The following is a 55463-nucleotide window of genomic DNA, read 5'->3' as shown; positions in this document are numbered from 1 at the left end:
AACCTGGCGTTTAAGTACAGCTTCATCGCTGCCACTGAGCACCGTTTCCAATAGTTCGATGCGGGTGTGTGGGTGCTCCTCGGTGTAGGCCGCCAGTATGTCGAGCATCCATTCGCGAGGGAAGATGGTATCCATGGCCAGGCTGATTTGAGGGTCGTAGCCCTGGCCAAACTGACGTGCCAGCTCCTCGGTTTGCTGGGCCTGTTCGACGAGTCGTCTTGCGTGGCGATAGAGTGCTTCACCCGAATCGGTCAGGGTTGCGCGTCTGCCTTCCAGTTTGAACACGCGAATACTGAGCCCTGACTCAAGGCGCTGAATGGCATAGCTTACTGCTGACTGGCTTTTGCCCAGCTGCTCGGCAGCCTTGGCGTAGCCACCGGCATCCACGACAGCAAGCAAGGCTTGCCACTGCTCCAGAGTTACTTGCATGTTCCTTCCTTAATATACGCGCTGTGTGGACCCTGTTGTCCCCTACTGAGTATCGCTCAGTTAACGGAAGCATGCATGCAGGTCCTGAAAAATGTAGCTTGTCGGTCGTACAAAGACTGCCGAATAGCCGGGAAGGATATGAGTGTGGCTGAAGAGATAAGTTCCGGGTGTTGAATGAAGTGGCTGTTCGCGCACGGAGTGCGCTCCCACAAAATACACATATATGTATCCAGGGTGCTTTACTTAAGAAAACGATATGGAAAGGTTGGAGCGGGAAAGAGACTGATCTGGACGGCATCCCGTCGGCCGGCGTTCCGGTCGCGACCCCGAGATACAAAAACGGGTCGCCCAGAAAGGGCTATAGATTGTAATTACGTGATGAAAGAGATTGGAGCGGGAAACGAGACTCGAACTCGCGACCCCGACCTTGGCAAGGTCGTGCTCTACCAACTGAGCTATTCCCGCAATGGCATCCCGTAGGGGGTTCGAACCCCTGTTACCGCCGTGAAAGGGCGGTGTCCTAGACCACTAGACGAACGGGACATCAGCTGTACGCCTTGATGCGTAACAACGGCGTGAATATTAATGTCGTGTTACGGGTTGGTCAAGCATTTTTATTCAATTTTTTGTTATAGAATCAACAGCTTCGGCACAACAATAAGTGAAAGGGTATGACTCCGACCGAGACCGGCCTTTTGATCATTGCAGTCGTTGTAGTGATGGCAATGATCGCATTTACCATTCAGAACATTGAGACGCAGCGCCGTGAGCGGCGTATGCGACTGCTGCTGCTCAAGGATCAGATACGACGTGCTGACCACCTTCTAAGGACGTTGCCGGAACATTACATTACCCGTGAAATTCGCGACTTGCTGGTTAATTACCTGGTACAGCGCTGGAAGTTGACGCTGGAGCTTGAGCGCAGTGAAGAAAACCAGAAAAAACTGCAGGAGCTTGAGGGCATCCGGGCGCAGGCGCTGCCGGTGGTTGAGCATCCGCCGGGTAGCATGACGCTGCATACGGATCGTAACCATGCAGAGCGGACGGCTTCATTGCTGCGAGAGCTTTTTCAGTTCCTGAGCGAGCTGAAAAAGCAGGGCACTGTACGTGTTTCCGAGGCGGAGTCTGTCATCTATCAGGTCAAGGAGGCTTATACGCGTACGCGTATAGATGTCGAAATCATGGATGCTCAGGAAACTGAGCAGGCACGAGGAGCGGGGCCTGCCTTACCACGCTTTCGTACCATTTTGGCAAAGCTGCAAAGCCTGAATAATACCCAGCAACTGGACCGGCAGCTTTACGAACTGGGTACTCATATTGATGAACTTCAGGCCGTCGTGGAGCAGGAGCGCTTGATCAAGGAAGCAGAAGAAAAAAAACGCAGGGCAGAGGAGTTGGCCAAGGAAGACAAATTCAAACCCAAGCCCTTTACAGATTACCGCTAAGGGATAGTTTCTTATTCAGCACTAAAACCCTACAATCCGCGATTCTATTTGCGTGGCCCCCCGGCTATAGCGCTAACGTATAACTGAACGCGAGAGACTCCGTGCCCCTCACACCCTCTGAAGCCGATGCAGAGCACTTGCTTTTCATGCAGGCCAGCCTCGACCACCTGTCTGATCTGGTAATTGTGACTGATACCGATTTGGATGCTGGGCCTTCCATTGTCTATGTCAATCAGGCGGTTGTTAATCGTACGGGTTACTCCAGAGAGTATCTGCTAGGTAAAAGCCCAAGAACCTTTCAGGGACCGAAGACCGATCCAAAGGCTCGGAAGCGGATTTCAGAGGCTTTGCACCAGCAGAGGGAAGTTCGTGAAGAACTCATCAACTATACACGAGCGGGGGAGCCGTACTGGGTAGAGGTCTGTATACGCCCTTTGCGTGATGCACAGGGGCAGCATACCCACTTTGTCAGTACTCAGCGGGATATTACCGAGCGCAAGAAAATCGAGTCTGATCTGATGCTGTTCAGGCATGCGATTGATCAAAGCCCATCCAGCGTCATCATTACCAACGTTGCTGGTGAGATCACCTACGTGAACGGGGGCTTTGAGGCCAACTCCGGTTACAGTTCGGAAGAAGTCCTGGGCCTGCGTCCTGGCTTTCGTGCCTGGGCTCCCCGTCCTGACGCCGAAAAAAGGGCGTTTTGGTCAACACTGGAGCGCGGAGAATCCTGGCGCGGTGAGTTTGTGAACCGCCGTAAGGATGGTCAGCGCATGGTCAAGCGTGCAGTGGTTTCGCCCGTCCGCAACAAGCAAGGTGTTGTCAGTCACTACCTTTCGGTTGAGCAGGACGTAACGGCAGAAAAAGAAGCCCAGCAGCGACTTCAGCACCTTGCCTACCATGATCCACTGAGCGGTTTGCCGAACCGTCGGCTGCTGGAAGAGCAGGTGGCTGAATGTTTGGAATCCGAGGTGGCTTCATCCTACGGACTTGTCTTGTTTGGCCTGGATCAGTTCGGGCGCATCAATGAAGCCTATGGCCATGACTTTGGTGATCGTCTGCTCAATCAAATTGGCAAGCGCCTGAGCAGGCTCTTGAATCAACCCATGGAGCTGCTGGCGCATGTAGGTTGGGATGAGTTTGGTTTGCTGCTGTTTATGGGGGACCAAAGTGAAGCCCAAACAAGGGCGCGCCTGCATGTCTTGTGTACCGAGCTGGCGGATTCTGTTCGCAGCTCAAGTGGCAGCCTTGCGTTGACGGCTTGTGCCGGTGTAGCGCAACTGAAAGAGCAGGGCGATAGCTTTGAAGCGCTGAGACGGCATGCCGATTTGGCATTGTGTCGGGCGCGTGAAGCGGGAACAGGGCAGGTCGAGTTTTATCAGGCTGAGCTCGGCATTAATGCTCGCCGTCAGCTTGAACTGGAAGAGGCGCTGCGGCACGCGATTCTGAGGGATGAGCTGTCGATCGCCGTGCAGTCTCAGTTCTGTGGTGACGGTACGGTATGCAGTGCTGAAGTATTGGTGCGCTGGTTGAACGGTCCTGAGGGCAAGCCGGTCTCTCCGGGAGAGTTCATTCCGGTGGCCGAGGCTTCCGGCCTGATCAAGCCATTGACGCTGCTGGTGTTGAATCAGTCACTGCAGGCCTTGAAGCAGCTCGAGGCTGCCAACCTGTCTATTCCGCTGTCGGTTAACTTCAGTTCTGCGCTGTTTCATGACGCGGCATTTGTTGATGGCGTCATCGAGCTGATAGGGGAGTCACAGGTTGACCCGGGACGATTGATGATCGAGATCACCGAAAGCCTGTTTCTGGATACGTCAGATGAGGTGCAGGAAAGTATTGATCGCCTGTCCTTCTTTGGTATCAAGTTCTCCTTGGATGACTTTGGCACTGGCTACTCGAACTTGGCATATCTGAAAAAACTGCACTTGAGCGAACTGAAGATTGACCGGCGTTTCGTCGAGAACCTGCCAGGGGATGAGGACAACCGCACCATTGTGCGCTCTATCCTGTCCATTGCGCGCCAGCTCAAGCTGCGGGTTGTAGCTGAAGGGGTAGAGGATGTGGCTCAGGCGGACTTTCTGGCCGCACACGGTTGCGACTTGCTGCAAGGCTTCCTGCTGCATAAGCCGGAACCCGCTCAAAGCTGGTTGCAGGGCCAGATTACGAAAAAAATGAAAAAAGTTTAAAGAAAGGGTTGCGCTTCAAGGGGTTGGTACGTACTATATGCGCCTCCTCAATGAGGAACGCGAAAGCGCTTAAGAACGTGTCCCGTTCGTCTAGTGGTCTAGGACACCGCCCTTTCACGGCGGTAACAGGGGTTCGAACCCCCTACGGGATGCCATGCGGGAATAGCTCAGTTGGTAGAGCACGACCTTGCCAAGGTCGGGGTCGCGAGTTCGAGTCTCGTTTCCCGCTCCAATCTTAAGTACTTTTGCAACAGGCTGCGTCCCGTTCGTCTAGTGGTCTAGGACACCGCCCTTTCACGGCGGTAACAGGGGTTCGAACCCCCTACGGGATGCCATTGCGGGAATAGCTCAGTTGGTAGAGCACGACCTTGCCAAGGTCGGGGTCGCGAGTTCGAGTCTCGTTTCCCGCTCCAAAGTGCCTGTGACACTTCGTGTGTCCCGTTCGTCTAGTGGTCTAGGACACCGCCCTTTCACGGCGGTAACAGGGGTTCGAACCCCCTACGGGATGCCATCAGCGGGAATAGCTCAGTTGGTAGAGCACGACCTTGCCAAGGTCGGGGTCGCGAGTTCGAGTCTCGTTTCCCGCTCCAATCTTTCTTATCACGTAATTCCAAGACACAGCCCTCTCTGGGCGACCCGCTTTTATATCTCGGGGTCGCGACCGGATCGTCGGCCGACGGGATGCCGTCCAGATCAGTCTCGTTTCGCGCTCCAACCTCTCTTATCACGTAATTCCAATCCATTGCCCTTTCTGGGCGCACCGGCTTTTATGTCATCGGGCTCAGGCTCGAGCGCCGGCAGATTTCGTCTCGCTTTTTGCCTCAGTTCTTCTCCTTTTTTGTGCCAACGCTTTGGAAACTTCTCAGGGTAGAGCTTGTTCATGGTTGTGTGGCTGAACAGTTTCGCGCACAGAATGCGCTCCCACAGGCTACTCTTTTTCAAAGCCATGGTTCGTCTCCGCTTAGTGAGGCGTGAGGGGCGCCCAAGGGTGCTTGTCAGAGCTTCCAAAACCTATCGATAATCTCCCGGAATAAGGTAAGTCACTCCCATGCAGTGCTTTGAGAGTGGTGCTGGGCATATAGCCTGGGCCAAACGGCGCGTGGAGTTACCCGCGGTAGGTCAGGTGGGGCTTCCAGGGGGGGGGGCGGTATAAATGGTTGTGCGGGGGGCGTGTGTGGGAGCGCACTCTGTGCGCGAAAAACATGCAGGCACAAAAAACGGAGCGCTAAGGCTCCGTTTTTATTCGCCGTCGGTAACGGCCGTCAACAAGCTCACTTGTTGTCCGGGGCTATTACCCGACCATCACTCATGAATACACAATCGCGGTGAGCGGCACTGTCCCGTGCGGCGAGCGATTTGCGTCTCAGGCTCAGCAGCCAAAACCCTAGGGCGGAGGCTGAAAGCGCGAGAATGACCAGTTCCGTCATGCAAACCCTGTTTGTTGTTTGATCACTCAGCATTGTAACCACACCGAGTGTAATGACAACAGATTTTGTTACATTCCTTTGACGGCAAAGATGCCAGGGGCGTTTCGCCAGTAACCCTTGTAGTCCATGCCGTAGCCGAAGATGTAACGATCGATGATTTCGATGCCTACAAAGTCTGCTTTCAGGTCAGGGCGTGCCTTGCGATCATGCTTTTTGTCTACCAATACGGCACACTGAACTGAGGCGGCGCCTTCTGCCTTCAGGTAGTCCATAACCTCTGCCAGTGTGTGGCCTTCGTCCAGAATGTCATCTACGACCAGTACCGGGCGGTCCTTGAACTCAACCATCGGCGGTACCTTCCACTCCAGCTGGTGACCGGAAGTGCTGTTGCGGTAACGGGTGGCGTGCAGGTAGCTGGCGGTCAGCGGGAAATTCAGGCGCGTCAGCAGCTGGCCGGCAATTACCAGGCCGCCATTCATGATGGCGAAAATAACCGGATCACGCTCGGACAGTTCTTCGGTGATCTCTGCTGCCATTGTTGTGATGGCGGCATCCACTTCTGCCTGGCTGTGTAGCAGGTCTGCTTCTATATAGACTCGTTTGATCTCGTCAGAATCGATGGTGCTCATGGCTCCGGCTCCGCAAAACGCTTTTTTGTGGCCGCCGGAGGGCGGGGCGGCCAACTGTAAAAAAAGTGAGCAAGAGTACTCAGGTTTTGTCTCTGGGGCAATATCCTGGTAACACATTGATGACAGATCGTCACACTTTCGCTAGTCTTGCAGCAATTTTGTCAAGCCTGACGAAAGTCACAGATAGCCAAGTACCATGAGGTTGCCCCGCGATGAGCGTTCAAGAAATCAAGCATCCACTGGTTCAGCATAAGCTGGGCCTGATGCGTTCCAGTAACAAGAGTACCCGCAGTTTTCGTCAACTGGCAGCCGAAGTCGGCTGTTTGCTGACATACGAAGCGACCAAGGATCTGGAGCTTGAAGAGTACACCATAGAAGGTTGGTGCGGCGATATCCAGGCCGAACGCATCAAGGGCAAGAAGATCACGGTTGTACCTATCCTGCGCGCCGGTTTGGGGATGCTGGACGGTGTGCTGGAGCTGGTGCCCAGCGCCAAGATCTCTGTAGTGGGCCTGTACCGCGATGAAGAAACCCTAGAGCCGGTTACCTATTTCGAAAAGCTGGCCAGTGATATCGATGCGCGCATGGCGCTAGTGGTGGACCCCATGCTGGCCACCGGTGGTTCCATGATTGCGACCATCGACCTGCTCAAGGAAGCAGGTTGTACCAGCATTCGTGCGCTGGTATTGGTGGCTGCCCCTGAGGGCGTCGAGAAGGTTCAGGCGGCGCATCCTGATGTGGATATTTTTACTGCGTCGATCGATGACTGTCTGAACGAACATGGCTACATCATGCCGGGCCTGGGCGATGCCGGGGACAAGATTTTCGGAACCAAATAAGAGGCGCTAGCCATGCAAACCTCGCACACAGGCGCTTTCCATTGGCGCACCGTTTTGGCCGGTTCCCAAATGCTCTTCGTAGCCTTTGGCGCGCTGGTGCTGATGCCATTGCTGACCGGGCTGGACCCGTCAGTAGCCCTTTTCACCGCCGGTTTGGGTACCCTGCTGTTCCATCTGGTGACAGGCTTGAGTGTGCCGATTTTCCTGGCCTCCTCATTCGTGTTTATCGCGCCTATAACCTATTCGGTACAGAACTGGGGCGTGGCTGCCACCATGGGCGGGCTGATGGCTGCTGGCTTTGTCTACATGCTGCTGGCACTGGCTGTGAAGCTGAAAGGGGTTGGTTTCCTGCATCGGATTATGCCGCCGGTGGTGACGGGGCCTGTGATCATGATCATCGGTTTGGGGTTGGCACCTATCGCGGTCAATATGGCGATGGGCAAAACCGGTGATGGCTCCATCGAGCTGTTTCCCTATGATCAGGCGATGCTGGTATCCATGTCGGCACTGGTCACGACTCTGATTGTGGCGGTGTTTGCCCATGGTATTTTCCGCCTGTTGCCAATCCTTTCAGGCGTCGTGGTGGGCTATATCATGGCGCACCTGTCCGGCATGGTGGATTACACCGTGATCCAGGAAGCCAGCTGGCTGGCGGTACCCGCGTTTGTGATGCCGGAGCTGAACTGGCAGGCAATTCTGTTTATGGTGCCGGTAGCGCTGGCACCGGCCATTGAGCACGTCGGCGATATGCTGGCGATCTCCAATGTGACTGGTAAGGACTATGTGCGTAAGCCGGGGCTACACCGCACGCTGTTTGGTGATGGCTTGGCAACGTCGGCTGCGGCGATCTTTGGTGGGCCACCCAATACGACCTACTCAGAGGTAACCGGTGCGGTCATGCTGACCAGGCAGTTCAACCCGGTGGTAATGGTGTGGGCTGCAGTTGTGGCGATAACGCTGGCCTTTGTCGCCAAGTTCGGTGTGGCGCTGCAGACCATTCCGGTGCCGGTGATGGGCGGGATTCTGATCCTGTTGTTTGGTTCTATCGCGGCAGTGGGGCTGAATACTCTGATCAAGGCCAATGTTGATCTGGCCGAGCAGCGCAACCTGGTAATCGTAGCCACCACGCTGGTATTCGGCATTGGTGGAATGGCCATCGGTGCGGGCGACTTGAGCCTGCAGGGTGTGAGCCTCTGTGGTGCTGTGGCGATCGTTCTGAATCTGGTGCTGCCAAGCGCCAAGCCGTCTGATAAAGATGATCTGCACGAAGAACAGGATGTGGTCGACGACCTGGTTGAGCACACGCGCTGATTTTATGTAAATGGATAAAAACCGTTTTATCCTGACCGGCCCTCTCGAACGCCAAGCTCGAGAGGGCCTGCCAAATTGGCGACGGCTGTCAGCCGGTGTGCTATTGCGGCCTGCTGCTCTTTCTCACTTCTATTGACCTGCTGCTCCTGATAGGTTTTGGGTGTCACGCCCATATACTTTTTGAACACCCTGCAAAAGTAGGAGTGGTCTCTGTATCCCACACTCAGTGCGACATCGAGTATCTGTCGGTCGGGGTTAGTCAGTAGATGAGAGGCCTCCTGCATGCGCAGCTGCTGGAGCAGCTCCTGAAAGGTCACGCCATAGGCTTTCTTGAACAGGCGGCTAAACTGCAGTGGGCGCAAATTGCAGAATTTTGCCAGCAGTTCCTCACTCATCTTCTCCCCAAGATGCAACTGCATGTATGACAATGCCGGGTGAACAGCATTCTGCTCAGCGTTGGCTGCACGGAAACGTGACTCTTCCGGCAATCTCAGCATGGTGCTGACGTGGTGCAGTTCTTCCCTGTGAGCCTGCGCGGAGATCAGAGTTGCCTGCAGGCTATCCAGCTGGAACTCAGCCGTTGAGCGTTGCATGGGTTTAAGCAGAATCTCCCAAACGCGTGCTCTCAGTGCCCACACCATGAGGGCTTCTGAGTGCTGTTCGGTCATCATGATCTCGGGTAGTTGGTAGCGCTGATAGAGTTCACGCATCAGCGTAAGACCATGCATATCGGGGTAATCAAAATCGAAACAGATCGCCATGACAGGCTGTTCCAACAGTGAAACCTCGGGGTTGTAAGGGTCGAGAAAATCAATCTGGAAACGTTCGCAGAATAGGCCAAGCAATGTTGATGAGCGTTCAGATCCGCGTAAATCCAGCCAAAGCAGTTTGGGTGTGCCAGCCTGAGACATGATGTCTCGCCTCCCACGTTGTTCTTATAAACAGCGAAATGTGGGGGCATTCGGCAACCATTAGGCTGCTGATAATGTTCAGTATAGTGAACAACTGCGATATGCAAGCAGGGCTGTGCCTGTAAAAATTGCATATCACTATCAGAATTGGCTTCACCACCTTCGTGCCTGACTCATGTGTTTCAATGCTGAAACAGGTGAGCAAAATACTTCTACTGTTGCCGCAAAATAGTTCCAGCACTGCTGAATCCCGCCCTCTATAGTCATTCACGTATCCGGTACACACATGATTTTTCAGGTTGTACCGGCTTCTGGCCTTGACTGGCACAAAACAAGAGGGCGGAACAATGAACCTTATCACTCAGAAAATCCTGGATTTCATCCAAGACGAGGAAGGACTGACAACCGTGGAATATGCGGTTGCCGGCAGTTTGGTGGCGGCCACAGTCGTTGTTGCTTTTACGGACCTTGGTGAGGCTGTAGAGACTGTTATTGATGGCCTGACAACTGCCATCTCTTCTTAGCACGCATTAGTGGTGACCGAAGTGGCTGAAGCAATAGGGGAGAATAGGCAATGTTAACTCCGGCTATTCAGGAAGGCTTAACTCTCTTGTTATTGCTTATTCTGGCTTTGGCGGTGTATACGGATTTACGCCGCCACAAAATCCCGAATTGGCTGACCTTTGGTGGGCTATCAATCGGTCTGATTGCTGCCTATTTAGTTTCTTTACCGAGTGTTCAGGTGGGGGCTGCCCTCAAAGGAGCTTTGGCGGGATTACTTGTCTTCCTTCCTTTCTTCCTCTCGGGCGGTATGGGAGCCGGTGATGTGAAGTTGATGGCGGCCATCGGCAGTTTCATTGGCCCCATGAGCGTTTTCATCTCAGCCTGTCTTGCCTTGATCGCCGGGGGCTGCATTGCGTTGCTAATGATTATCCGCAGCGGTGAGGTTTTAAGCTTGTACCGTCGCTATCTGGTCATCATTTCAACGCGCACGTTTATCCCGGCAGAAGCCGGTTCAGTAGCATCACGCCGCTTCCCGTTTTCTCTCTCGATTGCTGTTGGAACCCTGGTGCACTTGGGGCTATCCGGGCAGTTGGAGTTCAATCACCTGAGCGCCCAGATCGGGTATCAGTTGCAAATGCTGGGAGTAGTCTCATGAACCACGCATTGGATGCAGCCAGAGCTGCGGCTCCAGCTGTTACTTCGTCTGACGCTAATCCGGATTCCAGGCTGCGTCTGTTGGCTCCACGGCCACTCAATATCGAGGATACCGGCCTTAGCCGTCATTTTCTGACCGAGTTGCTGATCAAGCATCTTTACGATGCAGGTTTGCTGAGTGCCAAGCAGTTGATGCAGCGCTTGAGTTTGGCCGGACCGGTGCTTGAAGGGTTGATTGAATTTTTGCGTAAGGAAGTGCTGATTGACGTTCATGGGCAGGGCTTTGACAACCGCGAGCTCAGCTATGGCCTGACCCAGCGTGGACGTGAGGTGGCCATCGATGCTTATGCGCGCAGTGGCTATTTGGGGCCGGCGCCTGTACCCATTCAGCAATACCGTAAGGTCGCTGCTGCACAAACTGTCCATGCCACGCATGTTAATGCTGATGCGTTGAATGAACTCTTTCGGTTTACCGTGCTAAGAGACAGCATCCGGCAGCAACTTGGGCCAGCAATGAACTCAGGGCGGGCCATCTTTATTTACGGGCCTGCCGGTACAGGTAAGACCTATATCACGCAGAAACTCACCGGCCTGTTCACCGATAGTTGTCTTATTCCTTACGCCATTTCAGTGAATGAGCAAGTGGTGTCGCTGTTTGATCCTTTGCTGCATGAACCCGTAAGCGATTCAGAGGGCGGCCCCAGTTTGATGCTTGATCAGGGGTATGACCCGCGCTTCATTAACTGTGCGCGGCCTCAGGTTATCACCGGCGGGGAGCTGGGCATGGAGATGCTCGAAGTGCATTTCAACCCGGTGACCAAAGAGTATCAGGCGCCGCTTCAGCTGAAGGCCAACAATGGCATTTTCATTATCGATGATATGGGGCGGCAGCGTGCAACGCCAATGGAGGTGTTTAACCGCTGGATCGTTCCCATGGAAGAGAAGCGTGATTACCTGACTCTGGGCGCCGGGCGTCATTTCCAGACCCCCTTTGATCAGATCCTCGTGTTCTCGTCCAACATTAACCCGCTTGAATTGGCGGACGAAGCCTTCCTTCGGCGAATTGGTTACAAGATCTATTTTGGCTACCTGGAACAGGATGAATACCGACGCATCTGGCAACAGGTCTGTACGGAAAAGGGTATCGACTTTGATCCCGAGCTGGTCGATTTTGCCCTCGTAAAATTGCATGAACAACACCAGGTTGGTCTGCGCCCCTGCCATCCGCGAGATCTGTTGGGGATGGCTCAGGATCGCAGGCGTTATCTCGGGGAGAATGCCGCTTCAATTGATGAAGTGTCTTTGCGATGGGCCTGGGACAGCTACTTTGTGAGCCTGGATGCGGAAGTGGAAATGTCTGCGACCCAACTGACCAGGAGGAATGACCATGTTTAAGGGCAGAACCTTTTTTCTGTTGATTCTGTCGCTGCTCTTTGCAGCGGGGGCAGCTTTTTATACCAATTCCTGGCTTAGCCAGCAGTTGCCGGTCAGCACGGCCGAGGCGGCGGAGGGCCAGCCGGTCGTCTATGCCGCGATGAATATTCCCTATGGACAGCCCATCGAGCGGCGCCATTTAAAAATCAAATTGATGCCGGAGGATCTGGTTCCGGAAAACGCGATCACCGATCCGGCAGACGTTGAGGGCATGATTCCGCTACAGGATATTTTGAGTGGCGATGCCTTACGCACTGAGCGGCTGAGCGAGCACCAGGAAGGGGCTACGCTGGCGGCCATGATCGACCCGGACAAGCGTGCGTTTACGGTGCGCGTTAATGATGTAGTGGGGGTCGCCGGATTCCTGCTGCCGGGCAATCATGTCGATATCATTGCCACCAAAGAGGAGGGCAAAGACAACATTAAGGCGAGGACAGTACTGAAAGACATAAAAGTACTCGCTGTTGACCAGAAGGCACGTACGGACAAAAACGATCCTGTTGTTGTTCGCGCGGTAACACTGGAACTGACGCCTTATGAATCTGAAGTTTTGGCCAAGGCGCGGGAGGAAGGACGTATTCAGCTGACGCTGCGTAACCCGCTGAGTGAAGATGTAGTGGCCAAAGCCGAACCCCCTGCAGTGCAGGCCCAGTCAGCTCCTGCACCCGAGCCGGTCGCAAAGCCGGCGCCGGTTAAGCGTACCCGCACCTACAGCGCGCCACCATCTGTCATCGTGATCAAAGGGGTGGATTGGGAGCGCAAACGGGTTCCGATGTAGTCCTGGAACGTCTGCCATCTGCCCGTTTACGGGCGGTGGCAGCTGCCTTGAATCGGATCTGACGATTGAGGAGATGTGATCATGACTAAACGAACAGAGCCCGAACATGTGGCGGGCAAATCCGCACAGGATCGAATAACCCTCTTGTTGTCCGCATTCATGCTGGTACTGCTGCTGGGTTTCTTGAGTCAAACAGCGGGTGCCGCATCCGCCGTCGAGTTGGGGGCGGACATGACCCAGGTGCAAACCTTTCAGGTGCCCCTGTACAAATCGAAAGTGGTGCAACTCAGTGGGCCGGTCCACAAGGTGTCCATCGGTAATGATGAGGTGGCGGATATCCTGGTCATGCGGTCACAGCAGATCTATGTGCTTGGCAAGGGGATCGGCACCACCAACGTGTTGCTCTGGGATAAAAGCAATAAATTGACGGCGTCCATCGATGTCGAAGTTACCCCGGATGTAAACAGCCTCAAGGCCAAGCTTTACCAGATGGCGCCCAATGAGCGCATTAAGGTGAACTCATCTCAGGGCTCCATCTTACTCAGTGGTGAAGTGTCCAATGTCGGCACCATGGATATGGCGGTACGCCTGGCGGACAGCTTCTTGCAAAAGCCATCCGAAGAGGGTGCAACCCAGGTAGGTGAGGTCGTTAACCTGCTCAAGGTGGGAGGCTCTCAGCAGGTGATGCTTAAGGTCACCGTCGCTGAAATGTCGCGTACCGTGATGAAGCGTTTGGGTGTCAAATTCCATGCTCTGGACAGCAGCGATAACTTTTGGACAGTGGGCGGCAGCAGTCAGCCGGGAGGGATCAATTACTCCATCGACGGCAGTGACCTGGTGACCGAAATCACCAATTCGCCGCTGAGCTTTGCCGGCAAAGGCATCTTTGCCCAATACCTGGATGACAACCTGTTATTTCAATTGGCATTCGATGCCGCCAAGGATAACGGCAGTGCCAAGGTACTGGCCGAACCGACCTTGACCACGCTAACCGGCCAGGAAGCTGAATTCCTCTCGGGCGGCGAGTTCCCGATCCCGGTTCCCAACGAAGATGGCATCACGATTGAGTTCAAGGAGTTCGGGGTTGGCCTGAAATTTCTGCCGGTCGTACTCGACTCCGGCACCATCAACCTGAGCTTGAACGTCGCGGTAACCGAGCTGACCGGGCTGAATTCAATCAACAGCACTGTGGGTACTGACGGTAACACCTTCTTTGTACCGGCGCTGACCAAGCGCAGCGCACGTGCGACCGTGGAGCTGGGCGATGGCCAGACCATTGGTATCGCCGGCCTGATCAATGAAAGCACACGCGAAGCGGTAAACAAGTTCCCGGGGCTGGGGGATGTACCGATGCTGGGCAATCTCTTCCGCAGTTCCCAGTTTGAGAAAGGCGAATCCGAGCTGGTCATTCTGGTAACGCCAACCCTGGCACAGCCCTTTAAAAATGAAGGCATACGTCTGCCCGGGGATGGTTTTATAGAGCCTACCGATGCCGAATTTTACCTGCTGGGTCGAACCCGGGGGCAGGTGTACAGCCCTCAGCCAGACGCGAGCACATCAACACTGCCAATCGATGGCAGTGCGCAGGCTCAAGGCGCTGATATGGGACAACGCCTGGCAGGCAGAAGCGATAACGGCGTTAAGGTCTTCCCGGTTGCTGATGGGACTGAGTCTGTTTTCGGTCACAGCATCCAATAAGTATTTGCCAGGTAGAGGTAAGAGCCATGAACACAGTGAATTGGACGTTATCAACCCTGGTGGCAGCTCTGCTGTTCATGCCGGGGTGTAGCCAAAACCCGCCGATGGAACCTGTAGGGCTGGCAGTTGAGGAGATGCGACAGGCGCAAACCTATGATGCTTACGCGGCGGATACACCCAGACAGATGCGACTTGATGGTGAAAAAGCGCAGCAGGTCATGACGGGATATCGCAGCGAGGCGCAAAGCGCCAAGGGTGTACAAGGGGATATTGAGATCAATATCGGTAATTGAAAGACCTTACCAGGTAGTCAGCAAGTCGACAGAATGTCGATCGCTGACAGGAGGCGAAGATGAACCGCCAAAAGCTATGCGAACAGATGACCGGCTGCAGGCGTCGTGAGCAGGGCGCGGTTCTGGTGTTGGTGGCCATAGGGATGTTGGCGTTGCTGGCGATGGCTGGGCTGGCACTGGATGGTGGACACCTGCTGTTGAGTAAAACACGCTTGCAGAATGCGGTAGATGCGGCCGCTCTCAGTGCTGCCAGAACCGTCGCGGATTACCCTGAAGGCAGCCCGGTATCCACGGTTCACACGGCCGCCCAGGCGTCTGCGCTGACAACATTCCAGGCTAACCTTGCCCTCAGTGATAATGATGAACTAGGCACGGCCTATGCCGAAAGCGGCAATCCGCTGGTGGTGGAGTTTTCCACCACGCTTAACCCCTTTACTCCAGGGAGTTCCGCGCTGCCATATGTGCGTGTCAGAGCAGAAGAGCTACCGCTAACCGTATGGTTGCTGCAAGTAGTCGGGCTGGTTGACAAGCCGGTGCGGGCCAGTGCTGTTGCAGGCCCGATTGGCCTGAATGCATCAACCTGCGATGTCTTGCCGATATTGGCCTGTGGCTGCGATTCCGAGGGGCAAACGCCGGATACGGCCGATGATTGCCAGGCTGGCGATGGTGGCTACTTCGGATACCCGGATGATGATGACAACAATATCGACAGTATCGACGATATCAGCGTAATCAAGTTGGCCGGTGGCAGTGGCACGGATGTCGGTCCGGGCAACTTCCGTCTGCTGCGCCTTAGCGGCACAGGCGGCAGTGACCTGCGTGATGCACTGGCCGGAACGGCCAACCAGTGTGCCAGTGTTGGCGATAACAGTGCCGCGGATACGGAGCCTGGCAACAAGTCAGGCCCAACCGGCCAGGGGCTTAACTCTCGACTGGGCTTGTACCAGGGGCCGGTGGACCCGACCGAAGCGCCCGCTGATCTGGTGTCCTACACCTATTTCAGCGGCGCCACGCCAGCTGGACCCTCTCCGCAAAGCAGCAACCGGCTGGTGCTGGATGGTATCGACGCAAACAACCGGCCCGTCATCAAGCGCGAAGACGGCTCTACCAGTGTGGCTGGCCTGTTCGACTATGAAGACTACCTGGCTGCCTATGCCAGCGACTATCCCGGTTGCAGCGGTGATGCCTGCCGACGCCGCGAGCTCGTTCTGCCTATTGGTGACTGTACCGGAACGACTTCGGGCACCAGTGATGATGTCTACGTGTATACCGTTGGCTGCTTTTTTCTGATGCAGGATATCGGTGAAGGGAATGATGCTGAGGTCTTTGGCCAGTTCTACACCGAATCTGAAGGCTGTGATGCGATTGGGACGTTCACCTCTACGCCGGCCATACCAAGTGCCCCGTTCAAAATAGTCCTCTTCCGTGACCCGGACAGCGGAGACTCCTGATGAACATTCAACGCCACTCATATCCACAGCATCAGAAGGGGCTTGCGGTTGTCGAAGTCACCCTGGTGTTGCCGGTGTTGCTGATACTGATGTTGGCAACGGCTGAAATCGGGCGTGCGCTCTACCAGTACAACACCCTGACCAAGGCGCAACGAAATGGCGCCCGCCTGTTGGCGACACACCTGAACTATGGTCAGCAGTCGAGCCTGAATGACTGCCCCACTCTGGGTGGCAGCCTGCCGGACGACCTGCTGAATCGTGCCAGTAATCTGATTGTGTACGGGGCAGAGGAGGGCGGTGCTACACCGGTATTGAGTGGGCTAACAACCTCTGATGTCGGCTTCTGTGAGGATACTCTGTCCAATGTGATCCAGGTGCATCTGAGCTATGACTTTGCGCCGATGATGTTTAATAGCCTGCCAACGTTTGGCGCCGGAGATGACATCAGTCTCAACTTCACACTGGATAGCTCCATCAGTATGCCAGTGTTGGGAGGTAGCTGAGATGAGCCTTTCCTGCCCTCTGAAACGACAGGCCGGTCTTACCACCGTGGAGTTTGCGCTGGTTGGCTCTGTCCTGTTCATCATCCTGTTCGGGCTAATCGAGTTTGGCCGCCTGATGTTTACCTGGAATGTCCTGGATGAGGCGACACGCCGGGCTGCGCGTTTGGCTGTTGTCTGCCCTGTGACGGCTTCCGGGCAATCCTTTGTGCGTGAGCAAGGCGCCTTCGGTGGTGACATGTTGCCAAACTTCAGCGCGGCGAACATTGCCCTGACCTATCTGCAGGAAGATGGCACCACGCTGGCAACCGCCACCGAGAATACCTACTACATCCGTACAGCAGTTACAGGGTATCAGCACCAGATGCTGATTCCATTTTTCGATATTACCCTGGATGCACTGACGTTCGAGACCACTCTTCCGGCCGAGAGCCTGGGAGTGCATCCCGTGGCGGCAGGCGCGCCCGCCTGTGGAAGCTAGGAGATCGGCCATGATGAGTCAGAACTATCTGTATGAAGTCAAAACATCCACGGATGCGGCCCAGACGGCATATTCGATTCTGGTCGCCAGCCGCTCGCCGGAAGCGCTGAGCGCATTGAAAAATGCACTCAGGCCAATGCCGTCCAGTGTCGATATTAATTGCCGCCTGATCAGTAATGGCCACTCGGACCCTCTGTATGGGCTGGAGAAACTACCGGATCTGTTGATTTTCCGGGTTGGTGAAACCTGGCAGGCGGAGCTGGAAGCCCTGTGTGCAAGGCCCGCCATCACTCGCGTTCCGACACTGATTATCAGTGCCGATGAAGATGCTCAGGCGATGCGCCTCTCCATGCAGGCAGGGGCACGCGACTTTTTCCCCGAACCGCTGGAGGATGGCGACCTGCTGCGGGTCGTTGACCAGCTCTACCGCGAGGCCATGGATCAGCAGGGGGCTCTGAATGCTCACCTGACCGTGGTCATGAATGCCAAGGGTGGATCTGGTGCCAGCTTGCTGGCGACCAACCTGGCACACCAGATGGCAGTGGAGCGGCTGCGCAAGGTGGTACTGGTCGATCTGGACCTTCAGTTTGGCTCGTTGTCACATTACCTGGATCTCAACCCTCAGCGCGGTATCAAGCAGGCTTTGGAGAACGTTGACGAGCTTGATTCCGTGGCTTTGGGGGGCTACCTCGCCACGCATGTCAGTGGCCTGAAAGTCCTGAGTTCCGAATCGGACCGCTTGCTATTGAACGAGGAAGTTTCCTCTGATCAGTTGCTGCACCTGTTCAAGCTGTTGGGCAAGGATTATCAACATCTGGTGGTGGACCTGCCACGGCAGATTGACCTGGTGACGACTACGGTTCTGGAGCATGCCGACCAGATCGTATTGACCCTGCAGCAGGGCATCACCTATTTGCGTGATGCCGCACGGCTGATTGAAGTGATGCGACGCGATCTGGACATACCGGATCATCGCATACTGGTGGTTGTGAATCGGTACGACAAATCTGCACCGATCACGCTGGATGAGGTTGCCAAAGCCTTGCACCACCAGCCGATCATCACGCTGCCCAATGATTTCAAACATGTTTGCGAGTCTCTGAATACAGGCATGCCGCTGCTGCAGGTTGCGCGACGTGCCCCCATTAGCCGCGCCATTCACCATCTGAGTGAACAGGTCGCTGGCACCCGGCCGGCCCAGCAGTCAGGCCTGCTGGGAAAACTGGTTAATCTGGTCAAGGGGGATTAGGTCATGTCGATACTGGGTAACAGAATCAGCAAGTTAAGAGTTGCCGAGGCGCCGGAGCCACGAGAAGAGGTTGTGGAGGAGCAGGCTCGGCCGCCACTGATGATCGAAACGCTGTCACCGACGGAAATGGAGTGTAAGCAGCAGCTGCATCAAGAGTTGCTGAAGCGGATGGACCTGTCATTGATCGACAGTCTTGATGAGGCTGAAGCGCGGCGCCAGATTGGTGAGCTGTGCCGGCAGTTGATGGATGAGCTGAGCGTTCCCTTCAGTACACCGTCTCGCCAGCGCATCATCAAGTTGATCGAGGATGAAATCATGGGACTGGGGCCGCTGGAGCCCCTGCTCGAAGACAAGACCATCTCCGATATTCTGGTGAACGGCCCTGACTCCATTTATGTGGAGCGTTTCGGCAAGCTGGAGCCTTGTCCGGTCAGTTTCAGTAGTGGCGGGCACCTGATGAACACCATTGACCGTATTGTTTCCAGCGTGGGACGTCACATTGATGAATCCTCACCGATGGTGGATGCCCGATTGAAAGACGGGTCCAGGGTCAACGTTATTATTCCGCCGCTTGCGTTGGATGGTCCACAGATCTCGATTCGACGGTTCATGGTCGAGCTGCTATCGATGCACAACCTGGTAGAGCTGGGGTCGGTAGACGAGAAAGTAGCCCCTTTGCTGGAGGGTATCGTCAAGGCGCGGCTCAATATTCTGATATCCGGTGGTACCGGTTCGGGTAAAACAACCCTGCTCAATATTCTGTCCGGATATATTCCTGAAGATGAGCGCATTGTAACCATCGAAGATTCGGCGGAGCTGCAATTGCAGCAGCCTCACGTGGTGCGGCTGGAGACGCGTCCACCCAATATTGAAGGGCGTGGCGAAGTGACCCAGCGCGAGCTGGTTAAAAACAGTTTGAGGATGCGGCCTGATCGTATTGTGCTGGGTGAGGTGCGTGGCGGGGAAACCTTGGACATGCTGCAAGCCATGAATACCGGTCACGACGGTTCTCTGACGACAATCCATGCCAACAGTGCCCGTGATGCTCTGGGGCGCATCGAGAATATGGTCGCGATGACGGGCATAAGTTTTCCCACCCGTGCCCTTCGGGCTCAGATAGCCTCCGCCATCGATGTGGTGCTTCAGGTCACCCGTCTGGAGGATGGCCGGCGCAAGCTGGTCAGCATTCAGGAAATCAACGGTATGGAAGGCGACATCATAACCATGTCGGAGCTCTTCACCTTTGAGCGCAGGGGCGTGGATGCAAAAGGCAATGTTTTGGGCGACTTCAAGGCCACCGGGATAGTGCCGGGGTTCCACAAGCGCCTGGCCCAGCGCGGTATCGATCTGCCGGTCTCACTGTTCGAGCCCGAGCTGTAAAGGAGGTGTGCCATGAAGTTTCAACTCGAATCCGCCGAACTCATGGTCATTCTGGTGATGGTATTTGTCTCGGTGTTCCTGCTGTTGGCCAGTCTGTCCATTCCGGTATTTGGAGAGCAGCGGCGGGTTAAACGACGACTGCAACAGCGTATCAACGGCATCACGGCGGATAATGATCAGCCGGCCATCAGCACGCTGCTGCGTGCACGATATCTGAAAAAACTTAACCCTCTGGAACGTCAACTTGAATCCATGCCGGGCATGGCCGGCTTGGCGCGTTTGATTGAGCAGGCTGGCAGCCAGGTGTTGGCCTACAAGGTGGTTCTTCTATCACTGGTGCTGGGTTTGGCGTCCTTTGTTCTGGTGTTGCTGTTATCACTCCACGTCCTCGCGGCCCTGGTGGTGGGGCTGGTCATGATCTCGGTTCCTTTCTTGCGGTTGCTGTATCTGCGCAACAAGCGATTGCTGGAGTTTGAAGCCCAGCTGCCGGAAGCGATCGATATCATCAAGCGAGCCCTGCTGACGGGCCATCCTTTCAGTGAGTCTTTGAACCTGGTTGCGGAGGGGCTGGAAGGGCCGGTATCTCATGAATTCGGCATTACCTATTCCGACCTGAGTTATGGCTCGGATCTGCGTCGCGCCATGCTGGGGCTTTTGGAGCGGGTGCCCAGTGTCACCCTGATGGCCTTTGTAACCGCCGTGCTGGTGCAAAAGGAAACCGGGGGTAACCTGGCCGAGATTCTTGAGAATATCGGCACGGTGATCCGTGGGCGTTTCCGCTTTCAGCGAAGAGTCAAAACGCTGTCGGCCGAAGGGCGTTTATCAGCCTGGATTCTGATGCTGGTGCCCTTTGGCCTGTTTGTACTTATCTATATCACGACGCCCGGGTACATGGAGGAGCTGGTCAGGTCTGCGCGGGGGCATCAACTGATTATGATCAGCTTTGCACTGATGCTGCTGGGGGCCTACTGGATTCGACGTCTGCTGAGAATCGAGGTGTAAGTTATGGAAACCCTAATTGAGTTAATCAACCAGCAGCTGGATAACCCTTTATATGCGCGATACATCGTCATCGGCTTGGTCGCTGCAGCGGCGCTGGCATTCGGACTCAGTCTGACAGTGCTGATCACCGGCCTGGCGAATCCGTTTCGCACGCGTGTGCGTGCCTTGACCGGCCAGAATGAAGTCGGCAACGCGCCCGGAGATGGGCGCAGCAAGGTGCTGTCTTCGCTTGATCCCCTCACTCGGCACCTGTTGCCGGGCAAAGGCTGGGACCAGAACAGGCTGCACGCGCGGCTGGTTCATGCCGGCTTCAGGGCACCCAATGCCATGAGTTCGCTGTATGCACTGAAGGTATTGCTGGGTATCAGCCTGCTTTTCATGGCCTGGTTTGCGACCGAATTTAACTCCAAGCTCACGGCAGACAAGGTGCTGCTGATCTGCCTGGGGGCCGCATACATTGGCTTTATTCTTCCCAATGCCGTGTTGGATTATCTGGCAAAACGCCGAATTCGTGCCATTCGCAATGGCTTTCCGGATGCTCTGGACCTGCTGGTTGTCTGTGTTGAGTCCGGGCTGGGCCTGACAGCAGCATTGCAACGGGTAGGGCAGGAGCTGGAGGTCAGTCATCCGGAGCTGTCGGAAGAGCTGCATCTGGTGAATGTCGAGATCAGGGCCGGGGTCAATCGCATAGAGGCCCTGAGGGGCATGGCAAACCGGACCGGTGTGGAAGACATTCGTGGTCTGGTTGCGCTTCTGGATCAGAGTGTGCGCTTTGGCAGCAGTATCGCCGATACCTTGCGTGTCTATTCGGAAGAATTTCGGGACAAGCGGATGCAGGCTGCAGAAGAACAGGCCGCCAAAATTGGTACCAAAATGATTTTTCCGCTCACCTTCTGCATCTGGCCCGGCTTCTTTGTAGTGGCGGTGGGGCCGGCCATTTTGAAGGTGCTGGAAGTTTTTGGGCGCTAAAGGTCGTGAACAGGAGATACCACATGGATATTGTTGCGAGATATCGCCGGACCCCGTTCATGAAAGGGGCGTTATTGGTGGCCATCATGACGTTGGGGGGCTGTGCAACCCAGTCTCAAACCGGTCAGGAGATGAGCGCTGCCGAAACCTTCTATGAAGGAAGGCCGACGCTGGCCTACTCGGGCCTTCCCGAAGCCAAAAGTGTCCAGCAGGGCATCAGCTGGGGCGATCAGGCACTGGCGCGGGGCGACGCGGATGAAGCGCTCTATCACTATGTGCAGGCACTGGAGCTGGAGGCCGATAGTGCGGTGGCCTATTACCGTATTGGCCAGCTGCACCTGGCCCGGGACAACAAGGCGCTGGCTTCGCTGGCATTGCGCAGTGCTCTGGGTATTGAGCCCGAACATATCGGGGCGCTTACCTCCATGGGCGTGCTGTTGTTGAAACAGAATCGTTATGCACAGGCTGGTGAGCGTTTCAAGCAGGCGGTCGCCCAGGACCAGCTGCGCTTCACCGATGAGATGGAGCAGCGCCATGACGCCCGCTCTCCGGCTCGGGCTTACAACGGTCTGGGGATATTGGCCGATCTGGATGGCAATACGGACGAGGCTCAAGAGTTTTACAAGACGGCTTTGGCCATCAAGCCTGATGCCGCCGATACGCTCAATAACCTGGGGTATTCCTACTACCTTTCTGCCCGCTGGCAGGAAGCAGGACATATGTTTCGGCGGTCGCTTGAGCTGGAGCCCGAGTATGAGCAGGCCTGGCGTAATTTGGGACTGGTTTATGCCCGCCAGCAGCGCTATATGGCGGCCTTGAATGCTCTGGAGCGGGTTATGGATACCGCCAAGGCACATAATGATATCGGTTTTATCTGCATGCTGGATGGCCGTTATGCACTGGCTAAAGAGTATTTTGAGAAAGCGCTGACGCTGTCACCGGTGTTTTACCCTAAAGCACAGGAAAACCTGACCTATGTTCAGCGTCTGGAGGAAGCGGCGCGGCAGCAGGCCGGCCGCTGAACCCTTTTCACCGCGACAGGTGACGAATACCGGCTTCGATACCCTGCAGGGTAAGCGGGTACATATGGTCATCCAGCTGTTGGCGAATCATCTGAGTGCTCTGGGTGTAGTTCCAGTAGCGCTCGGATGAAGGGTTAAGCCAGATCACCTTGTCCCAGGTATCCAGAATCCGCTGCAGCCAGAGTTGTCCCGGTTCCTCGTTCATGTGCTCGACACTGCCGTAGCGATCCGCCAGTTCATAGGGGGACATGGCTGCATCCCCTACGAAAATCACCCGATAATCCCGGCCATAGGTGTGCAGGACATCCAGTGTGGGGATCGCCTCGTCGAAACGACGGCGGTTATCACGCCAGACCTTCTCATATACGCAGTTGTGGAAGTAGAAATACTCCAGGTGCTTGAACTCGGTGCGGGCAGCGGAGAACAGCTCTTCACAGGTACGTATAAAGGGGTCCATGGAGCCGCCCACATCCAGGAACAGTAGTACCTTGGCGGCGTTATGCCGCTCCGGCACCATTTTCAGATCCAGCAGGCCGGCATTGCGGGCGGTGGAACGGATGGTGTCGTCCAGATCGAGCTGGTCGGCGGCCCCGGTGCGGGCGAACTTGCGCAGCTTGCGCAGGGCGACCTTGATGTTGCGAGTGCCCAGCTCAACGCTGTCGTCCAGATTACGGAACTCGCGTTTCTCCCAGACTTTGACCGCGCGCTTGTGCTTGCTCTCGCCGCCAATACGAATCCCTTCCGGGTTGTAGCCGCTGTGACCGAATGGCGAGGTGCCACCGGTGCCGACCCACTTGTTGCCGCCGGCATGGCGTTCCTGCTGCTCTTCCAGGCGTTCCTTGAGTGTGTCCAGCAACTTGTCCAGTCCGCCGAGAGCTTCAATCTGGGCTTTCTCCTCATCGCTCAGCTGCTTGAGGAAATCGCTTTCCAGCCAGTGTGAAGGAATGAGGGCATCGGTGATATCGCCCTGGGCCTGGAGGCCAGCGAAATACTGGCCAAAGGCACGGTCAAAGCGGTCGTAGTACTTTTCATCCTTCACCATGCAGGCGCGGGCCAGCAGGTAAAAGTCATTGACGTCCAGACTGGCGACACGCTGATCAAGCGCGTTGATCAGGTCGAGCAGCTCACGCACGGACACCGGAACCTGTCCCTGGCGCAGCTGGGTGAACAGGTCGATCAGCATCAGCGGGCTCCGCGACGGGTCATAAAGGCCAGGCGTTGCAGCATGTGTACGTCCTGCTCGTTTTTCAGCAGGGCGCCGTACAGGGGCGGCATGGCACTGGACGGGTCTTGCTCAGCCAGAACATCTGAGGGAATACGGTCGGCCAGCAGCAGTTTGAGCCAGTCGATCAGCTCGGAGGTGGACGGCTTTTTCTTCAGGCCCGGCACATCGCGCAGGCGGAAGAAGATTTCCAGTGCCTCGCGTACCAGCTTCTGTTCGATCTCGGGGAAGTGAACATCCACAATGGATTGCAGTGTGTCCTTGTCCGGGAAGGCGATGTAATGAAAGAAGCAGCGGCGCAGGAAGGCGTCCGGCAGCTCTTTTTCGTTGTTACTGGTGATGATGACGATAGGGCGCTGTTTGGCGGCAACACGCTCACCGGTTTCATAGACATCGAACTCCATTTTATCGAGCTCGGTCAGCAGGTCGTTGGGGAATTCGATATCGGCCTTGTCGATTTCGTCGATCAACAGAACGACCTGTTCGTCGGCTTCAAATGCCTGCCAAAGCATACCCTTGCGGATGTAGTTGGCAATGTCGTGGACACGGTCATCACCGAGCTGGGAGTCACGCAGGCGGGATACGGCATCGTATTCGTACAGGCCCTGTTGTGCCTTGGTGGTGGACTTTACGTGCCAGCGCAACAGTGGCTTGCCCAGTGCGTCGGCCAGCTCTTCGGCCAGCATGGTCTTGCCGGTGCCAGGCTCGCCCTTTACCAGCAGTGGGCGTTGCAGGGTGATAGCGGCGTTAACAGCCATTTGCAGATCGTCAGTGGCGACGTAACGTTCGGTACCTGAAAACTTCATTGGCTTCTCTGTCGATATTCTTATAAGACAGCGGCCAGTGTATCAGAACGGGGAGGGTGAAAAAGGAGGGGCGGGGAAGGAAAATAAGGAGATGTACTTATGCACATCTCCTCGAGAAGACAGCCTTACTTGGCAGCTTCGTAGGCAGCAGCCGATTTTTCGATCTCGGCGCGTGCAGCTGCGGCGTCAGCCCAGCCTTCAACTTTAACCCACTTGCCTTTCTCCAGCTTCTTGTAGTTTTCGAAGAAGTGGGAGATCTGGTCTTTGGTCAGCTGAGGAATGTCGTCAACGTCCTGGATGTCGTTGTACGCCTGGCTCAGTTTCTCGTGCGGAACGGCAACCAGTTTGGCATCGCCACCGGCTTCGTCGGTCATATTCAGGATACCGACCGGACGGCAGCGGATAACGGAACCGGTCATGACCGGGTGCGGAGTCAGAACCAGCACGTCCAGAGGATCGCCATCATCTGCCAGGGTGTCGTTGATGTAGCCGTAGTTGGCCGGGTAGAACATCGGCGCAGCCATGAAGCGGTCAACGAAGATCGCATCAGCGTCTTTGTCGATTTCGTACTTGACCGGGGAGCTCTCCGCCGGGATTTCGATGATCACATAGATGTCATTCGGCAGATCTTTGCCGGCAGGGACTTTCTCAAAGCTCATGAGCTGTTTTCCTGTTATCGGTTACAAGGACAGAACGGATAGCGGACCGCAGTATAAACAGGACTGCAGCCCGCTGGAATACGACTTACCGGTGAAATCTATCGGTAAAAAGTTACTTGCAGTGGTACCCGTGCAGCGCGTCTACTTCCTCTTTGGAACCCAGAGCAACAGCTACACGCTGGTGAATATGCTCAGGCTCTACATCGAGGATATCGCTGTAGCAGGTAGTAGAGAGGCCACCGGCCTGTTCGATCAGCAGGCTCATTGGGTTGCCTTCATACATCAGGCGCAGCTTGCCCGGCTTGGACGGGTCACGGGAGTCCCAGGGGTAGGTGAACAGGCCGCCACGGGTCAGAACGCGGTGCACTTCTGCCACCATGGAGGCGATCCAGCGCATGTTGTAGTTCTTACCGCGCGGGCCTTCGGCGCCTTTAAGCAGGTCGTCGATGTAGTTGCGCATCTGCGGTTCCCAGAAACGGTGGTTCGACATGTTGATGGCGAACTCCTTGGTCTGGGTCGGGATCTGCACGTTTTCACGGGTCAGCAGGAAGTCACCGGTGTGCGCCAGGGTAAACATGTTAACGCCCTGGCCGGTAGTCAGCGTCAGAACGGCAGAGGGGCCGTACAGCACATAGCCGGATGCCACCTGCTTGCGACCGGCCTGCAGGAACATGTCGACGTTGTCTTCGGTAGCGCCTTCAGGTACTTCCAAAATAGAGAAGATGGTGCCAACGGAGACATTGATGTCGATGTTGGAGGAACCGTCCAGCGGATCGAAAGTGACCAGGTAGCGGCCTTCCGGATTACCGAATACCGGATCATCTTCTTCTTCAGAGGCCAGACCACGTACCAGCGGGTTGTCCAGCAGGACCTTCTTCAGAACATCGTTGGCAATTACATCCAGTTTTTTCTGGGTTTCGCCCTGAACGTTGGTGTCCTCGGTGGTACCGAGTACGCCGGCCAGCGCGCCTTCACGCAGCTGCAGAGCAATCTCTTTGCAGGCGATCATCAGGGTGTCGATCAATTCAACGAGTTCGAGGTCGGTGTCGTGGTGTTTCAGGTAGTTGCTGAGCAGCTGCATGGGTGGATTCGGCCTTTGGTTGATCCGATTAGAAAGACCCGTTCATTGTACGCTAAAGGTCGTGGTTTTGCATGGTAGAGCAGGTGAATAGACGAGGGTTTTTTAGCGGCTTAAAGCGGTGTGGCGTTTGTGTTTAAGCGCGTTTTACAAAAGGGTCGGTGGTTCAGCTGCAGGAGTGTCCCCTCCGGTCGGGACAAACGCGCTAATAGCGCTGTACTACACTCATGTCATGGCCAAGAGGCTGTTTCAGTCAAGTGCAGCTGGAGCCTGACAGGAGGTGGTGTGTCCGTTTCCCTGTTCTGCAAGTGCATTATCTTCGTGTCGCTGGTGCCGGCGCTGCTGCTGGTTTCCTTTCCGGGCTGGCCCGACATCTATGCCATGCGGCGTTTTGTCCAGATGGCTCTTCTGGTGGTGTTAACCTTATCCCTGTTCTGGAATAACACCTTTTTCCGTCAGTACCGGCGCGAACTGCTGGTGTTGTTGATGCTTTTGATGCTGGCCCTGTTGTCCAGTCGCTTGCACTCTACAAGCGATCATTATGTGGCCGATCTCTTTTTCATACCCTTTTACCTGCTGGCCATTCTGATCTTTGCGTCCTGGCTTCAGGCCTGTGATCTAAGGCAACTCATCAAATACTTGCTGATCATTGTGGTGGCGATGGAGTTTATCTATGCAGTACTGACCCTTTTATTGTATCTGCTCTCATTCAGAGGCGACGGCTCGGAGTTTGCAGATGCCATACCCTGGGGCTACGTGAATATTCGCTACTGGAGTCACATTGCGACCTGGTTATTGCCCCTGATGCCGCTGGCTCTGAATCTGGGAGTCAGAGCGATGCCCAGTATGTGGCCCCCAATGGTCTATTTGGCGGCAGGTACTATCTGGTGGCTTGTCATCGAAAGTGTCGCGCGAGGAACCTTGTTGGCGATGTCCGCCGCATTTGTGGCCGTGTTGCTGCTGGCCGGAAGGCGAGCGCTGCCCTGGATCAGGGGCCTGGCAGAGCAGGCCTCTGTCGGTGTGATGCTATGGCTGTTGTTGAGCTGGTGCCTGCCTCAGCTGGTCACGGGTGAAGCGCCTGGAGTGCCCGCCATGAATTTCAGCAGTTCGGGGCGAATGCCCTTGTGGCATGAGGCCTGGGAAATGAGTTTGCAGTTTTTCCCTTTGGGGGTGGGCGCTCAATCCTGGCTCACACATGAGGGGCTGACGACCGCGTATGCTAATGGATTCAGGTTTGGCCACCCCCACAACATGTATCTGATGTGGGCGGCTGAATATGGCTGGTTATATGTGTTGTTGCTTGCGCTGCTCGCGTCTCTGGCTCTGCGCGGACGTCAGCAGAGCACCCGGTTGCAGGCGGCCGTTTATGAGTGGAGGAGTGATCCGACCTGTGCATTTATGGGGGCCTGTATCGCAGCCGTTGTGCATGCCGGCGTTTCTGGTGTGTTTTGGAGTCCGGCCTCCATGCTGGTTGGGTTGCCGGTTATCGCAATTCTTGTTGCCATGCGTGCAGGCCCTGCGCCTTTCGAAGCTCTTGGCAAAAGCAAAAGCAAAAGCCTGTCGGGGCGCCTGGTGCTTATTGCGCTGGTGGGCCTCCTGCTGTTCTGGCAGGGTCATGTGATCGCCTATTATCGAGCCATGAAAACCGACCTGGAGCAGATCGAAAGTGACCGGACGCTGGCGCCGCGATTTTGGGTACACGGTGACTATCCCCGGTGAGTTTTCCCATGCGTCATCTGTCGCCTTGCTTGGGGCGGTTTTCATGATTTCGAACTGTTATGATTGTCGGATACCCAAACATAAAGGAGTACCGGGGTGCATCTTCATATTCTCGGCATCTGTGGAACCTTCATGGGCTCGCTGGCGGTGTTGGCAAAGCAGCTTGGACACCGTGTAACCGGCTCGGATGCCAACGTCTATCCACCGATGAGTACCCAGCTGGAGCAGCAGGGGATTGAGCTGATTGAAGGCTATGATCCGGCCCAGCTGAAACCTGAGCCTGGCCTGATCGTCGTGGGTAATGCCATGAGCCGTGGCAACCCCTGTGTCGAATATATGCTGGCGCATAACCTGCGCTATACGTCCGGCCCCCAGTGGCTGCATGATCATCTGCTGGCTGATCGCTGGGTGCTGGCCGTGGCCGGCACTCACGGCAAGACCACTACTGCAACGATGCTGGCCTGGATTCTGGAGCAGGCAGGCATGTCGCCGGGGTTCCTGATCGGAGGTATTCCCAAGGGCTTTGATTGTTCTGCACGTATTGGTGAGACGCCTTTCTTCGTGATCGAGGCGGACGAGTACGACACTGCGTTTTTCGATAAGCGCTCCAAGTTTGTGCACTACAACCCGCGTACCCTGATTCTGAATAACCTGGAATTTGATCACGCCGACATTTTCACCGATCTGGCTGCGATCCAGCGTCAGTTCCATCACCTGGTGCGATTGGTACCTGATAATGGCCTGATCATTCGCTCTGCTGATGAGCCTGCGCTGGACGAAGTGATCGAGCTGGGGTGCTGGAGTGAGCAGGTGCTGACCGGCTTTGAACGTCGTGCCAACTGGTCTGCCCAGTTGTTAAGCGAGGATGGCAGTCACTTTGCTGTTCAGCACGATGGCGAGAGTCTGGGGGAGGTGTGCTGGGGGCTGACCGGGCTGCACAACGTCAGTAATGCGATCAATGCGTTGGTCGCGGCGCGACATGTGGGTGTAAAACCCGAGCATGCCATTGAGGCGCTGAGCGCCTTCGGCGGTGTTAAACGCCGAATGGAGCTTCTGGGCGAGGTGGCCGGTATCAGTGTCTACGATGACTTTGCCCATCACCCCACTGCCATACAGACCACGCTGGAAGGCATCAAGGCACGTGCTGCCGGCCATCGACCGGTAGTGGCCGTGATAGAGCCACGCTCCAATACCATGCGCCTCGGTGCTCACAAGGCGGAGCTGGCTCAGTCAACCGAGTCCGCTGATCAGGTGTACTGGTTCCAGCCGGATGATATGGATTGGTCTCTGGCTGAAGTGGTTGAGCAGAGCCCCGTGCCGGCGCGGCTTGAAACCTGCATCAACGCCCTGGTGGCGCGGCTGGTTGGCGAGCTGCCGGCTAATGCGGAGGTGGTGATCATGAGCAATGGTGGCTTTGGTGGCATTCACCAGAAGCTGTTGAAGGCGCTGGAGCAGCGGGAGGCGATTCATGTCCTCTAAAGATCAGGCTGCTGAGCAGGTGTTTGCCCGCCGTGTCACCCTGGCAATTACGGGGGCATCTGGCGTTCAATATGGCCTCAGGCTGCTGCAATGTCTGGTTGAGTTGGATACGCAGGTGTTGCTGATGGTGTCCAAGGCGGCTCAGGTCGTTATCGCAACGGAAACCGATCTCAAGTTGCCCGGTGCGCCGGATGCCATGGAGGCCTTTCTAAGCGAACACTTTCAGGCTCGCGCAGGTCAGGTCAAAGTCTATGGACGTGAACAGTGGATGGCGCCAGTGGCTTCAGGGTCGGGAGCGCCCAGTGCCATGGTGGTCTGTCCCTGCAGCACAGGTACCCTGTCTGCCATCGCCTGTGGTGCCAGCAATAACCTGATCGAGCGTGCTGCCGATGTTGCCTTGAAAGAGCGTCGCCAGCTGCTTCTGGTCCCCCGTGAAGCGCCATATTCCGAAATACACCTCGAGCATATGCTGAAACTGACCCGCATGGGCGCGGTGGTCGTGCCCGCCAGCCCCGGCTTTTATCAGAAACCGCAGTCGGTGGAAGAGATGGTGGACTTTATCGTTGCCCGCTTGTTGTCCCAGTTGGGGTACGAGCAAAACCTGCTGCCGCGCTGGGGCGAAAATATGCTCTAAAGCTGCTTGCGGCCTCCCGTTTTTGAGGGGGCCGGAGTGCGATTTGGGAGAGCCCAGCGGGAGAGTTTTCGCAGCCCTGTGGGAGCGCACTCTGTGCGCGAATATGCTCCTGTTTCATTGACATGATACTTCAGGGCCGGATGCATTGTACCGGCCCTGCCTTTACAATAGCCGCGTTAATTCTGCTGATCCGAGAACACCATGTCCAAAATCCTTGCCCTGGATACCTCTACAGATGCCTGTTCGGCCGCCTTGCTGCTGGATGGCCAACTGCTGAAGCGTTTCAAAGTTGAGCCGCGTCGTCATACCCACTTGCTGCTGCCTATGGTTGATGAGCTGCTGCAGGAAAGCGGCGTCACGCTCGCCAGTCTGGATGCCATCGCTTTCGGGCGCGGTCCGGGGTCCTTCGCCGGCATCCGTATTGCCACGGGCGCCGCGCAAGGATTGGCTCTGGCGGCGGATGTGCCTGTACTGCCGATATCGACTCTGGAAAGCCTAGCGTATGAATTTGTGCAGGAGCAGTCGCTGCAACAGGGGCAGTTGCTCACTGCGTTGGACGCCCGTATGGATGAGGTCTACTGGTGTGCCTGGGAGGTCAGTGAGGGCAAACTGGCGCGTATGACACCGGAACGGGTCGCTGCTCCGGGTGATGTACAGGTGGAGGCATTGAAGCCAGGGTTTGCTGCCCTGGGCAGTGGCTGGCGCTATGCCGAAAATATGTCCGAAGCGCTGGTTGCCGCTGCGCAAACGCCTCTGCTGGAACTGTACCCCAATGCTGCAACCATGGCGCTGCTGGCCGAGCAAGCCTTGGCGCGAGGAGAAGCGGTTGCGCCGGATGATGTGCAACCGGTCTACTTGCGTGATCAGGTCGCCTGGAAGAAAAAGGATCAGCAGTGAGTCCAAGTGAGTGGTTACACACCATCCTGTTGGCGCTGGTTCAGGGGCTGACAGAGTTTTTGCCCATTTCCAGTTCTGCGCATCTGATTTTGCCGTCCCAGCTACTGGGCTGGCAGGACCAGGGCCTGGCCTTTGATGTCGGGGTCCATGTTGGCACTCTTGCGGCCGTAATGATTTACTTCCGTCGCGATGTGCGTGACTTGATTCTGGCTTGGCTGGCGTCCCTGGCTGGGCGTCATTCCTCCGAAAGCCGACTGGCATGGCTGGTTGCCTTGGCAACGATACCGGCAGTGGTGGCCGGTTTTCTGCTCAATGATGCGATCAGTCATTACGGGCGTTCGATTCTGGTTATCGCCGGCACTACGTTGATTTTCGGGGTCTTGTTGGGCTGGGCAGATGCGCGTCGCACGGAGCGCCACGCAATGAGCAATATTGGCGTAAAAGATGCGGTATTGATTGGTCTGGCGCAGGCCGTTGCACTGATTCCGGGGACCTCCCGATCCGGTATTACTATCACCGCTGCCCTGATGCTGGGGTATGACCGCCAGAGTGCCGCGCGCTTTTCATTCCTGCTGTCCATTCCTGTGATTCTGGGGGCGGGGATGCTCAAGGGGCAGGAGTTGCTGCAATCAGGTACCGCTGCCCAGTGGTTGCCCATCGCTATTGGCACGCTGGTGGCCGGGCTCAGTGCCCTGGCCTGTATACACCTGTTCCTGAAATGGCTTGACCGTATCGGCATGCGGCCCTTTGTCATCTACCGCCTTCTGCTTGGTCTGGTCCTGCTGGCTGTCTACTTTCTGGTGCCGGGAGGTACGGCGTGAGTCTGGCTGTCGGCTGGTGTCAGGATGAAGATCGAGAGCGTGCCGAGCAGTTGGCGCAGCGTCTGGCATTGTCATTGGTTGCGCAGCCGGATTTGGATCAGGCTGAGCCCTGGGCGCAAATTCTGTATGTCTGTGATGGCCGTTTGAGCCTCTGTGTCACTGGACGCAAGCGGCCAGGCCCCATTCGGGCCGACTTTGTCACCGGTGCGGTTGCACACCGTCGCCAGTTCGGTGGCGGCACTGGCCAGTTGATTGCCAAGGCCTGTGGAATCCGCAAGGGCATTCGGCCCCGCGTACTGGATGCAACCGCGGGCCTGGGGCGAGATGCATTTGTGTTGGCAACGCTCGGCTGTCGGGTACAGATGATTGAACGCTCACCAGTCGTCCATGCCCTGCTTGAAAACGGGCTGGAAGAGGCGCATGCCTGTGGTGAGCTGGATGAGATTCTGGCTGGTATGGAGTTGTTGCATGGCGACGCATCAGAGCTGCTGGCAACCTTGGCGCCGGTACCGGATGTCATCTACCTGGACCCCATGTACCCCCATACTGACAAGAAGGCGCAGGTGAAAAAGGAGATGCTCGCGTTCAGAACCCTGGTGGGGGAGGATGCGGATGATGCCAGCCTACTGCAGGCGGCACTGGCTGTTGAGCCGTGCCGGGTGGTGGTAAAACGTCCGCGCAAGGCGCCGGCCATTGACGGGCCCGCGCCCAATCATCAGGTGATCGGCAAATCGAGCCGTTACGACATCTACACTTTCAGAGCGTTGCCGAACGGCTGAATCAGGTTGCTGATCAGTAATGCGGTGGTGGCGCATCCGCCTCGGGAGCGGTGTCTGCGCCGCCCAGTTCCTTCATCTGGTTATTCAGAAACTTGACCATACGGATCAGGCGCTCGATATCCATTTCCTGCCGTGCGACCTGTTCGCTGAGTTTGTCGATCGCATCTTCCTGAAACGCGATGCGGGATTCCAGCTCCGCCAGATTTTCGGGGTTGGACATAATGAACTCCTTGATCGGTGGTCCTGGCCTGCATGCTTGTGTGCGGCCAGCTGGGCCTGCATGTGGCAACTTGTTATGCCAGGCACGCTAAGCCGTTGAAAAAAAATGACAGATACAGTATATCTGATCGGTCGGAAAGTGCGTTATTCATCTTACAGGGCGCACGCCTGTCTCCATAATGATGTTCAACAATAGAGAAAATCGATGAGCGGTAATCAGTTAATCAAAAGTATCCTGGCCAGTGTTCTGGCTGCCTTTATTATTCCCTTCCTGCTGCAACGCGTTGCTTCCATTGATATCAGCTTTTCACCGGCGGTTCTGGCAACCATCGCCATTGTCGTGTTCGTGGTGACCCTGGCTGCAGCCTGGCAACCCTCAGCTGCGTCTTCTGCGCCTTCTGCACGTCAAGATGCCGAGGCTGATAATGATGCCAATGACAGCCGTGAGCTGGGTGTTGTGAAATGGTTCAATGTTTCCAAGGGCTTCGGCTTTATTACCCGTGATAACGGGGACGATGTGTTTGTCCACTTCCGTAACATTCGCGGCCGTGGTCATCGCTCGCTGAATGAAGGGCAAAAAGTGCGCTTCAATGTACGTGAAAGTGAAAAAGGCCTGCAGGCTGAAGACGTGTCCGTCGTCAATAGTTAATCCCCAAGGGCAACCCCGCTGGCGGGTTGCCCTTTTCTTCTCCCCGCCAGCAGTCTAATCTAGAACTTCAGTGTACTTTCTGCGACAGGAGTGCTGGATGTTCGTTGTTTCAAATCGAATTATGGTCAATGCCGGCTTTGAAGAAGCCTTTGCTGAACGCTTTCGTCAGCGAGCGGGGCAGGTGGAAAAGCAGCCCGGATTTGTCAATTTGCAGGTATTGCGGCCAGCGCGAGAGGGCGCTCCCTGGGTTGTCATGACCCATTGGCAAGACAAGGCAGCCTTTGAAGCCTGGGTTGAGTCCGAGGATTTCAAACTGGCTCACCGTGAGCAGACGTTGCCCAAGGAGGCTTTTGGCTCCGGCGGCGGTCTGGAGATGCATGAAGTGGAAATACAGGCTGGCAGTCACAACTGATTCCATGGCAGGAGAGCTATGCCCATGAACGCGCCCACCCCTTCGGCCCCCTCCGCTAAAGCCTCCACCAAAAAGCTCAGCACCCAGCGCTGGATGTGGCTTAACCTGCTACGCAGTGCCTTGATTCCTCTGCTGTTGGTTGAGACCGGGTTGATTGCGATCTACCTGTTTTCCAATGCCTATATTCGTGACTCCAATATCAGCGTGTTGCGTGGACAGGCTGACGAGCAGCTGGCGAACACCGCCCGATTGGAAGTCGATGTGATTGACCGTCAGCTGCAGGAGATCCAGGGGCTGACGCAGGTTTATCGTGATGACGTGCAGCGCTTGCTGAATCAGCCTTACCCGCAAGTTGACAGCCTGCCGCCGGAGTATGGGCGTACGGAACAAGGGGTGTTGTTCAGCAAAGCGGATAACGGAGATGCAGCTTCGTTCTATTCCGGCTTTACGCCGCCCGAGCAGCAGGATCTGGGCAAAGTGGTACAGCTTGAAGCCTCAGACCCGTTGATGCTCAGCATCATGAACGCCAACCCCCTGGTTAATGCCATCTATTTTAACAGCTGGGACTCCTACAACCGTATTTACCCCTGGTTTCAAACCCAGGAGCAATACCCGCCTGAAATGGATATCCCGCAGTACAACTTCTATTACGATGCCGATGCGGAGCATAACCCTGATCGTGGTGTTGTCTGGACCGAGGTGTACGTCGATCCGGCAGGGCAGGGCTGGATGATGTCAGCGGCGGCACCTGTGTATCGGGGCGATTTCCTGGAAGGGGTCGTGGGCATCGATATTACTGTGGAAACCATCGTGCAACAGATCCTGGGGCTGGATATTCCCTGGGGCGGCTATGCGGTGCTGTTGAATCGCAGCGGCACCATTATGGCCTTGCCGGGCAAGGGGGAGCAGGACTTTGGCCTCAAGGAGCTGACCGAGCACAGTTATCAAAAGGCGATCACGGAAGAGAGCTTCAAACCTGAGCAGTTCAACATCAATACGCGTGACGATACCCAGGCGTTGGCAGAGGCGATCAAGAACAGTCCGTCGGGCGGCAGCTCGATCATGTTGCAGGGTAGCACCAAGCGTGTTGCCTGGCAGGAAATTGATGCCACTGGCTGGACGCTGCTGACCATTGTGGATGAAGCCGAGGTATACCGTGAGGCGACCACGCTGGCCGAGCGCTTCACGCAAGTGGGCTACCTGCTGATTGCCGGACTGGTGGTGTTTTACCTTTGCTTCTTCGCCTATATGTGGCGCCGCTCGATCAGCATGAGCCGTTCCATTTCCACTCCGTTGCAGCGCTTGAATCAGCTGATGGCCGAGATTGGTCGGGAGCGTTATGAGCAGCCGCTGCCGCGCTTTACCCTGCTTGAGTTGCAGCAAAGCGCGGAAGAAGTGGTGCAGATGGGTGAGGCCCTGGGCTGTGCCAACCGGGCCAAGAACCAGTTCCTCTCCAGTATCAGTCATGAGCTGCGGACACCGATGACCTCCATTATCGGCTTTGCTCAGCTGCTGAAATCGTCCGATCAGCTAAGCGAAGAGGATCAGGAGTGCCTGGATGAAATTCTGCATTCCGGCGGGCATCTGTTGCGGCTGATCAATGATGTGCTGGAGCTGGCTCAGGTGCAGTCGGAATCCAATCATATTCCGGGTGAGCTGGTTGAAGTGCGTTCGGTGGTGTCCTCTGCGCTCAGGATCAGTGAGCCTCAGGCCCGTGGCAAGGAGATTGCCCTGCATGTCAGCCCTGCGCCCGAGAATGAAGCCCTGGAAGTATTTGCTGACGGCAGTCGTCTTTGTCAGGTACTGATTAACCTGATGTCCAATGCGATCAAGTACAACAATCCCGGCGGGGAGGTGCAGGTGCGCTGGTTTGCCAAGGATGAGACAACCCTGCGCATTGAGGTGCAGGACAACGGCGTAGGGATTGGCAGCGAAAAACTGTCCGAGCTGTTCCAGCCCTTTAATCGACTGGGCTATGAAACCAGTAATATCCAGGGCACAGGGATTGGCTTGACCATCAGTAAACGACTCATTGAGCTGATGGGGGGTGATATCGGTTGTGATACAGAAGAAGGCAGCGGCAGTACCTTCTGGCTGGATCTGCCGCGCGGCCCTCAGGAGGAGTGATGGCCGCTGGCGCGTTTGGTGCGTGCCGTTGCGATGGCGTTGGCCGGGTCTTCGGGCCAGGGGTGCTTGGGATAGCGCCCCTTCATCTCCTTGCGCACCTCGGCGTAACTTCCCTGCCAAAAGCCGGCCAGATCCTGGGTAACCTGAAGAGGTCTTTGAGCCGGTGAGAGCAGGTGCAGGCTGACCGCGACACCATAACCCAAAGTGGGCGTATCCCCACAGCCGAACATCTCTTGCAGTTTAACCGCAAGCACGGGCGGGGATTGGCTGTAATCAACCTTATGCCGTAATCCCGACGGGACCTGCAGCCGCTCAGGGGCGAGTCGGTCCAGGACTTGTTGTTGCTCCCAGTCCAGCTGGCTCAGCAAAATGGCATGCAGGTCCAGTCGTTTCAGGTCTTCTCGACGTTTGATGTTGTCCAGCCAGGGCTGAAGCCAGTGCTCCAGGTTCTGTTCAAGGGCAGCATGTGAGCAGTCTGGCCAGTCGTCGGGAGAAGGGGCGTTGCCACGAACAAACATCATCCGTGCTTGCAGCAGTCGTGCCTTATCATCCCAGTTCAGTGTTTGAACCCCTTCCCGTCGTATTAATTTCAGCAGCGCCTGAGCGGTCAACTGAGGGTCTGGTTGCTCGATGGGCTGGCGTGCAATGATCAGCTGGCCTACACAGCGACGTTCCTCCGCAACCAGTCGATCCTGTTGTCGGTCCCAATCCACTTCTGTGGCCTCATGGGTCAGTTCGCTTAAATGCTGGGCAAACAGTGCCGGGTCCAGCGGGGTTGCCAGGCGAATGCGGTCTGTTGCCTTGCCCTCATGGCTGCTGAGGGCTGCAACGGCAAGCCAGTCATGACGGGTGAGCCGGTCCTCTGACGTGAGGCTGGCGCCGCGCCCCTGGCTCAGGCGATATTGTTCCGCTTGCTGATCGCGCTGCGTGTCGCGTTTGTTGGCAATACGATCAGGGTAGGCACAGGCGACCAGAAAGCCCGGAGCCTGTTCGGGCGTCAGGCCTTGGCTGGAAAGTTCGGTTTGCGGGCAGAGGCGGCGGAATTGCTGGGCAAGACGCTGCAGGCGCGCAGCAGCTCCACCGCTATTGCGATGCATCCAGTCCAGACGTTGCTGCAGATCTGCCTGGGGCGTGTTGAGCGGATCGCGCTCTGTCAACAAGGCCGCAATGTCCGCCGCCATATCGGCATATCCCTGTTCGGCTCCGCAAACCAGCATGTGCGCCAGGCGCGGGTGCGTGGGCAGGCTGCACATCTGCTGTCCCCTGGTGGTCAGGCACAGGTGTCCGGGACCCTTGGACTCAACCGCACCCAGTTGCGTCAGCAGGTCCACTGCCTGCTGATAGGCACCGGCCGGTGGCGAGTCGAGCCAGCATAACTCTGCCGGATCATTAACGCCCCATTGCAGCAGCTGCAGGGCGAGGGGCGCCAGGTCGGCATGCAGAATCTCCGCAGGTGTTTGGGGTGGCAGTTGCTGGTGCTGGTCTTCGGACCAGAGCCGGTAGCAGGTACCCGGGCCGAGGCGCCCGGCACGACCCGCGCGCTGGGTTGCGGCGGCAGCAGAGACGCGAGAGGTCAGCAGGCGTGTCATGCCACTGGCGGGATCGAAACGTGCCTGCCGGCTTAATCCGGCATCAATCACGACTTCGATACCCTCAATGGTCAGGCTGGTTTCGGCAATCGCCGTGGCCAGTACAACCTTGCGTTGCCCCGGTTCAGGTGCCGCTATTGCGCGCTGCTGGTCGCTCAGAGACAAGTCACCGAACAGTGGGGTGAGCAACACGTCAGGGCTGTGGCCCAGGCGTTCCTGCAGGCGCTCCTGTACGCGGCGAATTTCACGCTGTCCTGGCAGGAATACAAGCTGACTGCCGCTGTGCCGTTCGAGCGCCTGCAGCACACGGCTGACGACACGTTCTTCAATCGGTGTATCAGTACGGCTGGGAGCGGAATAAACAACGTCAACCGGGTGGGCACGTCCTTCACTGCGCAGAACTGGGGCGTCATTGAGCAGCGCCGAAAGGGCCTCGCCATCCAAGGTGGCCGACATCAGCAGCAGCTTGAGCGGTGGGCCTTCGCGCAGCAGCTCACGCCCCTGTAACGCCAGTGCAAGGCCGGTATCGGCATCCAGGCTGCGCTCATGGAACTCGTCAAAAATAATCAGGCCGATGCCGTCCAGTCCGGGGTCATCCTGCAGCATGCGTGTCAGTATGCCCTCGGTGACGACCTCAACGCGGGTGGCGGCACTGACCTTTTTCTCGAGCCGAATACGGTAGCCCACCCGTTGGCCAACGGGCTCGCCCAATTGCTGTGCCAGTCGTTGCGCAGCGGCTTTGGCGGCCAAGCGCCGTGGCTCCAGCAGCAGAATTTTCTGTTCACCCAGCCAGGGTGCATCCATTAGCGCCAGGGGAACACGGGTAGTCTTGCCAGCCCCGGGGGGCGCTTCCAGAATGAGTTCGTCCTGCTGTTCAAGCCGGGCGCGAATGGGGGCAAGCAGCGAATCGATGGGCAGGGTGTTGCCAGCGGTCATGGTTGAAGGCATCTTTGCGAGCGTGGTGAGCCAAAAACGCCACTTTAGCAGAAAATGCAGTTCGGTTGATTGTCAGGCGATGTATCAGTTCGCTATTACACGCTCATCCTGTATTATCGTGCTCAGTCATCCAAGTTTACCTGCTACCTGAATGGATAAAGGCGGGTATGAAAGTGGGTAAGAAATCACGCAGCATGTCATGCTTGCTTTTTAAATCAGTTGGTTACGATAACTATGCTGCTGATGATCGACAATTTTGACAGTTTTACCTGGAACCTGGTGCGTTATTTCGAAGAGCTGGGTACCGAGGTGCAGGTTTATCGCAATAACGAGATAACCCTGGAACAGATCTCGGCCCTGGCGCCACAGCACTTGGTTGTATCCCCGGGGCCTTGTACGCCGGCGGAGGCGGGTATCTCGGTGGCAGCCATCCGGCATTTTGCCGGTCAGATCCCCATTCTGGGCGTGTGCCTGGGGCATCAGAGCATTGGCCAGGCCTTTGGCGCCGAGGTTGTCAGGGCGCGGCAGGTGATGCACGGCAAAACTTCGCAGGTGTTTCATCGTAATCAGGGCGTTTTCCACGGACTTGCCCAGCCGTTGGAGGTCACCCGCTATCACTCTTTGGTGCTGCGCCGGGACAGTCTGCCTGAGTGCCTTGAAGAGATCGCCTGGACCGAGACTGCCGAAGGACTGCCGGATGAAGTGATGGCGGTGCGCCATCGTGATTTGCCGGTACAGGGCGTTCAATTTCACCCCGAATCCGTATTGACCCGTCAGGGGCATGATCTGCTGGAAAACTTTCTGCAGCAGCGCTAACCGCTTTTAGGAGGCATGGAGAATGAATATTCAGGAAGCATTGGCCCGTGTGGTCGAGCATATTGACCTGAGTCGCGAAGAGATGACTGATGTCATGCGTCAGGTGATGACCGGTCAGTGCACCGAGTCGCAGATCACGGCCTTTCTGGTGGCGCTGCGCATGAAAAGTGAATCAATCGAGGAAATCACGGGTGCCGCTCAGGTGATGCGTGAGTTGGCAACGCCGGTGCGCCCGAGTGCCGGGCCACTGGTTGATATTGTTGGCACCGGCGGTGATGGTGCCAACCTGTTCAATGTGTCTTCGGCGAGCTCCTTTGTGGCGGCGGCCTGCGGCGTGCATATTGCCAAACACGGCAACCGCGGCGTGTCGTCCAAGAGCGGCAGTGCCGACCTGCTGGAAAAAGCGGGAATCAACCTGGATCTGGATGCCGACTCGGTCGCGCGCTGTATCGATGAAGTAGGCGTTGGTTTTATCTTCGCACCCGGTTACCACGGCGCCATGAAGCATGCGATTGGTGCCCGTCGAGCACTGGGTATGCGTACCCTGTTTAATATTCTGGGGCCAATGACCAATCCGGCGGGTGCCCAGCGCGAAGTCATCGGTGTCTTTACTCAGAAGTTGTGCCGCCCGATGGCGGAAGTCATGCAGCAACTCGGTGGTGAACATATCATGGTGGTGCACGCCGATGACGGTCTGGATGAGATCAGCCTGGCGACTCAGACCCATGTCTGTGAGCTCAAGGATGGCGAGATCCGGGAGTACAAGATTTCACCCGAAGAACTGGGCATTGAAAGCCAGAGCTTGATTGGCCTGGCGGTGGAAACATCTGATGAGTCCCTGGCGTTGATTCGGGCTGCCCTGGGTAATGACGATTCGCTGGCTGCGCGCAAGGCGGCGGCGATGGTGGCCTTGAATGCCGGTGCCGCGATCTATCTGAGTGGTCAGACTGATAGCCACAAGGCCGGGGTTGAGCGTGCGCTGGAGGCGATCAAGTCCGGTGCCGCATTGGAAAAAATGGAACAGCTGGCTGCTTTCAGTCAGCAGCTTGAGCAGGTCCACTGATGAACGATACACCAACTATTCTGAAAAAAATCATTGCCCGCAAGCATGAAGAGGTAGCCGAGCGCAGTGCACGCGTATCCCTCGACGACCTCAAGGCTCAGATTACCCGCCAGCAGGGTGGCGATACCGATCCGCGCGGTTTTGTCGCCAGTCTTGAGCGCTCCCTGAAGGATGGGCGTGCGGCGGTGATTGCCGAGATTAAGAAAGCCAGTCCGTCCAAGGGCGTGATTCGTGACCCCTTTGTGCCGGCAGACATCGCGCCATCCTACGAAAAGGGCGGTGCCAGCTGCCTGTCGGTGCTGACGGACGTGGACTTTTTCCAGGGCAGCGATGAATACCTGCAGCAGGCCCGTGCGGCCTGTGCACTGCCGGTGATTCGCAAGGACTTTATTGTCGACCCCTACCAGGTGTATGAGGCCCGTGCGCTGGGTGCAGACTGCATTCTTCTGATTGTGGCAGCACTGGATGATCAGCAGCTCGCGGATCTGAGTGCTCTGACCCACGAGCTGGGCATGGATGTGCTGATTGAAGTACACAATGAAGCGGAACTTCAGCGTATCCTGCCGCTCAATACTCGTCTGATCGGCATTAATAACCGTGATCTGCACACCTTTGAAGTGAGCCTGGATAACACCTTCAAGTTGCTGGAGCAGATTCCGCAAGACCGCATCGTGGTGACGGAAAGTGGTATCCTGTCGCCTGAAGATGTGGCCGCCATGCAGGCGCGTGATGTGAACGCTTTCCTGATTGGCGAAGCGTTCATGCGTGCAGACGACCCCGGTCAGACTCTGGCCGAGTTTTTCGCAGCGGCGCAAACGGCAAATTAACCTGACTAGAGATACACCCGATGAGTATGAGTGTTCGTGTCGACTGGGATGGTGATGATCGCTTCAAGGCGACCACCGGCTCCGGTTTTGACATTGTAATCGACAAGGATCTGCAGCAGGGCCCGCGCCCGATGGAACTGATGCTGACCGGTCTGGGTGGCTGCACCAGCGTTGATGTGGTGGGCATCCTGCGCAAGGCACGCCAGGACGTGGTCAACTGCGTGGCCGAGATTGAAGCCGAGCGTTCCGATGAGGTTCCGTCCGTCTTCACCGAGATCCATGTCAAGTTCGTGGTCTCGGGCCGCAAGCTTAAGCCGGCCGCAGTTGAGCGTGCCGTTCGCCTCTCTGCCGAGCAGTATTGTTCTGCCTCTCTGATGCTGGAGCGCGGTGGCGTCAAGATCAGCCACAGCTACGAAATCGTCGAAGTCGAATAAACTTAACGATTAGTTGCTATCCTTAGGGCGCTGAAGTAGAATTCCGCGTCCTTTTATTTGTTCAACTCCTTGCTTTCAACCATCTGCATTCGGTGGATGATTTGAAGGCTGTGAAACCGTAAGGAGCAAAAATGCGTCATTACGAAATCGTATTCCTGGTTCACCCGAACCAGAGCGAGCAGGTTCCGGCTATGGTCGAGCGTTACAAGGCTCTGATCGAAGGTGCCGAAGGTACTATCCACCGCCTGGAAGACTGGGGCCGCCGTCAGCTGGCTTACCCGATCAACAACGCACACAAGGCACACTACGTGCTGATGAACGTTGAAGCGACTCAGGACGTTATGGACGAACTGTCCAGCATGTTCCGCTACAACGATGCTGTTCTGCGTAACATGGTGATCCGTTGCAACGAAGCAGTCACTGAAGATTCTCCGATCAAAGCAGCCGAATCTCGCGAAGACCGTAAGCCGCGTCGCGAAGAGCGTAGCGAGCAGAAGCAGGAAAAACCTGCTGAAGCCAAAACCGAAGCTGCTGCAGAGTAACTTTTAACCTACTTTAAATTGGAGAAATTCAGATGGCACGTTTTTTCCGTCGTCGCAAGTTCTGCCGTTTCACCGCTGAAGGCGTAAAACAGATCGACTACAAGGATCTGGATACCCTGAAAGGCTACGTCACTGAAACCGGCAAAATCGTTCCGAGCCGTATCACTGGTACCAAGGCACGCTACCAGCGTCAGCTGGCGACCGCTATCAAGCGCGCACGCTACCTGGCCCTGCTGCCGTACACCGACAGCCACGACGTTTAAGCGTCGACTGATACAGTCGGAAGCTGCAGTGAAGTCTTTCATTGCAGCCGATAAGTTAGATGCCGTGAGTGTTTGCTGACATTCACGGTCAGGATTCAAGACTGCAGCCTTTGCAGAACAAGAGGTTTTACGAGATGGAAGTTATTCTGCTCGAAAATATCGGTAAGCTGGGCCAGCTGGGTGACAAAGTTACCGTCAAGTCTGGTTTCGGTCGTAACTACCTGGTTCCCCAGGGCAAAGCCGTATCGGCTACCCCCGCTAACGTAGCGAAATTCGAAGAGCGTCGTGCTGAGCTGGAAAAGGCTGCTGCTGACAAGCTGGCTAAAGCTGAAGTACGTGCTGAACAGCTGAACGAACTGGAACTGTCTCTGGTCACCAAAGCGGGTGACGAAGGCAAGCTGTTCGGTTCTATCGGTACTCGCGATATCGCTGAAGCTCTGACGTCTGCCGGCGTTGAAGCTGACAAGAGCGAAGTTCGTCTGCCGGAAGGCGCGATCCGTCACGTTGGTGAGTTCGACGTCGACATTCAGGTTCACCCTGAAGTGACTGCGACCATCAAGCTGGTTATCGCTGGCGAATAAGCCTCGCATCCAGCCGGATCAAAAAAGCACCGCCTGCGCGGTGCTTTTTTTATGCGTAGAATGTACAAATATATGCCCCTGTTGCCCGTTATCGCCCCGGTTTCTCTACCGGGAGCGGGTTCTTGTTGTCGTTGTTGAGGAGGTAGCGCAGCAGAATGGACATGTCCGACATGACAGACGAGGTGCTCGAGACAATCAAGCAGCCGCCACACTCGGTTGAAGCCGAGCAATCGGTACTGGGTGGCTTGATGCTGGATAATAATACCTGGGACGTAGTGTCCGAGGTGTTGCTGGAAGAGCATTTCTACCGCCCCACGCACCGCATGATGTTCCGTACCATGCAGAAACTGGTGGATGCGGGCAGTCCGCTGGACGTGATCACCCTGCAGGAGGAGCTGGACCGCACCGGTGAGCTGGAGCAGGCCGGTGGCCTGGAGTACCTGGTCTCCCTGGCGCGTAACACCCCCAGTGCCTCAAACATTCGCGCCTATGCCGAGATTGTGCGTGACCGCTCACTGCTGCGCCAGATGATCAGTGTGGCCGGCGAGATCTCGGACAGTGCCTTCAGTCCCGGTGGTCGCGCACCGGATGAAGTGCTCAACGAAGCCGAACAGAAAATCTTCCAGATCGCCGAAAACCGTCCCAACCAGGGTGGTCCCGAGCCGGTAAATCCGCTGCTGAAACGGGCTGTCGACCGAATCGATGAGCTGTTCAACAACTCGGATGCGCTGACCGGTGTTACAACGGGGTTTGATGACCTGGATGACCGTACCGGCGGTATGCAGAAGTCGGATCTGGTGATCGTGGCGGCACGTCCGTCCATGGGTAAGACGACGTTTGCCATGAACCTGGTGGAAAACGCGTTGATGGCCACCGAGCGGCCGGTGCTGGTGTTCTCGCTGGAGATGCCCGCGGATCAGCTGGTTACACGTATGCTGTCATCCCTGGGCCGAATCAACCAGACCAAGGTGCGTAACGGTCAGCTGGAAGAGGATGACTGGCCCAAGCTGACAACCGCGGTCAACATGCTCAAAAACAAGCCGCTGTTCATCGATGACCAGCCGGGCGTGAGCCCCAATGAAATGCGTGCCCGCGCACGCCGTATCCATCGTGAGCACGGTGACCTGGCGCTTATCATGGTCGACTATCTGCAGCTGATGACGATGAAGACCGGTAAGGTGGAAAGCCGAACGCAGGAGATCTCGGAGATTTCCCGCTCCCTGAAGGCACTGGCGAAAGAGATGAATTGCCCGGTGGTAGCCCTGTCGCAGCTGAACCGAAGCCTGGAGCAGCGCCCGAACAAGCGCCCGGTAAACTCGGACTTGCGTGAATCCGGCGCCATCGAGCAGGACGCCGACGTGATCATGTTCATCTACCGTGATGAGGTCTACAACGAGGACAGCCCTGAGAAGGGGGTGGCCGAAATCATCATCGGTAAGCAGCGTAACGGCCCTATCGGTACCGTGCGTCTGGCCTTTGTGGGTAAGCACACCCGGTTCGAAAACCTGGCCCATGGCCAGTACGATTTCGGACCGGATGAATAGGTTTTAAGCCGGTGCTCAGGGTTCCCTGAGCACCTTGTTGCGAAAGCCCTCGGGTACGGTCTGTACCTTGCGCTCCTCATAGTCGAAGAACACGATGCCGGTTTTGGCATGAGCGATTTCGACAGCCGTATCCTTGTTGCTCAACAAGTAGTAAAGGTCGCAACCGTACTTGTTAAAGTCAGCGACCGTCACATCTACCTGAACACGGTCACCATGAAAGCCTTCTGCCTTATATACAATGGCGGAGTCGGTCATAATGATGCTCGAACCTTCTACATCCATTTCCGTGTAGTGATAGTGCTTGAGGAAGCGCAGGCGCGCTTCGTGCACCATCGACAGCACGGCGTCATTACCCAGGTGGCCGCCGTAGTTGATATCGTTGATGCGCACAGCCAGCTCTGTGCTGAACAGGTAGTTGTCTGGCATATCCAGTTTGATACGTGCCATCTTGTCGCTCCTTAAATCACAAACATCAATCCAGTGCGCGGACTACGTCCACCATGGCATGGGTGAGTGTTGCCAGGTCTTCAGCGGTCATTATATAAGCGGGCATCACATAGATCAGCTTGCCGAAGGGGCGTACCCAGACACCGCGCTCAACAAACATGGGTTGTACCTCGGCGAGGTTGACCGGCTCCTTGCGCTCAATGACGCCAATGGCTCCCAGTACACGGACATCCTCAACCGATGCCAGCTCCCGTGCCGGTTCAAGGCCCTTTTTCAGGCCGGACTCAACACGTTGTACCTCTGTTTGCCAATCCATTTCCTGAAGCAGTTTCAGGCTCTCCAGGGCTACAGCACAGGCCAGGGGGTTACCCATAAAAGTGGGGCCGTGCATGAAACAACCGGCACCACCGGAGGAGATGGTTTGCGCAATGTCAGCCGTTGCCAGCGTTGCAGCCAGTGTCATGTAGCCACCAGTCAGGGCCTTGCCCAGACACAGGATATCCGGGCTGATACCGGCGTGGTTACAGGCAAAGAGTTCGCCACTGCGGCCAAAGCCGGTGGCGATTTCATCTGCGATCAGCAGAACCTCATAACGGTCACAAAGCTCACGCGCCTGGCGCAGCCACTCAGGTGAATAGAAGCGCATGCCGCCGGCACCCTGAACAACGGGCTCCAGAATCAGCGCGGCCAGTTGATCCTGATGTTGCGCCAGCATCTGTTCCAGTTCGGCAATATCTTCAGGATTGAAGGTGCTGTCGAAGGACGTTTCCGGGCGTGGAGCAAACAGCTGTTGTGCCAGTACGCCACTGAAGAGTTCGTGCATGCCGTTGACCGGGTCGCACACGGACATGGCACCAAAGGTGTCACCGTGATAGCCGTTACGAATACTCAGCATGCGGTGTTTGCCAGGCTTGCCCTTGGCATGCCAGTACTGAATCGCCATTTTGAGTGCGACTTCCACGGAGACTGAGCCCGAGTCTGCAATGAATACGCGTTCAAGTGGGGCTGGTGTCATATCGACCAACATGCGTGCGAGCTCAATGGCCGGGGTATGGGTCAGGCCACCAAACATGACGTGTGAGACATCGTCAATCTGGGCCTTGGCGGCGGCATTGAGGCGCGGGTGGTTGTAACCATGCACCGCTGACCACCAGGAAGCCATGCCATCAATCAGCTCGCGGCCATCGCTCAGGCGCAGGCGTACACCGGCGGCGGACTCAACCGGGAACATGGCGGGCGGGTTGATCATGGACGAGTAGGGGTGCCAGATATGCTGGCTGTCGAACGCCAGCTGCTCACTGCTAGGGCCTTTCATACTGCTCCTCGGGTTGGTCTGAGGGGCTTCATTAGAGCGGTCTTTGTGAGGGCTTGCAACCCCGCTTCAGCTACTGACTACTTGATTGCGACCCTGTTCCTTGGCTTGATAGAGGGCTTTGTCGGCGCGGTTGAGTACATCCGAGGGCGAGTGGTCATGTGTGGTCAAAGCTGTGAGTCCGATCGACAGTGTCATGGCAATTTCACCACCGTCCAATGATGTCGGGCTTGTTTCCATGCGTTCTCTGAGCATCTCGGCCAGGTGGGCGGCACCGTCAAGGTTGGTGCCCGGCAGTAAAATGGAAAACTCTTCGCCGCCCATGCGGCCCAGCATGTCGGTCTGACGCAAGCAGTCCCGTGCTATCTGGGCGAAGTGCTTGAGTACCTGGTCACCGGCGTGGTGGCCGTAACGGTCATTGATCGCCTTGAAGTGGTCAAAGTCGATCATGAGCAGAGTGCTGGCGTGCTGGAGTCGGTGTATCAGTTGCAGCTCTTCACTGAGCCGTTCCAGGAACGCGCGGCGGTTGCTGAGACCGGTCAATGGGTCAGTCGTTGCCAGCTCCTCCAGTCTGCGTTCATGTTCCTTGCGTTCGGATATATCGCGAAACACGGTAACCACCCCGGTCACTTGCCCTTCTTCCATCAATGGGCGGCTGGTGACCACAACGGGGATCAGCTCGCCCGTGCGGGTACGAAACTGCTCGTCAGCTTCGTAGGTACCACCATTCAGGGCGGTAACAAAAATAGGGCACTCAGACAGCGTGAGCTGCGCATTATTCTCGTGAGAGTGCAGCAGGTTATGCAGGTTGCCTTGCATCAGCTTGTCGGCGTTGAAACCGGTCAGTCGGGTGGCTGCTTCGTTGACATAGAGCGTACGGCCCTGAGGGTCCAGAACGTAGATGCCTTCGCCCACTGCCTGGCCGATGGAGTCCAGCCGCTGTGCCTGGGACTGGGTGAGTTGGCGTTGACGCAACAGGTTGAGAACCAGCCAGCCGAGCAGGCAGATCACAACCAGACTGATGCCGGTACTGCGATAGAAGTCCCACTGGATGCTGGTCAGGATAGGGGCCGAGTGCAGCGCCAGGATGTAGCCGTCAGTTTCCTGGGCAAAGTTGAGAACCGGAATAAAGGTAGCGCTGTAGCCGAGGTTTTGATGAAAGAGCGCCAGTGAGAAAGGCTCTCCCTGAGCCAGTTCGTGGTCGAGTGAGGCGGCAATCATCTGCTGCTGTAACGCCTGCAGGGGAAGAGGGGCGTTCTGGATATCGGCCAGGCTGCGTTGGTCCAGCAGGTAATCATTACTGAGCGGCGAACTCTGAAAGTACTGACGGGTATCGGAAAAAAGGATCGATTCCACTGTGTTGCGCTTGAGCAGAAACAGGAAGGCCTGATCGGGTGCCAGCTTGGCCAGATCCTGGCTGAGTTCACGAAAGGAGACGCCGTTTTCCATACTGCCGACTAACGCTCCCTGGCGAAACAAGGGGTGTATAAAGCGAAAACCGATAAAAAGGCGGCCTGCCTCAAAGCCATAGCGTTGAATGGGTTGTGTCTGAAGCATTTGCAATGAAGGGCGAACGCTCAGCAGGTTGTCGTCAAAGGCTGCGGGTGCATGCATGCGCAAGTAGCTGCTGCCATCCCGGCGGTGGAACTGCCATTGGCGTATGCCGCGGACAATCAGGTCACGAAACTGAGGCTGCAGCAGTTTGTAAAGCTGTTGCCTCAGCTCTGCTTGCTCAGGCTCCGGGCTTTGCATGCCTTTCAGAAAAAGCGGGATTGCCTCGGGGTGACGTCGGACACTGGTAAAAATAGTGTCCATAGCCATGGCGTAGCGCTCAAGACTGGCTTGGTAAGTGGTGTTCAGCAGGGTGGCTGTGTGGGACAAATACTGCTGCTCACGTTCTTCTCGCACCTGGTACAGGAAGGTCGTCATGCCCATAAAGAGCAGCAAAAGCAGCAGTATGTAGTTTATGCGGCGCATGGAGCCGTACCTGCTCGAATAGTACTGTCTTCAGCTTAACACAGTATTTTTTTATGGCTTGGCTCGGTGCTGCATTATTCAGCTCTAAACAGCTGTCCTTGGGTGATTGCCTTTACTGTCTTGATCATCAGCAAAATAACCACGAATGTCACCAGAATCAGTGACAGCCATCCCAGCACGACAAAAAAAGGCTCGCGGGTTTGTAGCCACATGCTTTGAGTTGCAATGCTGAATGCTGCCAGAGGAAAGCTGTAAGCCCACCAGGCCAGGCTGAACGGGAGGCGGGAGAAGCGTGGCCACTGGGTGAACAATAGCAGGGTTATGAACAGTGCGCTGAAATACAGAATACGTGCGAAGTTATCCAGCTCACCGGCATTGAGTTGCAGGTAGGATACAAAGCCGATGGCCGGTGGAGCAATCATGATAAACAGTGTTGGCAGCAACTTCTCCGGCAAAGGGTCGTGGAACAGAATGCGGTTGAACACCAGTGTTTTGAGAACGACCCAGTAAATCAGCCCGATGGAGAAAAAGAACCAGCTGGCTTCAGTGTGGCCATGTTCGACTCCGGCAATGGGCGCGATGATGTTTCCGACAACCGGGATGAACCAGGCGGGCGTAATATGTTGTATTTGATAGCGGGTGTGGTGAATCCATTGGTTCATCACAAACAGTGTCAGTATCAGATGCAGGCCTGCACCGCATAACCACAGATAGTGGGACAGAAATACCGACACCTCATAGGTGGCAATCGATAGCAGTAGCAAACTGATAGAGAAGGCAGGAAAGAAGCTGATCTGAATCGGATGCTCAAGCTCGCCCAGAACGCGCTCACGATGTTGGACACACTTGAACATGTAGATCGTGGTGATGATCAGCAGGACACAGGCCGCGACAATCAGCAGTACCTGACCGACAAGGGGATTAACGCCCAGCGAGTACGCCGCCTTTTGCCAACTAAGTGTCATGCCCGTGAGCCCCATTACGGTGGCAAAGAGTGTAACCGGGAAAAACGCCAGCCATGGGGCGGCAGAAGAGGGCGTATGCTCGGGCATGGGAAAGTCCCTGTATTAGAATTTGCTTAAATATTGTCGCGCATTTTTCGCTCAGCACGCAAGGCTGGCGGGTACTGTTTTAGTCACTTTGCAGCGAGTTCATTCGGCCAGAATGCTGATGACTTCAATCTGCTCAGCGCTGATCCGGAAGCGGACATTCAGACCGTACAGGCTGATGCCATAGACTCGTTCGGCATCGCCTTTCTTGTAGGCCGGTCGCGGGTCACATTGCAGAATTTCGTCGATCTGTCGGTCAAGCGGCTGCTGCAGACGTTTGGCATGGGTGGCACAGGCTTGCTCGGCTTCAGGGCTGAAGACCAGGGGCAGTTCAAGGCGTTCGATTTTTGATGCCAGGCCAAACTCAGCCTCTGGAAGGCTGTCAGCGTAGGGTAGATAAGGCTTGATATCGAGGATCGGTGTGCCATTGAGCAGGTCCGCGCCTTCCACCTCCAGACGAACCGAGTTGCCATCGATATTAACGCTGCTAAGGCGTACACAGGAGAGTCCAATGGGGTTGGGCCGGAACGGGGAGCGTGTGGCAAATACGCCCATGCGTTCATTGCCGCCAAGACGAGGCGGGCGCACGGTCGGGTTCCAGCCCTTGTCGGCTGTGGCACTGAACAGGAAAACCAGCCAGATATGGGAGCACTGCTCCAGCCCTCTTACCGCATCGGCGCTGGCATAGGGGGGCAGCAGCTCGATTTCAGCGCGGATGGACGCCAGGCCTGGCTGGCGCGGGATGCCGAACTTTTCATCAAAGGGGCTGTGGATGACGCCGATGGGGTGCATCGGCGTGTTGTCGAAGTGGGTCATCTGCGGCTCCGCGGCGAATCAGGTCGCGCGAGTATAGCTTAATCGGCCTGCTCCAGCAGCGGGGCACGGTGTTGTACCGGTGTCGTGCTACTCCAGTAACGCGAGGCCTTCTCTGCCTGTTCCGCGAGGCGGTGGATATGACTGAGAGCATCCAGCAGGGTGACGGAGTCAGCCGGTGACAGCTGGCTCGAAAGCGTCTGATCCAGCAGGTGGCTTTTCAGGTGCTGGTACTCCCGCTCCATCTGACGCTTCATGTTGTGGGTTTCATAGCCCTGTATCGCCTGATCCTCGCGAACTTCACAGGCATCAATCAGGTGAATAACCGCTTGCTGGTAATCATGTACGCTGGAACGTATGCCCGAGTCTTCAATCTGTTCAAAGATCGGGTAATAGTCCGGCAGGCGAGACGCCAGTCGAGCCATTTCGCTGAGATAGCGGGATACACGCAGCGAGATGGGCAGGGTTTCGCTGATCTCCTGGTTCAGGTTCTGGCGTGCCAACTCCTGGTTGAAGCTGCCGATGCGACTGATTAACTGGCTGAGGCTTTCAAACTGTTGCTCCAGGCGGCTGGCTGCGCCACGCTCGGCACTGATTGCTTCCCGCGCCATGCGGCTGCAAATACGGCTGACACGGGCTAGTTCCATGTTGATCGCTTCCACTGCCAGCGAAGGCGTTGTGAGGATGTTGTTATCCAGGTAACGAGGCTTGGCTTCGTTCTCTTCTTCGGTGCGGAAGCGTTTTTTCAGGAATGCCACCATGCGGTCGGTGAGCGGCCACATCAGCAATACGCCCACCACGTTGAACAGAGTGTGGAAAAGGGCAAGCAGGGTCACCAGATCGAAGTCGCTGGCATCAATGCGATTGAGCAGGCCAGCGAGCAGAATCAGGAAGATAAGCCCCACCAGTCCGGTCAGCAGGTTGAAGATGACATGGGCTGCCGAGATGCGTTTTGCATTTGGAGTTGCACCGATCGAGGCAAGCAGGGCTGTCGTCGTCGTACCCACGTTGGCACCGATCACCAGTGCTGCAGCTGCCGCCAGGGTGATGCTGCCCGAGTGCACCAGTGAAAGAGCGATGGCGATAACCGCGGCAGACGCCTGCATCAGAAAGGTCATGGCTATACCGGCCACCACAAACAGCGCCAGTGCCAGAGGGCTGGCACCAAATTCGGCCAGCGGCACGCTGTCGCTGAGGCCGTCAAAGCTGGCGCGCAGGAAGTCCAGACCGATAAAGAAGAGGCCGAACCCTGCCAGAGCAGTGCCCAGATGTGCCGGCCGAGAATTATTGCCGGTAATGCGTAACACCATACCCAGGCCGATCAGGGGGAGCGCGAAGGCACTGATCTTGATTTTGAAACCGATCAGGGCCACCAGCCAGCCCACCATGGTGGTGCCGATATTGCTGCCATAGATGATGGAGATGGACTGACCCAGCGAGAGCAGGCCCGCGTTGACAAAGCCCAGTGTGGCAACGGTCACGGCGCTGGAAGATTGCACCATGGCTGTAATCAGGGTGCCGGAGAGAACGCCCTTGAGGCGTGAGCCGGTGGCGCGCTCCAACGTCGCTTTCAGTGAACGACCCGCGGCCTGTTTGAGGCCGTTGGTCAGCAGTTGCATGCCGAGCAGAAACAGGCCAATCCCCCCAAAAAGCTGCCCGAACATCTCAACTGTCATATGCAAGTCTCCTCCTTGAATGTATATACATAAGCTAGCAAAGAGTTGTGGTCGGGTCGAGAGGACTCAGGTCGGCAATTGGCAGGTGGTTTCAGTAATCCAGGGCAACGGATTTAACCAATGCAGTCGCCCTGGTGCCGGGCTCCAGTTTCAGCTGCTCACAGGCGCGCCGGGTCAGCGTTACCGGAAGGGTACCGGGCCCGAACTGGACCTTCACACGCATGCGCGTGTCATCCAGAGGGTGCAGTTCCAGGATCTGTATGGGCAGCTGGTTTTGTACGCTGGTGTCAGTGATGGGCTCGAGGGCGATGGCAACATCGCGGGCATGGATGGACAGAGTGACAGCATCCCCCTGCTGTAACTTGCCTGAAGGCACCCAGATCGGCGGCAGTTGGGCATCACATTCGACCGCTGCCAGCGCAAACCTATTATCCAGCTCTGTGACTGTTCCTCGCAGCAGCGCCTGGTCACCAGGGAGCCCTGCATCCGCCTCGCTCAGCAAGGTGGCCGGGTCGCCATCGGCACATATCTGGCCCTGTTGCAGGCAAATCAGCCGGTCTGCCAGGCGCAGGACCTCATCGGCCGAGTGGGTTACGTACAGCATCGGCAGGCGATGAAGGTCATGCAGTTGCTTGATCAGCTCCAGAATCAGCTGCCGTGAGCTGTGGTCCAACGCACTCAGGGGCTCATCCATCAATAGTAATTTGGGGCGGCTGAACAGGGCTCGTGCCAGTGCCACGCGCTGGCGCTGGCCTCCGGAGAGGGTTTCGGGTGAGCGCTGCAGCAGAGGTGGCAGCTGCAGTGTTTCAATGACCCAGTCGCGGTCGACATCAGGGCCTCGGCGTGAATAGGCATCGGCAAATGCCAGATTGTCCGCGACCGACATATTGGGGAAAAGGCGGCCATCCTGAAACACGACCCCGATGTCCCGCTTTTGTGGCGGTATCCAAAGGTTTTTAGTGCTGTCATACCAGGTTTGGTCGTGAAACCGTACCTGCCCCTGTGCCGGCTTTTCAGTGCCGGCTATCAGTCGTAATAGTGTGCTTTTGCCGCAGCCGGAGGGGCCGAAGAGTGCACAGATACCCTTGGCGTCCCAGTCCAGATCCAGGTCCAGCGTAAAGCCGGGATAATGGTGCTTAAGATGCAGTTGCAGGCTCAATGCATTATCTCCACCGGGCGACGTCTCAGGCTTGTGTAGAGCAGCAGCAGAGTCAGCATCGAGAACAGCAGCAGGCCGCCCGCCAGCCAGTGCGCACGCGCATAGTCGAGCGTCTCAACCTGATCGTAGAGCACGATTGAAAGGACCTGGGTGCTGCCGGGAATATTGCCGCCAATCATCAACACCACACCGAACTCCCCCAGAGTGTGGGTAAAGCCCAGTGTGATGGCCGTTAGAACACTGCGTTTACACAACGGTAGAACCAGACGACGGAAGCGTTCCACACGCCCGGCACCCAATGTGGCTGCGGCCTGCAGGAGGCCCTTGTCGAGCTGCTCAAAACCGCTTTGCAGTGGTTGCACCACAAAGGGCAGCGAGTAGAGCATGGAGCCGATCAAGAGCCCGGTAAAGGTAAATGCAAGTCCTGAGCCGGTCAGCCAGTGCCAGGGGCCGCCCAGCACGCCATCGGGGGCAAAGGCCAGCAGCAGATAAAATCCCAGTACGGTGGGAGGCAGCACCAGTGGCAGGGCTACCAGTGCTTCAAGGGTGACCTTGAAACGACAGCGGGTATGGGCCAGCCACCAGGCCAGGGGCGTACCCAGCAGAAGCAGCAGGGCCGTGGTGGCCCCTGCCAGCTTGAGTGTGAGCCAGACGGCGGCGAAATCCTGCTCAGTCAGTTCCATCGGCGATGCCGTACCCTCTTTGCCTGATCAGCTCTTGTGCTTCCGGTGTCTGTATATATTGAAGAAAGCGTGCGGCCAGCGCATTGTTTTCACTGCGTTTGAGTCGCACCAGCTGCTGTTCAATGGAGGCGTGCATATGGGATGGCACCAGAGCCCAGTGCTGTTCAGGTACACCCTGCTGGAGCAGAAGCGACAGGGCAACAAAGCCCTGGGCGACATTGCCGGAATCAACAAACTGGTAGGTTTGGGCGATATTGGTGCCCTGCACCAGCTGCTCCGGTTGCCACTGATTATTGGCCTTGAGTACCTGTTGAGCTGCCAGCCCATAGGGAGCGGTCGCCGGGTTGGCAATCGCCAGCCGGCCGGGCAGCAAGTCACTTGCCGATTGAGGGCTGTTCCCGGGCTGCCAAAGAGCCAGTTGGCCAATCGCATAGGTGGCGCGGCTGCCCGGAAGAATCAGGCCCTCGGCTTCCAGGCGCTCAGGGCGTACCCGGTCGGCAGCCAAAAAAACATCAAAGGGGGCGCCGCGTGTGATCTGGGTATAAAGGACACCGGTAGACGCGCTGCTGATACTGATATCGTGCTGCTGGTCGGGGTCAAAAGCCGTGACCAGCTGCTCCAGCACGGCAGTGAAATTGGCTGCGACAGCCAATCGTAAGGTATCGGCTTGTGCCGGCATGCTTAACACAAGGGCACAGACAAAACTGCAAAGGGTCCTGTTCATGGTGGTCTCCAAAGTCCATTTGTGTGCCAATTTAACGGACCTCAGGGGTTCTGGCCAGCACCCAGACTTCGACACGCTCGCATCCCACTTCCTTGAGCAAGCCCGCCAGGGTATTCACGGTTGTACCTGTGGTCATGACATCGTCGACCAGAGCAACATGAGCGGGCGGAGTGGTCTTTACACAAAATGCAGAGTGAAGATTCTGCCTGCGCTGCTTCAGGTCGAGGTTGGCCTGATGGGGTGTGCGGCGGTGTTTGTGCAGTTCCTGCCAGAGGGGGATCTGCAGGTGGGTTGATAGTACCTTGGCCAGCAATTGTGCCTGATTGAAACCACGGGCCGACTCGCTTAGCAGGTGCATGGGTACAGGAACCAGGGCTTCCGGCCAGTGTTGATCCTCGTAGTAGAGTGGCAAAAAGTCAGCTAGTGCAGCGCCAAGCCACCCAATGGCCTGAGGCTGGCGGTGGTATTTGATGGCCGGCAGTATCTGGCTGAGAGGAAAATCATAGCGAAAAGCGGCGAGGGTGCGGTCATAAACGGGGCGCAATTTCAGACAGTCTGGGCAGCCGTTTGCGGTTGCGATGCCCTGCAGGGGTAAAGCGCAACGGGGACAGGCCTGTATCAGCCAGGGTAGGTCTGCACGGCAGCTTTCACAGAGCCCCTGATGTACCTCTTTGCGGGTATGGCATAGTGAACAGGATTGATTAAAGTTTAACCATCTGTTTATCTCTAAGTTAAGCATAGGTTGACAGCTCCATCTGTCGTTTTATGATGATCCCAAATTGATGACACCCATCCATGGGTGCACACAGACCGAATTATGTCATAAGGGGATTGAAGTCATGCCTGCTACTGTTGATAGCAACGCCGAAGTGCGCCACGACTGGACCGAGCAGGAAGTACGTGCGCTGTTCGAACTGCCGATGAACGACCTGTTG

General features: G+C 56.4%; 56 protein-coding genes, 8 tRNA genes and 1 pseudogene (2 of these 65 only partly in view). 42 read left to right on the top strand and 23 right to left on the bottom strand.

Translation table 11 applies throughout. The features are described 5' to 3' along the window. The 3 genes from BW956_RS01910 to BW956_RS01900 form a co-directional block, all read right to left on the bottom strand. Window positions 1-429: the start of a LysR family transcriptional regulator gene (locus BW956_RS01910; RefSeq protein WP_076460356.1), read on the bottom strand. The gene continues 471 nt to the left of window position 1, outside the view; the window shows 429 of its 900 coding nt (coding positions 1-429); its start codon is at window positions 427-429; its stop codon lies off the left edge, out of view. A gap of 389 nt (window positions 430-818) precedes the next feature. Further along, a tRNA-Gly gene (locus BW956_RS01905) sits at window positions 819-894 on the bottom strand. Window positions 895-896: 2 nt separating this feature from the next. Next, window positions 897-972 (bottom strand) — tRNA-Glu (locus BW956_RS01900). Window positions 973-1100: 128 nt separating this feature from the next. Here BW956_RS01900 and BW956_RS01895 point away from each other — a divergent pair. From BW956_RS01895 to BW956_RS01860, 8 genes are all read left to right on the top strand, one after another. Beyond that, complete coding sequence (locus tag BW956_RS01895) at window positions 1101-1874, top strand: hypothetical protein (RefSeq protein WP_076460354.1); 774 nt, start codon at window positions 1101-1103, stop codon at window positions 1872-1874. A gap of 101 nt (window positions 1875-1975) precedes the next feature. Next, complete coding sequence (locus BW956_RS01890; RefSeq protein ID WP_076460352.1) at window positions 1976-4060, top strand: GGDEF domain-containing phosphodiesterase; 2085 nt, start codon at window positions 1976-1978, stop codon at window positions 4058-4060. Between the two features lie 79 nt (window positions 4061-4139). Next, a tRNA-Glu gene (locus BW956_RS01885) sits at window positions 4140-4215 on the top strand. 1 nt (window position 4216) lies between these two features. Next, window positions 4217-4292 (top strand) — tRNA-Gly (locus tag BW956_RS01880). A 27-nt stretch (window positions 4293-4319) separates the two neighbouring features. Continuing rightward, window positions 4320-4395: transfer RNA gene (locus tag BW956_RS01875), tRNA-Glu, on the top strand. A gap of 2 nt (window positions 4396-4397) precedes the next feature. Continuing rightward, window positions 4398-4473, top strand: a tRNA-Gly gene (locus BW956_RS01870). 22 nt (window positions 4474-4495) lie between these two features. After that, window positions 4496-4571 (top strand) — tRNA-Glu (locus tag BW956_RS01865). Between the two features lie 3 nt (window positions 4572-4574). Further along, window positions 4575-4650: transfer RNA gene (locus BW956_RS01860), tRNA-Gly, on the top strand. Window positions 4651-4753: 103 nt separating this feature from the next. Here BW956_RS01860 and BW956_RS01855 read toward each other — a convergent pair. Both BW956_RS01855 and BW956_RS01850 read right to left on the bottom strand, forming a co-directional pair. Continuing rightward, on the bottom strand, window positions 4754-5008 hold the full coding sequence (locus tag BW956_RS01855; RefSeq protein ID WP_076460350.1) for a hypothetical protein: 255 nt from the start codon (window positions 5006-5008) through the stop codon (window positions 4754-4756). Window positions 5009-5555: 547 nt separating this feature from the next. Next, window positions 5556-6116 carry a hypoxanthine-guanine phosphoribosyltransferase gene (locus BW956_RS01850; protein WP_076460348.1) on the bottom strand — a complete coding sequence of 187 codons (561 nt, stop codon included), beginning with the start codon at window positions 6114-6116 and terminating at the stop codon, window positions 5556-5558. A 212-nt stretch (window positions 6117-6328) separates the two neighbouring features. Here BW956_RS01850 and upp point away from each other — a divergent pair, with 212 nt between their 5' ends. Beyond that, the gene (upp, locus tag BW956_RS01845) at window positions 6329-6955 is read left to right on the top strand and encodes a uracil phosphoribosyltransferase (protein ID WP_076460346.1); all 627 of its coding nucleotides are present in this window, start codon (window positions 6329-6331) and stop codon (window positions 6953-6955) included. A gap of 12 nt (window positions 6956-6967) precedes the next feature. Beyond that, the gene (locus BW956_RS01840) at window positions 6968-8266 is read left to right on the top strand and encodes a uracil-xanthine permease family protein (protein WP_076460344.1); all 1299 of its coding nucleotides are present in this window, start codon (window positions 6968-6970) and stop codon (window positions 8264-8266) included. A gap of 26 nt (window positions 8267-8292) precedes the next feature. Here BW956_RS01840 and BW956_RS01835 read toward each other — a convergent pair whose 3' ends face one another. Then, on the bottom strand, window positions 8293-9177 hold the full coding sequence (locus BW956_RS01835) for a helix-turn-helix transcriptional regulator (RefSeq protein ID WP_076460342.1): 885 nt from the start codon (window positions 9175-9177) through the stop codon (window positions 8293-8295). Window positions 9178-9524: 347 nt separating this feature from the next. Between BW956_RS01835 and BW956_RS01830 the strand changes: the two genes are divergently transcribed. The 14 genes from BW956_RS01830 (at window position 9525) to BW956_RS01765 (ending at window position 22592) form a co-directional block, all read left to right on the top strand. Next, window positions 9525-9701, top strand: coding sequence for a Flp family type IVb pilin (locus tag BW956_RS01830; protein ID WP_076460340.1), 177 nt, complete (start codon window positions 9525-9527; stop codon window positions 9699-9701). Between the two features lie 50 nt (window positions 9702-9751). Further along, the gene (locus tag BW956_RS01825) at window positions 9752-10336 is read left to right on the top strand and encodes an A24 family peptidase (protein ID WP_076460338.1); all 585 of its coding nucleotides are present in this window, start codon (window positions 9752-9754) and stop codon (window positions 10334-10336) included. Further along, window positions 10333-11730 (top strand): AAA family ATPase, encoded by a 1398-nt coding sequence (locus BW956_RS01820; protein WP_076460336.1) that lies wholly within the window; start codon window positions 10333-10335, stop codon window positions 11728-11730. Before BW956_RS01825 ends, BW956_RS01820 begins: the two co-directional genes overlap by 4 nt. After that, window positions 11723-12547 carry a Flp pilus assembly protein CpaB gene (gene cpaB / locus BW956_RS01815; protein WP_076460334.1) on the top strand — a complete coding sequence of 275 codons (825 nt, stop codon included), beginning with the start codon at window positions 11723-11725 and terminating at the stop codon, window positions 12545-12547. The genes BW956_RS01820 and cpaB overlap by 8 nt, the downstream gene beginning before the upstream one ends. 81 nt (window positions 12548-12628) lie before the next feature. Beyond that, entirely contained in the window at window positions 12629-14245 is a 1617-nt protein-coding gene (locus BW956_RS01810; protein WP_076460332.1) for a type II and III secretion system protein family protein, read from the top strand. Between the two features lie 26 nt (window positions 14246-14271). Beyond that, window positions 14272-14538 carry a hypothetical protein gene (locus BW956_RS01805; protein WP_076460330.1) on the top strand — a complete coding sequence of 89 codons (267 nt, stop codon included), beginning with the start codon at window positions 14272-14274 and terminating at the stop codon, window positions 14536-14538. A 59-nt stretch (window positions 14539-14597) separates the two neighbouring features. Further along, window positions 14598-15989 carry a pilus assembly protein TadG-related protein gene (locus BW956_RS01800; RefSeq protein WP_076460328.1) on the top strand — a complete coding sequence of 464 codons (1392 nt, stop codon included), beginning with the start codon at window positions 14598-14600 and terminating at the stop codon, window positions 15987-15989. Then, window positions 15989-16492: a TadE/TadG family type IV pilus assembly protein gene (locus tag BW956_RS01795; RefSeq protein WP_076460326.1), complete on the top strand. Its 504-nt coding sequence runs from the start codon at window positions 15989-15991 to the stop codon at window positions 16490-16492. Before BW956_RS01800 ends, BW956_RS01795 begins: the two co-directional genes overlap by 1 nt. 1 nt (window position 16493) lies before the next feature. Then, window positions 16494-16970 (top strand): TadE/TadG family type IV pilus assembly protein, encoded by a 477-nt coding sequence (locus BW956_RS01790; RefSeq protein ID WP_076460324.1) that lies wholly within the window; start codon window positions 16494-16496, stop codon window positions 16968-16970. Between the two features lie 10 nt (window positions 16971-16980). After that, window positions 16981-18219, top strand: coding sequence for a CpaE/TadZ family protein (locus BW956_RS01785; protein WP_076460323.1), 1239 nt, complete (start codon window positions 16981-16983; stop codon window positions 18217-18219). A gap of 3 nt (window positions 18220-18222) precedes the next feature. After that, the gene (locus BW956_RS01780; RefSeq protein ID WP_083702892.1) at window positions 18223-19599 is read left to right on the top strand and encodes a TadA family conjugal transfer-associated ATPase; all 1377 of its coding nucleotides are present in this window, start codon (window positions 18223-18225) and stop codon (window positions 19597-19599) included. Window positions 19600-19611: 12 nt separating this feature from the next. Then, window positions 19612-20601 carry a type II secretion system F family protein gene (locus tag BW956_RS01775; protein ID WP_076460321.1) on the top strand — a complete coding sequence of 330 codons (990 nt, stop codon included), beginning with the start codon at window positions 19612-19614 and terminating at the stop codon, window positions 20599-20601. A 3-nt stretch (window positions 20602-20604) separates the two neighbouring features. Next, on the top strand, window positions 20605-21570 hold the full coding sequence (locus BW956_RS01770) for a type II secretion system F family protein (RefSeq protein ID WP_076460320.1): 966 nt from the start codon (window positions 20605-20607) through the stop codon (window positions 21568-21570). 23 nt (window positions 21571-21593) lie between these two features. Continuing rightward, complete coding sequence (locus BW956_RS01765) at window positions 21594-22592, top strand: tetratricopeptide repeat protein (protein WP_076460318.1); 999 nt, start codon at window positions 21594-21596, stop codon at window positions 22590-22592. Window positions 22593-22599: 7 nt separating this feature from the next. On the opposite strand, the gene BW956_RS01760 is transcribed toward BW956_RS01765, so the two are convergent. The 4 genes from BW956_RS01760 to BW956_RS01745 form a co-directional block, all read right to left on the bottom strand. Then, on the bottom strand, window positions 22600-23775 hold the full coding sequence (locus BW956_RS01760) for a vWA domain-containing protein (RefSeq protein ID WP_076460317.1): 1176 nt from the start codon (window positions 23773-23775) through the stop codon (window positions 22600-22602). Continuing rightward, the gene (locus tag BW956_RS01755) at window positions 23775-24620 is read right to left on the bottom strand and encodes an AAA family ATPase (protein ID WP_010321895.1); all 846 of its coding nucleotides are present in this window, start codon (window positions 24618-24620) and stop codon (window positions 23775-23777) included. The genes BW956_RS01760 and BW956_RS01755 overlap by 1 nt, the downstream gene beginning before the upstream one ends. 125 nt (window positions 24621-24745) lie before the next feature. After that, the gene (ppa, locus tag BW956_RS01750; protein WP_010321894.1) at window positions 24746-25279 is read right to left on the bottom strand and encodes an inorganic diphosphatase; all 534 of its coding nucleotides are present in this window, start codon (window positions 25277-25279) and stop codon (window positions 24746-24748) included. A gap of 112 nt (window positions 25280-25391) precedes the next feature. After that, on the bottom strand, window positions 25392-26360 hold the full coding sequence (locus BW956_RS01745) for a class 1 fructose-bisphosphatase (RefSeq protein WP_076460315.1): 969 nt from the start codon (window positions 26358-26360) through the stop codon (window positions 25392-25394). Between the two features lie 282 nt (window positions 26361-26642). Between BW956_RS01745 and BW956_RS01740 the strand changes: the two genes are divergently transcribed. The 6 genes from BW956_RS01740 (at window position 26643) to BW956_RS01715 (ending at window position 32686) form a co-directional block, all read left to right on the top strand. Beyond that, a complete protein-coding gene (locus BW956_RS01740) occupies window positions 26643-28076 on the top strand; it encodes an O-antigen ligase family protein (RefSeq protein ID WP_076460313.1) in 1434 nt (477 codons plus the stop codon). A 96-nt stretch (window positions 28077-28172) separates the two neighbouring features. Then, complete coding sequence (gene mpl, locus BW956_RS01735) at window positions 28173-29555, top strand: UDP-N-acetylmuramate:L-alanyl-gamma-D-glutamyl-meso-diaminopimelate ligase (protein ID WP_076460312.1); 1383 nt, start codon at window positions 28173-28175, stop codon at window positions 29553-29555. Beyond that, on the top strand, window positions 29545-30189 hold the full coding sequence (locus BW956_RS01730) for a flavin prenyltransferase UbiX (RefSeq protein ID WP_076460310.1): 645 nt from the start codon (window positions 29545-29547) through the stop codon (window positions 30187-30189). The genes mpl and BW956_RS01730 overlap by 11 nt, the downstream gene beginning before the upstream one ends. Window positions 30190-30390: 201 nt before the next feature. Continuing rightward, window positions 30391-31086, top strand: coding sequence for a tRNA (adenosine(37)-N6)-threonylcarbamoyltransferase complex dimerization subunit type 1 TsaB (gene tsaB / locus BW956_RS01725; RefSeq protein WP_076460308.1), 696 nt, complete (start codon window positions 30391-30393; stop codon window positions 31084-31086). Further along, on the top strand, window positions 31083-31907 hold the full coding sequence (locus BW956_RS01720) for an undecaprenyl-diphosphate phosphatase (protein WP_076460306.1): 825 nt from the start codon (window positions 31083-31085) through the stop codon (window positions 31905-31907). The genes tsaB and BW956_RS01720 overlap by 4 nt, the downstream gene beginning before the upstream one ends. Beyond that, on the top strand, window positions 31904-32686 hold the full coding sequence (locus tag BW956_RS01715) for a class I SAM-dependent methyltransferase (RefSeq protein WP_076460305.1): 783 nt from the start codon (window positions 31904-31906) through the stop codon (window positions 32684-32686). The genes BW956_RS01720 and BW956_RS01715 overlap by 4 nt, the downstream gene beginning before the upstream one ends. A 13-nt stretch (window positions 32687-32699) precedes the next feature. Here the strand turns inward: BW956_RS01715 and BW956_RS01710 are convergent, their stop codons facing one another. Then, window positions 32700-32906, bottom strand: coding sequence for a SlyX family protein (locus tag BW956_RS01710; RefSeq protein WP_010321886.1), 207 nt, complete (start codon window positions 32904-32906; stop codon window positions 32700-32702). Between the two features lie 204 nt (window positions 32907-33110). Between BW956_RS01710 and BW956_RS22710 the strand changes: the two genes are divergently transcribed. The 3 genes from BW956_RS22710 (at window position 33111) to BW956_RS01695 (ending at window position 36093) form a co-directional block, all read left to right on the top strand. Further along, a complete protein-coding gene (locus BW956_RS22710; RefSeq protein ID WP_010321885.1) occupies window positions 33111-33554 on the top strand; it encodes a cold-shock protein in 444 nt (147 codons plus the stop codon). A 97-nt stretch (window positions 33555-33651) separates the two neighbouring features. Further along, window positions 33652-33966 carry an antibiotic biosynthesis monooxygenase family protein gene (locus BW956_RS01700; protein ID WP_076460303.1) on the top strand — a complete coding sequence of 105 codons (315 nt, stop codon included), beginning with the start codon at window positions 33652-33654 and terminating at the stop codon, window positions 33964-33966. 24 nt (window positions 33967-33990) lie between these two features. Then, entirely contained in the window at window positions 33991-36093 is a 2103-nt protein-coding gene (locus tag BW956_RS01695; protein ID WP_175611948.1) for an ATP-binding protein, read from the top strand. On the opposite strand, the gene hrpB is transcribed toward BW956_RS01695, so the two are convergent. Further along, window positions 36081-38618 (bottom strand): ATP-dependent helicase HrpB, encoded by a 2538-nt coding sequence (gene hrpB / locus BW956_RS01690; RefSeq protein WP_076460301.1) that lies wholly within the window; start codon window positions 38616-38618, stop codon window positions 36081-36083. The two genes, BW956_RS01695 and hrpB, sit on opposite strands and share 13 nt — an antisense overlap. 234 nt (window positions 38619-38852) lie before the next feature. Here hrpB and BW956_RS01685 point away from each other — a divergent pair, with 234 nt between their 5' ends. From BW956_RS01685 to dnaB, 8 genes are all read left to right on the top strand, one after another. After that, window positions 38853-39434, top strand: coding sequence for an anthranilate synthase component II (locus tag BW956_RS01685; protein ID WP_076460299.1), 582 nt, complete (start codon window positions 38853-38855; stop codon window positions 39432-39434). Between the two features lie 22 nt (window positions 39435-39456). Beyond that, window positions 39457-40497, top strand: a complete 1041-nt coding sequence (gene trpD, locus BW956_RS01680) for an anthranilate phosphoribosyltransferase (protein WP_076460298.1) — start codon at window positions 39457-39459, stop codon at window positions 40495-40497. Beyond that, a complete protein-coding gene (trpC, locus tag BW956_RS01675) occupies window positions 40497-41324 on the top strand; it encodes an indole-3-glycerol phosphate synthase TrpC (RefSeq protein WP_076460296.1) in 828 nt (275 codons plus the stop codon). Before trpD ends, trpC begins: the two co-directional genes overlap by 1 nt. 20 nt (window positions 41325-41344) lie before the next feature. Beyond that, window positions 41345-41758: an OsmC family protein gene (locus BW956_RS01670; protein ID WP_010321878.1), complete on the top strand. Its 414-nt coding sequence runs from the start codon at window positions 41345-41347 to the stop codon at window positions 41756-41758. Window positions 41759-41889: 131 nt separating this feature from the next. Then, entirely contained in the window at window positions 41890-42300 is a 411-nt protein-coding gene (gene rpsF / locus BW956_RS01665; RefSeq protein ID WP_010321877.1) for a 30S ribosomal protein S6, read from the top strand. Window positions 42301-42332: 32 nt separating this feature from the next. After that, the gene (gene rpsR, locus BW956_RS01660; RefSeq protein WP_010321876.1) at window positions 42333-42563 is read left to right on the top strand and encodes a 30S ribosomal protein S18; all 231 of its coding nucleotides are present in this window, start codon (window positions 42333-42335) and stop codon (window positions 42561-42563) included. A 134-nt stretch (window positions 42564-42697) separates the two neighbouring features. Further along, the gene (gene rplI / locus BW956_RS01655) at window positions 42698-43144 is read left to right on the top strand and encodes a 50S ribosomal protein L9 (protein ID WP_010321875.1); all 447 of its coding nucleotides are present in this window, start codon (window positions 42698-42700) and stop codon (window positions 43142-43144) included. 155 nt (window positions 43145-43299) lie between these two features. After that, window positions 43300-44688, top strand: a complete 1389-nt coding sequence (gene dnaB / locus BW956_RS01650) for a replicative DNA helicase (protein ID WP_010321874.1) — start codon at window positions 43300-43302, stop codon at window positions 44686-44688. Window positions 44689-44703: 15 nt separating this feature from the next. Here the strand turns inward: dnaB and BW956_RS01645 are convergent, their stop codons facing one another. The 11 genes and pseudogenes from BW956_RS01645 to BW956_RS22835 all read right to left on the bottom strand — a co-directional run. After that, a complete protein-coding gene (locus tag BW956_RS01645; protein ID WP_010321873.1) occupies window positions 44704-45135 on the bottom strand; it encodes an acyl-CoA thioesterase in 432 nt (143 codons plus the stop codon). A 25-nt stretch (window positions 45136-45160) separates the two neighbouring features. Further along, window positions 45161-46450: an adenosylmethionine--8-amino-7-oxononanoate transaminase gene (gene bioA, locus BW956_RS01640; RefSeq protein ID WP_076460294.1), complete on the bottom strand. Its 1290-nt coding sequence runs from the start codon at window positions 46448-46450 to the stop codon at window positions 45161-45163. Between the two features lie 66 nt (window positions 46451-46516). Beyond that, window positions 46517-48424 (bottom strand): sensor domain-containing diguanylate cyclase, encoded by a 1908-nt coding sequence (locus tag BW956_RS01635; RefSeq protein ID WP_076460292.1) that lies wholly within the window; start codon window positions 48422-48424, stop codon window positions 46517-46519. A 74-nt stretch (window positions 48425-48498) separates the two neighbouring features. Then, window positions 48499-49476 (bottom strand): SLAC1 anion channel family protein, encoded by a 978-nt coding sequence (locus BW956_RS01630; protein WP_076460290.1) that lies wholly within the window; start codon window positions 49474-49476, stop codon window positions 48499-48501. 99 nt (window positions 49477-49575) lie between these two features. Continuing rightward, on the bottom strand, window positions 49576-50289 hold the full coding sequence (gene tsaA / locus BW956_RS01625; protein WP_076460288.1) for a tRNA (N6-threonylcarbamoyladenosine(37)-N6)-methyltransferase TrmO: 714 nt from the start codon (window positions 50287-50289) through the stop codon (window positions 49576-49578). A gap of 38 nt (window positions 50290-50327) precedes the next feature. Beyond that, window positions 50328-51962, bottom strand: a complete 1635-nt coding sequence (locus tag BW956_RS01620) for a Na/Pi cotransporter family protein (RefSeq protein ID WP_076460286.1) — start codon at window positions 51960-51962, stop codon at window positions 50328-50330. 91 nt (window positions 51963-52053) lie between these two features. Then, the gene (gene modC, locus BW956_RS01615) at window positions 52054-53121 is read right to left on the bottom strand and encodes a molybdenum ABC transporter ATP-binding protein (protein ID WP_076460284.1); all 1068 of its coding nucleotides are present in this window, start codon (window positions 53119-53121) and stop codon (window positions 52054-52056) included. Continuing rightward, window positions 53118-53804 carry a molybdate ABC transporter permease subunit gene (gene modB / locus BW956_RS01610; RefSeq protein ID WP_139327103.1) on the bottom strand — a complete coding sequence of 229 codons (687 nt, stop codon included), beginning with the start codon at window positions 53802-53804 and terminating at the stop codon, window positions 53118-53120. Before modB ends, modC begins: the two co-directional genes overlap by 4 nt. Then, on the bottom strand, window positions 53791-54528 hold the full coding sequence (modA, locus tag BW956_RS01605; RefSeq protein ID WP_076460283.1) for a molybdate ABC transporter substrate-binding protein: 738 nt from the start codon (window positions 54526-54528) through the stop codon (window positions 53791-53793). The genes modB and modA overlap by 14 nt, the downstream gene beginning before the upstream one ends. Before the next feature lie 31 nt (window positions 54529-54559). After that, window positions 54560-55072 (bottom strand): ComF family protein, encoded by a 513-nt coding sequence (locus BW956_RS01600; protein WP_083702889.1) that lies wholly within the window; start codon window positions 55070-55072, stop codon window positions 54560-54562. Between the two features lie 15 nt (window positions 55073-55087). Next, a pseudogene (locus tag BW956_RS22835) lies at window positions 55088-55267 on the bottom strand (double zinc ribbon domain-containing protein); the annotation flags it as partial. Window positions 55268-55367: 100 nt separating this feature from the next. Between BW956_RS22835 and bioB the strand changes: the two are divergent. Further along, on the top strand, window positions 55368-55463 hold the start of the coding sequence (bioB, locus tag BW956_RS01595) for a biotin synthase BioB (protein WP_076460280.1). Its footprint extends 972 nt past the window's final position; 96 of the gene's 1068 nt are visible here — the first part of the coding sequence; its start codon is at window positions 55368-55370; its stop codon lies off the right edge, out of view.

Origin of the sequence: Marinobacterium stanieri, assembly GCF_900155945.1 — a bacterium.
Lineage (GTDB): Bacteria > Pseudomonadota > Gammaproteobacteria > Pseudomonadales > Balneatricaceae > Marinobacterium > Marinobacterium stanieri.
Note: the sequence above shows the minus strand (reverse complement) of the source record. Positions and strands in the feature narration are given on the sequence as shown.

What these genes read in the sequence shown, in the direction of transcription:
- rpsF (WP_010321877.1), top strand. Translation starts at nt 41,890, where the DNA reads ATGCGTCATTACGAAATCGTATTCCTGGTTCACCCGAACCAGAGCGAG.
- BW956_RS01795 (WP_076460326.1), top strand. Translation starts at nt 15,989, where the DNA reads ATGAACATTCAACGCCACTCATATCCACAGCATCAGAAGGGGCTTGCG.
- BW956_RS01620 (WP_076460286.1), bottom strand. Translation starts at nt 51,962, where the DNA reads ATGACAGTTGAGATGTTCGGGCAGCTTTTTGGGGGGATTGGCCTGTTT.
- trpD (WP_076460298.1), top strand. Translation starts at nt 39,457, where the DNA reads ATGAATATTCAGGAAGCATTGGCCCGTGTGGTCGAGCATATTGACCTG.
- BW956_RS01800 (WP_076460328.1), top strand. Translation starts at nt 14,598, where the DNA reads ATGAACCGCCAAAAGCTATGCGAACAGATGACCGGCTGCAGGCGTCGT.
- BW956_RS01685 (WP_076460299.1), top strand. Translation starts at nt 38,853, where the DNA reads ATGCTGCTGATGATCGACAATTTTGACAGTTTTACCTGGAACCTGGTG.
- BW956_RS01670 (WP_010321878.1), top strand. Translation starts at nt 41,345, where the DNA reads ATGAGTATGAGTGTTCGTGTCGACTGGGATGGTGATGATCGCTTCAAG.
- dnaB (WP_010321874.1), top strand. Translation starts at nt 43,300, where the DNA reads ATGGACATGTCCGACATGACAGACGAGGTGCTCGAGACAATCAAGCAG.
- upp (WP_076460346.1), top strand. Translation starts at nt 6,329, where the DNA reads ATGAGCGTTCAAGAAATCAAGCATCCACTGGTTCAGCATAAGCTGGGC.
- rplI (WP_010321875.1), top strand. Translation starts at nt 42,698, where the DNA reads ATGGAAGTTATTCTGCTCGAAAATATCGGTAAGCTGGGCCAGCTGGGT.
- BW956_RS01775 (WP_076460321.1), top strand. Translation starts at nt 19,612, where the DNA reads ATGAAGTTTCAACTCGAATCCGCCGAACTCATGGTCATTCTGGTGATG.
- tsaA (WP_076460288.1), bottom strand. Translation starts at nt 50,289, where the DNA reads ATGACCCACTTCGACAACACGCCGATGCACCCCATCGGCGTCATCCAC.
- BW956_RS01785 (WP_076460323.1), top strand. Translation starts at nt 16,981, where the DNA reads ATGATGAGTCAGAACTATCTGTATGAAGTCAAAACATCCACGGATGCG.
- BW956_RS01835 (WP_076460342.1), bottom strand. Translation starts at nt 9,177, where the DNA reads ATGTCTCAGGCTGGCACACCCAAACTGCTTTGGCTGGATTTACGCGGA.
- ppa (WP_010321894.1), bottom strand. Translation starts at nt 25,279, where the DNA reads ATGAGCTTTGAGAAAGTCCCTGCCGGCAAAGATCTGCCGAATGACATC.
- cpaB (WP_076460334.1), top strand. Translation starts at nt 11,723, where the DNA reads ATGTTTAAGGGCAGAACCTTTTTTCTGTTGATTCTGTCGCTGCTCTTT.
- BW956_RS01855 (WP_076460350.1), bottom strand. Translation starts at nt 5,008, where the DNA reads ATGGCTTTGAAAAAGAGTAGCCTGTGGGAGCGCATTCTGTGCGCGAAA.
- BW956_RS01765 (WP_076460318.1), top strand. Translation starts at nt 21,594, where the DNA reads ATGGATATTGTTGCGAGATATCGCCGGACCCCGTTCATGAAAGGGGCG.
- BW956_RS01810 (WP_076460332.1), top strand. Translation starts at nt 12,629, where the DNA reads ATGACTAAACGAACAGAGCCCGAACATGTGGCGGGCAAATCCGCACAG.
- hrpB (WP_076460301.1), bottom strand. Translation starts at nt 38,618, where the DNA reads ATGACCGCTGGCAACACCCTGCCCATCGATTCGCTGCTTGCCCCCATT.
- BW956_RS01745 (WP_076460315.1), bottom strand. Translation starts at nt 26,360, where the DNA reads ATGCAGCTGCTCAGCAACTACCTGAAACACCACGACACCGACCTCGAA.
- BW956_RS01770 (WP_076460320.1), top strand. Translation starts at nt 20,605, where the DNA reads ATGGAAACCCTAATTGAGTTAATCAACCAGCAGCTGGATAACCCTTTA.
- BW956_RS01895 (WP_076460354.1), top strand. Translation starts at nt 1,101, where the DNA reads ATGACTCCGACCGAGACCGGCCTTTTGATCATTGCAGTCGTTGTAGTG.
- BW956_RS22710 (WP_010321885.1), top strand. Translation starts at nt 33,111, where the DNA reads ATGAGCGGTAATCAGTTAATCAAAAGTATCCTGGCCAGTGTTCTGGCT.
- BW956_RS01830 (WP_076460340.1), top strand. Translation starts at nt 9,525, where the DNA reads ATGAACCTTATCACTCAGAAAATCCTGGATTTCATCCAAGACGAGGAA.
- trpC (WP_076460296.1), top strand. Translation starts at nt 40,497, where the DNA reads ATGAACGATACACCAACTATTCTGAAAAAAATCATTGCCCGCAAGCAT.
- BW956_RS01805 (WP_076460330.1), top strand. Translation starts at nt 14,272, where the DNA reads ATGAACACAGTGAATTGGACGTTATCAACCCTGGTGGCAGCTCTGCTG.
- BW956_RS01850 (WP_076460348.1), bottom strand. Translation starts at nt 6,116, where the DNA reads ATGAGCACCATCGATTCTGACGAGATCAAACGAGTCTATATAGAAGCA.
- BW956_RS01840 (WP_076460344.1), top strand. Translation starts at nt 6,968, where the DNA reads ATGCAAACCTCGCACACAGGCGCTTTCCATTGGCGCACCGTTTTGGCC.
- modA (WP_076460283.1), bottom strand. Translation starts at nt 54,528, where the DNA reads ATGAACAGGACCCTTTGCAGTTTTGTCTGTGCCCTTGTGTTAAGCATG.
- BW956_RS01630 (WP_076460290.1), bottom strand. Translation starts at nt 49,476, where the DNA reads ATGCCCGAGCATACGCCCTCTTCTGCCGCCCCATGGCTGGCGTTTTTC.
- BW956_RS01695 (WP_175611948.1), top strand. Translation starts at nt 33,991, where the DNA reads ATGAACGCGCCCACCCCTTCGGCCCCCTCCGCTAAAGCCTCCACCAAA.
- BW956_RS01700 (WP_076460303.1), top strand. Translation starts at nt 33,652, where the DNA reads ATGTTCGTTGTTTCAAATCGAATTATGGTCAATGCCGGCTTTGAAGAA.
- tsaB (WP_076460308.1), top strand. Translation starts at nt 30,391, where the DNA reads ATGTCCAAAATCCTTGCCCTGGATACCTCTACAGATGCCTGTTCGGCC.
- BW956_RS01820 (WP_076460336.1), top strand. Translation starts at nt 10,333, where the DNA reads ATGAACCACGCATTGGATGCAGCCAGAGCTGCGGCTCCAGCTGTTACT.
- modB (WP_139327103.1), bottom strand. Translation starts at nt 53,804, where the DNA reads ATGGAACTGACTGAGCAGGATTTCGCCGCCGTCTGGCTCACACTCAAG.
- BW956_RS01760 (WP_076460317.1), bottom strand. Translation starts at nt 23,775, where the DNA reads ATGCTGATCGACCTGTTCACCCAGCTGCGCCAGGGACAGGTTCCGGTG.
- BW956_RS01730 (WP_076460310.1), top strand. Translation starts at nt 29,545, where the DNA reads ATGTCCTCTAAAGATCAGGCTGCTGAGCAGGTGTTTGCCCGCCGTGTC.
- BW956_RS01755 (WP_010321895.1), bottom strand. Translation starts at nt 24,620, where the DNA reads ATGAAGTTTTCAGGTACCGAACGTTACGTCGCCACTGACGATCTGCAA.
- bioA (WP_076460294.1), bottom strand. Translation starts at nt 46,450, where the DNA reads ATGAAAGGCCCTAGCAGTGAGCAGCTGGCGTTCGACAGCCAGCATATC.
- BW956_RS01790 (WP_076460324.1), top strand. Translation starts at nt 16,494, where the DNA reads ATGAGCCTTTCCTGCCCTCTGAAACGACAGGCCGGTCTTACCACCGTG.
- BW956_RS01710 (WP_010321886.1), bottom strand. Translation starts at nt 32,906, where the DNA reads ATGTCCAACCCCGAAAATCTGGCGGAGCTGGAATCCCGCATCGCGTTT.
- BW956_RS01635 (WP_076460292.1), bottom strand. Translation starts at nt 48,424, where the DNA reads ATGCGCCGCATAAACTACATACTGCTGCTTTTGCTGCTCTTTATGGGC.
- BW956_RS01645 (WP_010321873.1), bottom strand. Translation starts at nt 45,135, where the DNA reads ATGGCACGTATCAAACTGGATATGCCAGACAACTACCTGTTCAGCACA.
- BW956_RS01825 (WP_076460338.1), top strand. Translation starts at nt 9,752, where the DNA reads ATGTTAACTCCGGCTATTCAGGAAGGCTTAACTCTCTTGTTATTGCTT.
- rpsR (WP_010321876.1), top strand. Translation starts at nt 42,333, where the DNA reads ATGGCACGTTTTTTCCGTCGTCGCAAGTTCTGCCGTTTCACCGCTGAA.
- BW956_RS01780 (WP_083702892.1), top strand. Translation starts at nt 18,223, where the DNA reads ATGTCGATACTGGGTAACAGAATCAGCAAGTTAAGAGTTGCCGAGGCG.